General features: G+C 63.3%; 44 protein-coding genes and 2 pseudogenes (1 of these 46 running past the window's edge). 28 read left to right on the top strand and 18 right to left on the bottom strand.

Going from position 1 to position 57671, the window contains the following annotated elements:
- The 4 genes from dctP to Q0331_RS02375 all read left to right on the top strand — a co-directional run.
- Nucleotides 1–530: the final stretch of a TRAP transporter substrate-binding protein DctP gene (gene dctP / locus Q0331_RS02390; protein ID WP_298074541.1), read on the top strand. 676 nt of this gene lie to the left of the window's left edge; 530 of the gene's 1206 nt are visible here — the last part of the coding sequence; the start codon falls outside the window, past its left edge; it ends in the stop codon at nt 528–530.
- Nucleotides 527–1144, top strand: a complete 618-nt coding sequence (locus Q0331_RS02385) for a TRAP transporter small permease (protein WP_298074539.1) — start codon at nt 527–529, stop codon at nt 1142–1144. Before dctP ends, Q0331_RS02385 begins: the two co-directional genes overlap by 4 nt.
- Before the next feature lie 3 nt (nt 1145–1147).
- Nucleotides 1148–2434: a TRAP transporter large permease gene (locus Q0331_RS02380; protein WP_298074537.1), complete on the top strand. Its 1287-nt coding sequence runs from the start codon at nt 1148–1150 to the stop codon at nt 2432–2434.
- 104 nt (nt 2435–2538) lie between these two features.
- Nucleotides 2539–3189, top strand: a complete 651-nt coding sequence (locus Q0331_RS02375) for a hypothetical protein (protein WP_298074535.1) — start codon at nt 2539–2541, stop codon at nt 3187–3189.
- 4 nt (nt 3190–3193) lie between these two features.
- On the opposite strand, the gene Q0331_RS02370 is transcribed toward Q0331_RS02375, so the two are convergent.
- Nucleotides 3194–3967, bottom strand: a complete 774-nt coding sequence (locus tag Q0331_RS02370) for an IclR family transcriptional regulator (RefSeq protein ID WP_239388190.1) — start codon at nt 3965–3967, stop codon at nt 3194–3196.
- A 151-nt stretch (nt 3968–4118) separates the two neighbouring features.
- On the opposite strand from Q0331_RS02370, the gene Q0331_RS02365 reads away from it, so the two are divergent.
- From Q0331_RS02365 to Q0331_RS02355, 3 genes are all read left to right on the top strand, one after another.
- Complete coding sequence (locus Q0331_RS02365; protein WP_298074533.1) at nt 4119–5285, top strand: acyl-CoA dehydrogenase family protein; 1167 nt, start codon at nt 4119–4121, stop codon at nt 5283–5285.
- 61 nt (nt 5286–5346) lie between these two features.
- Nucleotides 5347–6450, top strand: coding sequence for a CaiB/BaiF CoA-transferase family protein (locus Q0331_RS02360; RefSeq protein WP_298074531.1), 1104 nt, complete (start codon nt 5347–5349; stop codon nt 6448–6450).
- Between the two features lie 105 nt (nt 6451–6555).
- Nucleotides 6556–7731: an FAD-binding oxidoreductase gene (locus Q0331_RS02355; protein WP_298074529.1), complete on the top strand. Its 1176-nt coding sequence runs from the start codon at nt 6556–6558 to the stop codon at nt 7729–7731.
- 5 nt (nt 7732–7736) lie between these two features.
- On the opposite strand, the gene Q0331_RS02350 is transcribed toward Q0331_RS02355, so the two are convergent.
- On the bottom strand, nt 7737–8663 hold the full coding sequence (locus Q0331_RS02350; protein WP_034986714.1) for a carbon-nitrogen hydrolase family protein: 927 nt from the start codon (nt 8661–8663) through the stop codon (nt 7737–7739).
- 176 nt (nt 8664–8839) lie between these two features.
- Here Q0331_RS02350 and Q0331_RS02345 point away from each other — a divergent pair, with 176 nt between their 5' ends.
- Together Q0331_RS02345 and Q0331_RS02340 are read left to right on the top strand one after the other, a co-directional pair.
- Nucleotides 8840–9166 carry a hypothetical protein gene (locus tag Q0331_RS02345; RefSeq protein ID WP_298074525.1) on the top strand — a complete coding sequence of 109 codons (327 nt, stop codon included), beginning with the start codon at nt 8840–8842 and terminating at the stop codon, nt 9164–9166.
- On the top strand, nt 9163–10509 hold the full coding sequence (locus Q0331_RS02340; protein ID WP_298074523.1) for an alpha/beta hydrolase: 1347 nt from the start codon (nt 9163–9165) through the stop codon (nt 10507–10509). Before Q0331_RS02345 ends, Q0331_RS02340 begins: the two co-directional genes overlap by 4 nt.
- Here the strand turns inward: Q0331_RS02340 and Q0331_RS02335 are convergent.
- Nucleotides 10492–11037, bottom strand: a complete 546-nt coding sequence (locus Q0331_RS02335; RefSeq protein ID WP_298074521.1) for a methylated-DNA--[protein]-cysteine S-methyltransferase — start codon at nt 11035–11037, stop codon at nt 10492–10494. The two genes, Q0331_RS02340 and Q0331_RS02335, sit on opposite strands and share 18 nt — an antisense overlap.
- Before the next feature lie 156 nt (nt 11038–11193).
- On the opposite strand from Q0331_RS02335, the pseudogene Q0331_RS02330 reads away from it, so the two are divergent.
- Nucleotides 11194–11660: pseudogene (locus tag Q0331_RS02330) on the top strand (alkane 1-monooxygenase); the annotation flags it as partial.
- Nucleotides 11661–11808: 148 nt separating this feature from the next.
- A complete protein-coding gene (locus tag Q0331_RS02325; RefSeq protein ID WP_298074579.1) occupies nt 11809–13305 on the top strand; it encodes an amino acid permease in 1497 nt (498 codons plus the stop codon).
- On the opposite strand, the gene Q0331_RS02320 is transcribed toward Q0331_RS02325, so the two are convergent.
- Entirely contained in the window at nt 13306–13728 is a 423-nt protein-coding gene (locus Q0331_RS02320; RefSeq protein WP_239316246.1) for a heat shock protein transcriptional repressor HspR, read from the bottom strand.
- Nucleotides 13728–14951: a molecular chaperone DnaJ gene (dnaJ, locus tag Q0331_RS02315; RefSeq protein ID WP_298074519.1), complete on the bottom strand. Its 1224-nt coding sequence runs from the start codon at nt 14949–14951 to the stop codon at nt 13728–13730. The genes Q0331_RS02320 and dnaJ overlap by 1 nt, the downstream gene beginning before the upstream one ends.
- Nucleotides 14952–15167: 216 nt before the next feature.
- Here dnaJ and Q0331_RS02310 point away from each other — a divergent pair, with 216 nt between their 5' ends.
- Nucleotides 15168–16349 carry a hypothetical protein gene (locus Q0331_RS02310; protein WP_298074517.1) on the top strand — a complete coding sequence of 394 codons (1182 nt, stop codon included), beginning with the start codon at nt 15168–15170 and terminating at the stop codon, nt 16347–16349.
- A gap of 24 nt (nt 16350–16373) precedes the next feature.
- Here Q0331_RS02310 and Q0331_RS02305 read toward each other — a convergent pair whose 3' ends face one another.
- The 4 genes from Q0331_RS02305 to dnaK all read right to left on the bottom strand — a co-directional run bounded on the left by Q0331_RS02305 (nt 16374) and on the right by dnaK (nt 20993).
- Nucleotides 16374–17651 (bottom strand): HNH endonuclease signature motif containing protein, encoded by a 1278-nt coding sequence (locus Q0331_RS02305; RefSeq protein WP_298074515.1) that lies wholly within the window; start codon nt 17649–17651, stop codon nt 16374–16376.
- 282 nt (nt 17652–17933) lie between these two features.
- Nucleotides 17934–18371, bottom strand: coding sequence for a DUF2871 domain-containing protein (locus Q0331_RS02300; RefSeq protein WP_367274950.1), 438 nt, complete (start codon nt 18369–18371; stop codon nt 17934–17936).
- Between the two features lie 130 nt (nt 18372–18501).
- The gene (gene grpE, locus Q0331_RS02295) at nt 18502–19128 is read right to left on the bottom strand and encodes a nucleotide exchange factor GrpE (RefSeq protein ID WP_111711743.1); all 627 of its coding nucleotides are present in this window, start codon (nt 19126–19128) and stop codon (nt 18502–18504) included.
- Entirely contained in the window at nt 19128–20993 is a 1866-nt protein-coding gene (gene dnaK, locus Q0331_RS02290; protein ID WP_298074503.1) for a molecular chaperone DnaK, read from the bottom strand. Before dnaK ends, grpE begins: the two co-directional genes overlap by 1 nt.
- A 223-nt stretch (nt 20994–21216) precedes the next feature.
- Between dnaK and Q0331_RS02285 the strand changes: the two genes are divergently transcribed.
- From Q0331_RS02285 to Q0331_RS02270, 4 genes are all read left to right on the top strand, one after another.
- Complete coding sequence (locus tag Q0331_RS02285; RefSeq protein WP_298074501.1) at nt 21217–22170, top strand: alpha/beta hydrolase fold domain-containing protein; 954 nt, start codon at nt 21217–21219, stop codon at nt 22168–22170.
- Between the two features lie 152 nt (nt 22171–22322).
- The gene (locus Q0331_RS02280; RefSeq protein ID WP_298074499.1) at nt 22323–25961 is read left to right on the top strand and encodes a (Fe-S)-binding protein; all 3639 of its coding nucleotides are present in this window, start codon (nt 22323–22325) and stop codon (nt 25959–25961) included.
- Between the two features lie 320 nt (nt 25962–26281).
- Complete coding sequence (locus tag Q0331_RS02275; protein WP_298074497.1) at nt 26282–27124, top strand: hypothetical protein; 843 nt, start codon at nt 26282–26284, stop codon at nt 27122–27124.
- 92 nt (nt 27125–27216) lie between these two features.
- Complete coding sequence (locus Q0331_RS02270) at nt 27217–28461, top strand: pyridoxal phosphate-dependent aminotransferase (protein ID WP_298074495.1); 1245 nt, start codon at nt 27217–27219, stop codon at nt 28459–28461.
- 40 nt (nt 28462–28501) lie between these two features.
- Here the strand turns inward: Q0331_RS02270 and dcd are convergent, their stop codons facing one another.
- Both dcd and Q0331_RS02260 read right to left on the bottom strand, forming a co-directional pair.
- Entirely contained in the window at nt 28502–29068 is a 567-nt protein-coding gene (gene dcd / locus Q0331_RS02265) for a dCTP deaminase (protein WP_034984458.1), read from the bottom strand.
- A 50-nt stretch (nt 29069–29118) separates the two neighbouring features.
- Nucleotides 29119–30480: a UDP-glucose/GDP-mannose dehydrogenase family protein gene (locus Q0331_RS02260; RefSeq protein ID WP_298074492.1), complete on the bottom strand. Its 1362-nt coding sequence runs from the start codon at nt 30478–30480 to the stop codon at nt 29119–29121.
- A 492-nt stretch (nt 30481–30972) separates the two neighbouring features.
- Here Q0331_RS02260 and Q0331_RS02255 point away from each other — a divergent pair, with 492 nt between their 5' ends.
- Both Q0331_RS02255 and Q0331_RS02250 read left to right on the top strand, forming a co-directional pair.
- Entirely contained in the window at nt 30973–31308 is a 336-nt protein-coding gene (locus Q0331_RS02255) for a hypothetical protein (protein WP_298074490.1), read from the top strand.
- A 54-nt stretch (nt 31309–31362) separates the two neighbouring features.
- Nucleotides 31363–31713: a hypothetical protein gene (locus tag Q0331_RS02250; RefSeq protein ID WP_298074488.1), complete on the top strand. Its 351-nt coding sequence runs from the start codon at nt 31363–31365 to the stop codon at nt 31711–31713.
- A gap of 332 nt (nt 31714–32045) precedes the next feature.
- Here the strand turns inward: Q0331_RS02250 and Q0331_RS02245 are convergent, their stop codons facing one another.
- The gene (locus Q0331_RS02245; RefSeq protein WP_298074486.1) at nt 32046–33767 is read right to left on the bottom strand and encodes a VanW family protein; all 1722 of its coding nucleotides are present in this window, start codon (nt 33765–33767) and stop codon (nt 32046–32048) included.
- A gap of 41 nt (nt 33768–33808) precedes the next feature.
- Nucleotides 33809–35014: a glycoside hydrolase family 3 N-terminal domain-containing protein gene (locus Q0331_RS02240; RefSeq protein ID WP_298074484.1), complete on the bottom strand. Its 1206-nt coding sequence runs from the start codon at nt 35012–35014 to the stop codon at nt 33809–33811.
- Between the two features lie 92 nt (nt 35015–35106).
- Here Q0331_RS02240 and Q0331_RS02235 point away from each other — a divergent pair, with 92 nt between their 5' ends.
- The 3 genes and pseudogenes from Q0331_RS02235 to Q0331_RS02225 all read left to right on the top strand — a co-directional run.
- Nucleotides 35107–35646 carry a universal stress protein gene (locus Q0331_RS02235; RefSeq protein ID WP_298074482.1) on the top strand — a complete coding sequence of 180 codons (540 nt, stop codon included), beginning with the start codon at nt 35107–35109 and terminating at the stop codon, nt 35644–35646.
- A 98-nt stretch (nt 35647–35744) separates the two neighbouring features.
- Complete coding sequence (locus Q0331_RS02230; protein WP_005297166.1) at nt 35745–35951, top strand: DUF2613 domain-containing protein; 207 nt, start codon at nt 35745–35747, stop codon at nt 35949–35951.
- A 14-nt stretch (nt 35952–35965) separates the two neighbouring features.
- Nucleotides 35966–38020, top strand: a pseudogene (locus tag Q0331_RS02225) (DUF3367 domain-containing protein); the annotation flags it as partial.
- Nucleotides 38021–39417: 1397 nt separating this feature from the next.
- Here the strand turns inward: Q0331_RS02225 and Q0331_RS02220 are convergent.
- Nucleotides 39418–40677: an acyltransferase gene (locus Q0331_RS02220; RefSeq protein ID WP_298074480.1), complete on the bottom strand. Its 1260-nt coding sequence runs from the start codon at nt 40675–40677 to the stop codon at nt 39418–39420.
- Nucleotides 40678–40848: 171 nt separating this feature from the next.
- Here Q0331_RS02220 and Q0331_RS02215 point away from each other — a divergent pair, with 171 nt between their 5' ends.
- Both Q0331_RS02215 and Q0331_RS02210 read left to right on the top strand, forming a co-directional pair.
- Nucleotides 40849–42123: a DUF3068 domain-containing protein gene (locus tag Q0331_RS02215; RefSeq protein ID WP_298074478.1), complete on the top strand. Its 1275-nt coding sequence runs from the start codon at nt 40849–40851 to the stop codon at nt 42121–42123.
- A 40-nt stretch (nt 42124–42163) separates the two neighbouring features.
- A complete protein-coding gene (locus Q0331_RS02210) occupies nt 42164–43975 on the top strand; it encodes a hypothetical protein (RefSeq protein WP_298074476.1) in 1812 nt (603 codons plus the stop codon).
- Here the strand turns inward: Q0331_RS02210 and Q0331_RS02205 are convergent.
- On the bottom strand, nt 43972–45132 hold the full coding sequence (locus Q0331_RS02205) for a glycosyltransferase family 4 protein (protein WP_298074575.1): 1161 nt from the start codon (nt 45130–45132) through the stop codon (nt 43972–43974). The two genes, Q0331_RS02210 and Q0331_RS02205, sit on opposite strands and share 4 nt — an antisense overlap.
- 94 nt (nt 45133–45226) lie before the next feature.
- On the opposite strand from Q0331_RS02205, the gene Q0331_RS02200 reads away from it, so the two are divergent.
- The 3 genes from Q0331_RS02200 to Q0331_RS02190 all read left to right on the top strand — a co-directional run bounded on the left by Q0331_RS02200 (nt 45227) and on the right by Q0331_RS02190 (nt 49975).
- Nucleotides 45227–46075 (top strand): bifunctional 2-polyprenyl-6-hydroxyphenol methylase/3-demethylubiquinol 3-O-methyltransferase UbiG, encoded by an 849-nt coding sequence (locus tag Q0331_RS02200; RefSeq protein ID WP_298074474.1) that lies wholly within the window; start codon nt 45227–45229, stop codon nt 46073–46075.
- Nucleotides 46076–46310: 235 nt separating this feature from the next.
- Nucleotides 46311–47540 carry an acetyl-CoA C-acetyltransferase gene (locus tag Q0331_RS02195; protein WP_298074471.1) on the top strand — a complete coding sequence of 410 codons (1230 nt, stop codon included), beginning with the start codon at nt 46311–46313 and terminating at the stop codon, nt 47538–47540.
- A 107-nt stretch (nt 47541–47647) separates the two neighbouring features.
- Nucleotides 47648–49975, top strand: coding sequence for a 3-hydroxyacyl-CoA dehydrogenase NAD-binding domain-containing protein (locus tag Q0331_RS02190; protein WP_298074469.1), 2328 nt, complete (start codon nt 47648–47650; stop codon nt 49973–49975).
- A 162-nt stretch (nt 49976–50137) separates the two neighbouring features.
- On the opposite strand, the gene Q0331_RS02185 is transcribed toward Q0331_RS02190, so the two are convergent.
- The 3 genes from Q0331_RS02185 to Q0331_RS02175 all read right to left on the bottom strand — a co-directional run bounded on the left by Q0331_RS02185 (nt 50138) and on the right by Q0331_RS02175 (nt 54459).
- Complete coding sequence (locus Q0331_RS02185) at nt 50138–52087, bottom strand: VWA domain-containing protein (protein ID WP_298074467.1); 1950 nt, start codon at nt 52085–52087, stop codon at nt 50138–50140.
- A 76-nt stretch (nt 52088–52163) separates the two neighbouring features.
- Nucleotides 52164–52895 carry an acetolactate decarboxylase gene (gene budA, locus Q0331_RS02180; RefSeq protein ID WP_034965553.1) on the bottom strand — a complete coding sequence of 244 codons (732 nt, stop codon included), beginning with the start codon at nt 52893–52895 and terminating at the stop codon, nt 52164–52166.
- Nucleotides 52896–53004: 109 nt separating this feature from the next.
- Complete coding sequence (locus tag Q0331_RS02175) at nt 53005–54459, bottom strand: YeeE/YedE thiosulfate transporter family protein (RefSeq protein WP_298074465.1); 1455 nt, start codon at nt 54457–54459, stop codon at nt 53005–53007.
- A 520-nt stretch (nt 54460–54979) separates the two neighbouring features.
- On the opposite strand from Q0331_RS02175, the gene ahpC reads away from it, so the two are divergent.
- Together ahpC and ahpF are read left to right on the top strand one after the other, a co-directional pair.
- A complete protein-coding gene (gene ahpC, locus Q0331_RS02170; RefSeq protein WP_298074463.1) occupies nt 54980–55543 on the top strand; it encodes an alkyl hydroperoxide reductase subunit C in 564 nt (187 codons plus the stop codon).
- A gap of 186 nt (nt 55544–55729) precedes the next feature.
- Entirely contained in the window at nt 55730–57307 is a 1578-nt protein-coding gene (ahpF, locus tag Q0331_RS02165) for an alkyl hydroperoxide reductase subunit F (RefSeq protein WP_298074461.1), read from the top strand.
- The last annotated feature ends 364 nt before the right edge of the window (nt 57308–57671 follow it).

Below are 57671 nucleotides of genomic sequence, written 5' to 3'. Positions count from 1 at the left end.
CCGCCGGCGTGAGCATGCCCATCGGCGATATGTACGAGGCAATGTCTCGCGGCACCGTCGAAGGCACGCTCGCCAGCCCGATCTCCATCACCCCCTACGGGCTGGAGGACGTGGTCCACGCAAGCACCTACGGCGCCCAGCAGGGCAACTTCACCTTTTTCTACGGGATCAACTTGGATACCTGGGACCGGCTGAACGACCAGCAGAAGAAGGCGCTGACCGATGCGGCGGACAAGTCCCAGCAGTCCGTCTGCGAAGAGCTCAACGCAGCTCGCGAAGACTCAGTGCAAAAGATGAAGGATGCCGGCGTGCGCTTCTACGACGTCACCGACGGCGAAACGGCCAAAGAGTGGGAGAACATCTCCCAGCCCGTACTAAACAAGTGGATCGAAGTCGCCGAATCCAAGGGGCACCCCGCCCAGCGGGTCGTGGACGACTTCGAGGACGCACTGAAGCGCCATGCGGATCGCGCGGGTGCGGGCGTCACCGACCCGAAGACCCGAGCCGAAGCAAAGGAGCAGCAGTCATGACCAGCAGCAACTTCGTCCACCCGGGCCACCACGGCACCGCCGAACGCAGCACATACGGCTACCACACCGAGGACCACCCCGGCTTCGACAAGATCCAGAACACCGTCTCCGCGGTGTGCGCCTGGATCGCCGGCGCGGCCATCCTCGGGCTGGCGCTGGTCACATTGGCGGAGATCGTAGCGCGCGAGTTCTTCGGCGCTCCCCTGGGCTGGAACATCTCCGTCACCGAGCGCTACCTATTGCCGATCACCGCGTTCTTCGGGCTGGTCACCACGTACCGCACGGGCACGCACATCGCAGTGGAGTCGTTGTTCAGCAAGTTCGCGCCCAAAGTGCAGAAGACCATCCTGTTGTTAATCCACCTAGCCGTGGTGATCACCATGATCTTCGTCTTCATCGGCGGATGGAACCAGACGTACATGGCGTTCTCGCTGGGCCACGCCACCCTGCCCGGCATGGCTGACCTAGCCACTCCCGACTGGACCTACCGCGTGATCGTGCCCATCGCCGCCGCCCTGTGCGCCTTCGTCGCCGCGCTGGATTTTGTGCGGGAACTGATCACCCCGTGGGATCGCCCCTATACCGACTACGACCCCGGCGAGGAAGAGGTTTAAACCATGCTTGCGCTTACTGTCGTTGTGCTGCTGGTCGCGCTGATTATCCTGCGCGTCCCCGTCAGCTTCGCCATCTTCGGCACGGCCACGGTCGGCCTGATCGCCCTCGGCGGGGTCGAGCTGGCCATCGCCACCATGGAGACCTCGCCGTTCGCCGCCGTGCGTTCCAACTCTTTGTCCGCCGTGCCGCTGTTCATCCTGATGGCGCAGCTGATGCTGATGTCTGGTCTTTTGGATTCTGTTTTTGACGCCGCCAAGGCGCTCGTCGGCCGCATCCCCGGAGGTACCGCCATCGCTTCCATCGGCGCAGGCACCGCGTTCGCGGCCGTCTCGGGATCGTCCACCGCTGCCGCGGCCACGTTGGCGCAGACCTCCTCTACCCGCATGATCGAGGAGGGCTACCACAAGGGCACCGCCACCGGCCTGGTGGCAGTGGTCGGCACGCTGGCGGCGATGATCCCACCGTCGATCATCTTGGTCTTCTACGCGATCACCGCGGAGGCTCCCGTGGGCGACGTGCTGGTCGCGGGCTTCTTCCCCGGCCTGGTTGTCGCTATGGGTCTGGTGCTGGTGATGTACATCAGCTTCCTGAAGGACCGCTCCCGTGCCCCGCAGGGCGAGCCGGTTCCCCTTTCAGAGAAGGGCCTGCAGCTGCTGAAGTCTTCCCCACTGCTGCTGATCTTCCTGGCCGTGGTCGGCTCCATCTTCACCGGTATCGCCACGCCTACGGAGGCCGCCGCCCTGGGCGTGCTGGCCGCGCTGATTCTGGTGATCGCGAAGGGTCGCTGGGATACCAAGAAGTTCGGCGAAACTGTTCTGGAGACGGTGAAGACCACCGGCATGATCTTCGCCATCATCATGTCCGCGCACGTACTGGGGCACTTCCTCACCGAAACGCGCGTCACCCCGAAGCTGGTCAGCGCCATCGGCGAGTCCTCCCTGCACCCGCTGGTAATCATGGCTCTGATCGGCGCGGTGTACCTGATCCTGGGTTTCTTCATGGATCAGATCGCCATCATCGCCCTGACCGTGCCGGTGACCCTGCCCATCGTCGAAGCGCTGGGTTACGACCCCGTCTGGTTCGGCATCTTCATCGTCCTGCTGGCGGAGACCGGCATGGTCACCCCGCCCATGGGCCTGAACGTGTTCGTCGTCTCCAAGGCCGTGCGCATCAACCCGATGATCGTGTTCAAGGGAGCATTCCCCTATGTCGTGATCATGCTGGTTATCGCCCTGGCCTTCCTGCTGTGGCCCGAGCTGGTGCTGTGGGTGCCGGAGTTGGCCGCTTAGGCTGGCGCGTGCCCGTCGGGTATGGGGTTCCTTTCTAAAACACTAGAGAACGCATAGTGCTCAAAACCTGTTTAAGCTGCAGAGCATCCATTAGCGTTTAGTCCATGTACAAGGATCGCTACGTTGTCCTGCAAGCATCCACCTTCACCGAAGAGAAGGTGGATCCCGACCTCTTTTTCGACCGGTTTCGCTGGGCCGAATTATCCCTGGGTTTTTCCTACACCGGCGATTCCGACGGAAAGGTAATCCCTCTTAGCCTTTGGGAAATTAATGATGCTACCCACGACACTATTGAAGATCTGCAGACTATTCGCGCACACTTAACCGTGCGATCGAAAGAGGATCGCTTCCCTCTTCGCCCGTTATTTGCCGTGTGGGACTCCGCATTGCCAAGTTCCGCGCTCTCAGCTCTCCACTCCATCAGTATGAGCGCGATTTCCGACTTCGGCGTGCCCCCAATTCCCAGCATCGAGACTTCCTCCGCTTGCGAGCGAAGCGTCAACGCATATGAACAGGACGAACCTTGGGCCAGCTCCGTCAAATCGCTCGAACAGACCATCTCTCGTCATCACATGAAGCAACGAGGGAAGATCACCGCATTCTCCGGTGGAAAAGAGGTTTCCAAGGAGGCATACTATGCGGAAAGCTTTCGCCCCGCACTAATCTCCAGCGCCTTTGAAACCATCTTGCACGCCCTCCCCCAGGGAGAGGACTGGCGAATCACCGCCACTTCTTCAACGACGAACTCAGCTTGAGCTGCTAACGGTTCCAGCGGGCGCTGTGGCGTCTTAAAACCTCAATAATCCGATCCGCGTCGCGCGCGATCTGCTCGGTCGAGGCAATGACGGACACCGAGGCCACCGCCACTCCCTGGCTCTCGACGCGCACGGCCACACCATCCGCGCCGTTCAAAGCCACGCCGGGGGCCACGCATTCGCCGGTCGCGCGCATGTCTGGGTACCAGCGCTGGAACTTATTGATGGTCTCCTGCGAACTCTCGGAAGCAGCCAGAATCCCCCACACCTGCTCGTGCCCCAGCCCGGAGAGGATCGCCCATCCCGCCGATGTCTCGAGTGGCGGGCGCTGCAGCCGGTTTTGCGCCAGGTACTCGAACTCGGGGTCCGACAGCGCGTAGTCGAGGTAGTAGACATTGTCACCTACCAATGACGCCAACACGGCGATATAGCCTGTCTCTTCCACCACGTCTTCCAGCATCTCGTGGGTGACCTGATCCACGGGGCGGCTACCGGCGAGAGTACTCAGCAGGTACGGGGCGAGACCCAGGCGGAAGGCTTTATCCCGTTCTTCCAGGTATCCGGCTGCGACCAGGCCATTCACCAGGGATTGGGTGGAACTTACTGGCGCGCCGATGGCCTTGGAAATATCCGTGAGTCCGCGCGGCTGCGGGTTGCGGGCCACGAACTCCAGGATGTCCGCGATCCGGTCGACGGTGCGGTGGTGGGATCTACCGGGCTGCTGGTCGACGGGAAAGGGGAACCGCGGCGCGGACTCTGGGTGGGGCGCGTCGGGCATTGGGGGTTCCTTTCGGCTTGGGGTGGCGGCTGACTACGACGATGTTAGAGGAAATTTTCACAAAAGCCTTTCGGAACGAAACAACTTCCCCTACACTCATTGGTACGCAAATCAGTATACAGATACCTATATACGTAAGGAAATGACTGGCATGACTTCTTCCCCGCTCGACCTCACCTCCTTCAACAGCCTGCTCTCCGACGAAGAGCGCATGCTGCAAGAAGCCATGGCGGACTTCGCCAACAAATCCCTCAAACCCAACGTGCAGGAGTGGTTCGAAAACGGCACCCTGCCCGCCAAGGAGCTCGGCCCGCAGTTCGGACAGCTCGGCGCGCTGGGCATGCACCTGGAAGGCTACGAGTGCCCCGGCGCCTCCGCCGTCGCCTACGGCCTGGCTTGCATGGAGATCGAGGCCGTGGATTCCGGCCTGCGCTCCTTCGTCTCCGTCCAGGGCTCCCTGGCCATGTTCGCCATCCACCACTGGGGCTCCGAGGAGCAGAAGGAAAAGTACCTGCCGAAGATGGCCGCCGGTGAGTACCTGGGCTGCTTCGGCCTGACGGAGCCCGATGCCGGCTCCGACCCGGCGTCTATGAAGACGCGCGCAACCCGCGACGGCGACGAGTGGGTCCTCAACGGCACCAAGATGTGGATCACCAACTCCCCCGTCGCCGACGTGGCCGTCGTCTGGGCTCGCACCGAGGATGGCTTCGCCGGCTTCATCTTGGAAAAGGGCATGGAGGGCTTCACTGCCCCGGAGATCCACAAGAAGCTTTCGCTGCGCGCCTCCATCACTGGCGAGATCGTGCTGGACAACTGCCGCGTGCCGGACTCCCAGCGCCTGCCGAAGATCGACACCCTCCGCGGCCCGCTGACCTGCCTGAACGAAGCCCGCTACGGCATTATCTGGGGTGCCCTGGGTGCAGCCCGCGACAGCTTGGAAACCGCCATCGAGTACACCGAGACCCGCGAGGTATTCGGCAAGTCCCTGTCCAGCTACCAGCTCACCCAGGCGAAGCTGGCCAACATGTCCGTCGAGCTCAACAAGTCCGTCCTGCTGGCCCTACAGCTCGGCCGCCTGAAGGACAAGGGCGAGCTCGCCCCGCACCAGGTCTCCGTCGGCAAGCTGAACTCCACCCGCGTGGCTCTGGAGATCGCCCGCGAGTGCCGCACCCTGCTGGGCGCTTCCGGCATCACCCTGGAGTACTCGCCACTGCGCCACGCCAACAACCTAGAGTCCGTGCTGACCTACGAGGGCACTGCCGAGATGCACCAGCTGATCATCGGCCAGGCCCTCACCGGCAAGGGCGCATTCCGCTAAACCTCCGCGCACCCCACCCCACCCCAACCCTCCCAACCCTTCCCCAACCAGAAAGGAACCTATGGGCCCCCTCGAAGGCATCGTCGTGGCCGATTTCTCCCGCGTCCTCGCCGGCCCCTACGCGACCATGATGCTGGCGGACATGGGCGCGCAGGTCATCAAGATCGAGCGTCCGGGCGTCGGCGACGACACTCGCTCGTGGGCGCCGCCCGTTAACACGCAGGGCATGTCCACCTACTTCGCCGGCGTAAACCGCAACAAGAAGTCCGTGGAGATCGACCTCTCCACCGACGAGGGCCGCGAGCAGGCCCGCCGTATCGCCGCGGAAGCCGACATCCTGGTGGAGAACTTCCGCCCCGGCACGATGGAGCGCATGGGGCTGGACTATGAAACGCTCCGCCAGCACAACGAGGGCCTGGTCTACGCCTCCCTCTCCGGTTTTGGTTCCGGCAAGGGCGCGGACATCGGCGGCTACGACCTGATGGTGCAGGCCGTCGGTGGGCTCATGTCCATCAACGGCGAGGAGGGCCACCCCGTCAAGGTCGGCGTGGCGCTGGTGGATGTCCTCACCGGCCTGCACATGGGCATGGGCATCCTCGCCGCCCTGCATTCCCGCACCTCCACCGGCAAGGGCCAGCACATCGAAATCAACCTGCTGCACACCCTGCTGTCCTCCCTGGCCAACCAAGCCAGCGCGTTCGTCGGTGCGGGCGTCATCGGCAAGGCGATGGGCAACACTCACCCTTCCATCGCCCCCTACCAGGTCTTTAAGACCCAGGAGGGCGATCTCGCCATCGCCGCGGGCAACGACTCGCTGTACCACCGGACCTGTCGGGTGCTGGGGCTCGAGGAGCTTATTGATGACGCCCGGTTCGCCACCAACAGCGACCGTGTCGCTCACCGTGCCGAGTTGGCGGAGATCATCGAAGGTGCGTTGGCTAAGGCCGGCGCCCAGGAGTGGTTCCAGAAGCTACGCGCTGCCGGGGTTCCCGCTGGCCCGGTGAACAACATCAAGCAGGCCTTCGAGTTCGCAGAATCCTTAGGCCTGGATCCCATCGTCGAGGTCGAAGGCATGCGCAGCGTTCGCAACCCAATCAACTTCTCCGATACCCCAATCGAGTACCACACTGCCCCACAGCAGCTCGGCAATCCTGCTTTCCAATAGGGGAGTTCCAATTCACAGGTTCGGGTGCGACAATGAGGAGCAACCAACCGGCCCCTCACCCGGTTGCCTCAGCCCGCCCCTGTAGAACAAGGAGACTTCGAGTCCGTGGCACGCCACTCTTCGTCCGACGACTACACCTTCGCAGAGCTGCTCGCACTCGTCGAAGAACACCGCCACGACCTGGTCCAGCTCACCCGCGCAAAGCTGCACGCAATGGATCCCAAGCCCATGACCGTGCACTTCCCGCACGTCGCGGGCGCCGAGTACGCCAACCCCACCCCGGATTTCGCTCAGACGATGGAGCTGGACGAGGCCTACCTGGACCGCACCATCCGCTTCGTCCTGCGCGGCATCACCCCCGGCGGTGAGTTCGCCACCGACCAAGCCGAGTTCTTGGTCGCTACCGGCAAGGATTTCCGAAAGTTCGGCGTGGGTTCTCAGCATTATGAGGCGCTAGAGTCCGCGTTGGTGGAGGCTGTTGGGGAGTATATGGGCGTCACAAAAAAGCTCAGCGACACAATCAACCTCGGATGTAGCTTGCTTGCCTACGGTGCGCTCGAGGACGAGGAAGCCGACGTGCCTGCGACCTCGGCCGCACAGGTGCTCGAGGTGCTTCATCCTTGTGACGCCATCGCCGTGATCCGCACGCAGATGGATCCGCCGTTGCCGTATTGGTCCGGCCAGCATGTGGAGGTCCGCACGCCGCATACTCCGCAGCTGTGGCGGGCGCTTTCCCCGGCGATTCCTTTTAACGAGGACGGTTTGGTGGAGTTTCACGTCCGCGCCGTCGGGCCGTTTTCTCGCGCGATCGTGGAGGGCTCCCAGCCCGGCGAGCAGTGGGTGGTAGCCAATCCATATGGCGACCTGCAGATTTCCGGCGAGAAGCCGGTGGTGATGGTGGCCGGGTCCACGGGTCTGGCGCCGGTGCGGGCTATCCTGCTGGACCTCATCCAGTCAGAGGAGCGCCCGCCGATGGTGCAGCTGTTCTTCGGCGCGCAGAACCCTGATGAGCTTTACGAGTGGCAGGGTCTGGTGGGCTTCGAGGATGCCTTCGATTGGCTGGATTTGTACCTGGTGGTGCAGGAGGATGCGCCCGCCCCGGAGAACTTCGAGGCTTACACGGCGCGCGGCCTGGTGGGGGATGTGGCCGCCGAGCGCGGTTCGTGGCGCGATGCCGAGGTGCTGATCACGGGTGGACCGGAGATGAAGCGCCACACCGTGGAGGCTTTCCTCCGCGCTGGTGCGAACCGCGAGCAGCTGCGTTTCGACGTGCCTAACTAATTCAGCTACTTCAGCTGCTGAGCTTCCTCCACGTCACCGACCAGATCGACCCCCACGCCGAGCTCACGGTCGGTGTGGTGGCCTTCCAGTACGGGCAGGTTCTTGCGAACCTTGTCCACGTAGTTCGGGTCGATGTCGATGGTCAGCACCTGGGCGGCGTAGCCGGTCTCCGCCAGCCGGGCGCCGTTCGGGCCGATCGCCACGGAGTGGCCGATGCCGGTGGGGCCATCCGCAGTACCGTAGCGCTCCGGAGAGCCCGGGCGTGCCATGCCCGCAGCGATTAGGTAGCTGGCGGAATCCAGCGCGCGGGCCGCGGTGAGTTCGCGCCACTGCTCCAGCTTGCCTGGACCATCAGCCCAGCTGGAGGGCACAACCATCACCTTTGCGCCCGCCGCTGCCATCGCCACGAAGTGGCCAGGGAAGCGGATGTCGTAGCAGGTGGCCAGCCCCACTCCCACGCCACCGACGTCGATAACCACCCGGCGCTTACCCGGCTTGACGGTATCGGACTCGCGGTAGCCGAAGGCATCGTAGGTGTGGATCTTGTCGTAGTGCGTCACGTAGTCCGGTCCGGCAACCAGCAGGGTGTTGTTCACGCGGCGGAACTGGTTGGCCTCCGGGGAGTCGCTGGGCTGCTCCTCCACCAGCTGCCCGCTCGGGGTGCGGTAGACCGTATCGGCCGGGGTGAACATGCCGACAACGGCGGTGGTGCCGTGCTTCTTGGCCGTGTCGATAATCGCCTGGGCGAAGGGCCCATCCAGCGGTTGGGCGACGGTATCCAGCCGCCCGCTATCGAAGGGGAACATGGCCGCCTCGGGGAAGACGACCAGGTCGGCACCATTTGCCGCACCGGACGCGATGTACTTCAGGATGCGAGCCAGGTTGGCTTCCACGTTCGGTTCGGCTTTCATCTGGATGACAGCGATACGCATACAGTCCACCCTAGCGACATTGCCGACATCGCGCCCCCTTTTGGCAGCGCCGCGATGGCCGCCCTGTGGATAAAGCTGAGTTATCCACAGCCCCGAAAAATTTTTCTTTTTTGACGCCCCTAGCCTCCCTACACTCACTCCCAGAAAGCAGGTCGCGATCTCCAGGGGGTAAGCACGTGAACTATTCGACGATGGGATTTTTGGACTATTTGGACACGATGGCGCTGGATACAGCAGCAGTCCACGGGCGCTGCGAGGTGATTAACGAGGACGGAGTGCAGTGCGCCTCGGCGGGCTATTCGGTGGCCAACGCTTCCGCACCGGACATTCCGGGCGGAGCCACCACGCGGGCCATCGCCACAGCCGCCGACAGGCTCCACGCGGCCTTCACGGGGTTCGGCCGCCAACTGTCGAACATGAGCCGCACCATCGGCGTGTACGCCGAGAATGTAACCGTCGCCGACACCGACGGCTCGGATGCCTTTGCGGGGGCCGGCCGATGATCGCCACACCAACTACCAGCACAGTCACCGTAGACGCCCTCAAGGCCGCAAACGTAGAGGCCCTGCGCTCCGCCGCCGACCTCTTCACCCGCAATGGCGACAAGACATCCCGCCACGCTGCGAACGCCCGGGAGCAGGCCAAGTGGGGCGCGGACTGGTCCGGGCAGGCCGCGGACGCCGCCGGCCACGCCACCGATTCCGCCGCGAACCAACTGGATACCGCCGGTTTCAGCAGCAGCACCATCGGCCAGCTGGCGGGCACCCACGCCGACGTGCTGGGCCCCACCCGGTCGGTAGTGCGCACGACCGTGGGGTTGGCCCGCGGGGCATTAATGTCGGTGCACCAGGACGGGGAGGTCTCCGCCCGTCACCTGGCCTTCATACCCGGCATCGGTGAGGCCGCGCAGAACCTGGCGCTGGTGCTGACCAATGTTCTGCGCGGGGCTCTCCAGCTGGCGAGTGTGCTGGATCGGGTGTCCGGCACCGCAGTCTCCGCGATCAGTGGCACGGTCGCGCCACCCCGAAGTGATGCTGGGGTCGGTGAGGTCGAGGGGGCGTCATCAATAAAGGGGCCCCAGAACTTGCCTCCAGTACAGAGGGTGGATACGCCGCATGGTCCGGTGGTGACGGTGGGTGATGTCGAGAGCGCCGACGAGGTGATTACGCTGGTCAGCGGCGTGGGGTCGAGTAATGCGGACGCGCTTGTACGCACCGAGGCGTGGGCTCGGGCGACGGCTGCGGATGCGGCGGTGCACGGCAGGAACGTGGCGGTGGTGGCGTGGCATGGCTACTCGGCTCCGGGGGATCTGCCCGGCGCGATCTCCCAGGCGCCGGCGAAGGAGGGCGCCACCGCGCTGCGGGAGCATCAGCGCCAGCTGCGTGAGCGAAACCCTGACGCAAAACTGCAGGTGGTGGGCTATAGCTACGGTTCGGTCGTGGTCGGGGAGGCCGCGGCGAAAGGCAGCGAGGGGCTCACCGCCGACGAGGTGCGTTTCTGGGGCAGCCCCGGCGTACACGCACAGCATGCCGAGGATCTGAAGCTGATTGCACCGCCGGATGGGTCGCCGGATGAGCACAGTAGCCACGGCCAGGTCATCAACGAGCACGTGCCCGGCGACATGATCCGACTCACCACTACCCCAGGGTTTGGAGTGCACGGCAAGGACCCCGCGTCGCCAGACTTTGCCCCTGACTCTGCCACCCCAGACTCCGCCACCCCTGACTCCGGCAGCTGGAGCAGCTACGGCTGGAGCCGAATCCTGGACCTCTACCTCATGAGCCGCGGGGAGACCGACGCCCACAGTTCCTACATGTGGTCCCCGGAGCTAAATGCGCGATATTAGCGCGCGCTCCATCTCCAGCAGCGCCCGCTTGGTCTCCGCGCCACCCCGGTACTCGCCGAGGCTCCCGTCGCTGCGGATCACCCGGTGGCACGGGTACAGGATCGGCAGCGGGTTACGCGCGCACGCCGAGGCTGCGGCGCGCACGGCACGCGGATTGCCCGCCAGAGCCGCCAGCTGGGCATACGTAATGGTCTCCCCGTACGGGATCTGCGCCAGGGCCTCCGTCGCCCGGCGCCGGAAGGGAGTTGTCAAGCCACTGAAGTCCACGGGCACGGTGAACTCCCGCCGCTCCCCCGCGAAGTACTCCCCCAGCTGCCTTGCGGCCTCCTCTATATGCTCTTCTGCCGCATGCCGCCCCGCTACATGCCGCCCCGCTACATGCCGACTCGCCGCATCTTCCGCCAGCTCATCCACCGCACCCCAATTTTCCCCAGCGAAACCTATGCCTCGTATGCCCTGTTCGGTAGCGAGTACATGCAGGCTGTTCACCCCGCACAGGTCCTGCCCCACGTCCGCGGAAAATGTCATGCCTCGCCGAGTATCTTGCATGACTACATTCCTACCCTTCCCGAAAATCGTCCGTAGTCCACAGCCAAGAACTTAGTTGATGCCTCAACTATGTTCTCGTGCACTGGCACCATGAAAGCCTTCGGATTCCTCAGCTTCGACCACACCGACTCCACCGACCCCCGAGGCGCCGACATCGCCCGCGAGCACTTCCTGCGCCACCTAGCCGCCATCCGCGGAGTAGGCATGGCCACCGCCCCCTCGGCAAAGAAGCAATACCCGCACATATACCAGCCCGGCGCCTCCATCCCCGTACTCCCGCATTTCCCCAACCTAGACCGCCGAGCGGGCGGGGCAGGCGGGCGTCAACCTCATGAGCTCCACCCTCCTCACCGAGAGCAACGGTGACAGCTTCGGTGACCTGCAGGCGCAGCAGCTCCGCCTTCGGCCGAACCTATATTGGTGAACCCGACAAGCTCGTCGAGGATCTTCTTAATGACGCCGCAGTGGCCGAGACCGACACGTTGATGCTCACTATCCCGAATCAGCTGGGCGTAGAGGCCAATGTTCGCCTACTGAAGAACTTCGCTACCCACGTCGCGCCTGCGCTGGGTTGGGAGCCGAGCACAGCCGAGCACAACTAGCGAGAGCTAACGCCGCAAAACCGCAGCAGGTTGGCCTAACCAACGGACACGTTGTACGGTACTAACCGTGAATATCTCTAATAATGGGGATACCCCATATACTCAGGAGACTGCCGAGGTTTATCACCCGCAGGCCTCCACCGCTGAAGTGCTGGTCAAGGACGACCCACGCACCGTCCGCATGGGCACGCTCGTCAGCCTGATCATCGGCTCCACCGTCGGCGCCGGCATTTTCGCGCTGCCGCAGAACATCGCGTCTGTCGCCTCGCCGGGTGCTGCACTGATCGGCTGGGGCATCACCGGCGTGGGCATGCTGTGCATCGCCTACGTCTTCCAGGCTCTAGCACTGCGTAAACCGCACCTGGACTCTGGCGTGTACTCTTACGTGCGCGCCGGCCTGGGTGACTTCGTCGGCTTCGCCTCCGCGTGGGGCTACTGGCTGGGCACCATCATCGCCCAGGTGGGCTACGCGACGCTGTTCTTCGGCTCCCTGAGCTTCTTCTTCCCCATTTTCGGCGGCGATCATCCGCTGGTGCAGTCGATCTGCGTATCAGCTCTCACCTGGGGAATCTTCCTGATTCTTTCCCGCGGCGTGCGCCAAGCGGCGATCATGAACGTCATCACCACAGTGGCGAAGATCCTGCCGATCCTGGCGTTCCTGGTGCTCGTGGCCTTCGTCGGCTTCAACACGGACGTGTTCACCTCCGACTTCTGGGGCCGCGCCGCCACCTTCGGTGAGAACCAGGACCAGGCGCTTTCCCTCGGCGACCAGGTTAAGGGCATGATGCTGTTCACCGTGTGGGCCTTCATCGGCGTGGAGGGCGCTTCCACCTACTCGAAGCGCGCACGCCACCGTAAGGATGTTTCCCTGGCCACCTTCCTGGGATTCGTCTCCGTGTTCTTCCTGCTCACCGCCGTGAGCTTCCTGTCCTTCGGCGTGGTCTCCCGCGAAGAGCTCGCCGCGATGGGCGATAACTCCATGGGCACCGTCCTGGAGCACGTCGTCGGCCCGTGGGGTGCTGGCCTGATCTCCGTCGGCCTGTGCATCTCCGTTCTGGGTGCCTACGTCTCCTGGCAGATGCTGTGTGCCGAACCGATCACCCTGATGGCTCAGGATGGGCTGCTACCGAAGGCCGTTGGACGCACCAACGACATGGGCGCCCCATACGTCTCGCAGTTCCTGTCCGCCGTGGTTATCCAGGCGTTCATCATCATCTTCTACCTGAACGAATCCACGTACACCACGATGGTGCAGCTGGCCACGTCCCTGTACCTGGTGCCCTACGTGTTCTCCAGCCTGTACCTGCTGTTCCTGGCCACCCGTGGCCACGGATTCAAGCACCCGGACGCCGGCTCGAAGTTCGACATCTCCGGCCCCGAGGTCAGCAAGAAAACCAATCGCGGGCACCTGCTCATCAGTGCCGTAGCTTTCGGTTACTCCCTGTGGCTGCTGTACGCCGCCGAGCTACAGTTCGTCCTGCTCGGCACGCTGCTGATCGTGCCCGGCCTGGTGGTCTACGTCGCCACCCGCATCAAGGCCGGCGGGCGCGTGTTCAACACCTTCGAGTGGATCATCAGTGCCCTCATCGTCGCCTCCGCCATCGGTGCTTTGTACCTGATCGTCACTGGCCAGATCAGCCTCTAGTTACCGCCGCTTCTGCCGGTCCCACAGAACCACAGAGGTAGAGCGCGGGACATGCACAATCTCGCCACGCGAGCGCCCGCCCGCGCCTGCACCCTCGCCCCGCTCCACGCGGGCCTGCATCTCCGCCAGGCGGCGGCGCAGTGCCGCGTTTTCTTCTTCCAGCTCGTCCAGCCGGTTCTGTTGGGCGATGATCGTCTTGATGCCTGCCAGGTTCACGCCCTCCTCGTGGGAGAGGCGCTGGATCTCCTGCAGCTGCTCAATATCCTCGCGCGAGTAGCGGCGGCCGCCGCCGCTGGTGCGTTGGGGCGTCACCAAACCCATGCGGTCATACGTGCGCAGCGTCTGGGCGTGCATTCCGGTAATCCGCGCAGCGACGGAGATCACGAAAACCTCGCGATCGCCGCCGTTCTTGCCGTTACTCATCAGTTACCCTCCCATCCTTCGCGGGGGTCGAATCCGGAGCGCTTTTCCTCTTCCGAATACTTGCGCAGCGCGCTCATCGCGCCCTCGTCCAAGTTCTTCGGCACGGCCACCTTCACAGTCACCAGCAGATCGCCGCTAGCGCCATTGCGCTTGTTCACACCGTGGCCACGCACGCGCAGCGTGGTGCCATCTTGCGTACCGGCGGGGATGCGCACCCGCACCTTGGAGGCCAGGGTCGGCACCGTCACCGCGCCGCCGAGCACCAGCTCGGGGTAGCTCACCGGCACGGTCAGTTTCAGGTCGTCGCCGTCGCGACTGAACACCTTGTCGGGCTTCACGTGCACCGTCACGAACAGGTCGCCAGCCGGCTTACCGCGCTGCCCCGCCGAGCCCTGTCCGGCCAGGCGCACCTTCTGCCCGTCGACCACGCCCGCAGGCACGCGCACGGTAATCGTGCGGGACTGAGTAGTCCGCCCCGTGCCGGAACAATCCGGGCACTTGTCCTTAATCACCGAGCCAGTGCCAGAACAGTCCGCGCATGGGCGGGAGAACCCAAAGGCCCCCCTGTTCTCGCTGACCATGCCGCTGCCGTTACAGGTAGCGCAGCTCTGCGGAGAAGTGCCCGCCTTAGCGCCGGAGCCGTGGCAGCTTTCGCACGGTTCGGGCTTGGTCAGGCGGATCGGCACGGTCACACCCTTGGTGGCCTCGCGGAATTCGAGGGTCAGCTCCGTCTCCACGTCCGCCCCGCGGCTGCGCTGAGTGCGGCGTCCAGCCCGGCCACCCCGGCCACCGAATCGGCTGCGGGAGGCGCCAGCGGTCGGATCGTCGCCGAAGAGTCCGCTGAAGACATCCCCGAATCCGCCACTGGTGGCGTCATTTCCAAAAAGATCAGAGACATTAAAGCCGCCGCCACCAAAGTTTGTGCCACCTGCGCCACCAAAGCCGCCAGCACCACCCGCACCGCCGAAGCTCGAGTAGGCTCCGCTAGCGAGCATCTGCTTCAGCTCGTCGTACTCCGCGCGCTTTTCCTTGTCCCCCACCACGCTGTACGCTTCGGAAGCCTTCTTGAACCGCTCCTCCGCCGCCGTATCGCCCGGGTTCGCATCCGGATGATTCTCGCGGGCGATCTTGCGATAAGCTTTCTTGATCTCCTCTGCCGATGCGGTGGAGGACACGCCGAGGTCTTTGTAATAATCCTTCTCGGCCCATTCACTGTGCGCCATGTGTCGCTCCTTCCTTATTGCGCTGTTCACGCGGGGTGTTAATACTCAACCTTGAGTCTACCGCGCTGAACTTTTGTTATCTAATCTTCTTTAACGACGCCCCCACGTATTTATTCCCTCCCCACATCACTTCGGGCCTTGCAGCGTTCATTACCGGAGACTTGCAGCAGCCTTTGCCGAAGACTTGCCAGCCCGAAACTAGCTAGGGTGGGGGTCATGGCACCTAAGAAGCGCAACTGGTTGAGTCGGATCTTCGGCTCGCACGATGCATCACACGACACCCCACACAGAACCTCGCCTGCACCCAATTCGCCAGCAAACCCCAGCGCACCGCTTGCAGAGCCCGGCCCGCAGGACCCGCCGGTGCCGCTACCTCGCCTGGACCTGCACCAATCGACGGCGCTGATCCGGCAGATTGTGCGGACGCTCAACAGCCTGGGCTACGGCGCAACCCCCACGCCCGAGGTCGTGTACTACAGCAAGCCCGAACACATTCAGAAGCCGCTGAGCTACCCAGGCCCCACGCCCGGCCCCTATGGCGGGCAGCTCCCCGCGCCAGACTATGGCGAGGGGTCGCAACTGGGGCTCGAGAACATCACGAAGCAGTGCGCCAATGCCGAGGATTTCGGTCGGGATATGCCTGTGCTGGTAGAGCATTTCGTCAATAGTCTGCTCGGGCCGGCTGCCAGCTCGGAGCGGGATTTACTTTCGCTTCCGGATGCGGAGTTTTACTCCCGTTTGCGGGCGCGCCTAATGGCGATCGATCTTCTGCCGGAGCAGTCGCGGGCGGATGCACTAGAGTTCAACCCGGATTCGCCAATTCGACCCTATTCGGATGACCTGTGCATCAACCTGGTTCTGGATACACCAAATTCCGTTTTGGCGCTGAGCCCAGGTTCGCTGAACAATCGCGGTCCGATTGAGGACTTGTTCCGGATTGGCTACCGCAACCTGTGGCAGGAGCTGATCGATTCCGGCTTGGATGTGCAGCCTGTTCGAGCGAGCGAAGACCGCCCCAACGAGCGCTTCTGGGCGATCGAAAGCGGCTCTTACTATGCGGGATCAGTGCCCCTGCTCATGAACGAGATCCTCGAGCGCTACCTGCCGCAGATCGATCCCAGCGAAGGACTTGTTTTTTCCACGCCGCATCGCCACATCACCCTAGTTCGAGAGATGGGCGAAGGCACCGACCTGCTGGGTTCCATCAAGATGATGGCGGCAGTGACCGCCCAGGAGTTCTCGCGGCAAGCGGGCGCGCTGAGCCCACGACTGATGTTTTCGCACATGGCTGAGATCACCACGTTCACCGACATCAAGGCGAAAGGTGACGGCAGGGCGGAGATTGACATCCAGCCCCCGGCCTACCTCATGGAGAGGATCAACCAGGGCAAGCGCTAGGACTGCGGCGCTAGAACGCTGTCGCTAGAACGGCGGCTCGTCTTCCAGGTTGCGCTTCTGCTTCCTTTGGTTGTGCTCCACCACCTTCCGCGCTCGCTTCACTGCTCGGTGCCGGAAGGTGATTCTTCCCAGCGGGCCGTTTGGCGTGGTGATCACCGTGTGGCCGTCTCCGAAGCTTGTCCAGGTTTCCTCCCCGTCGGGGTTGATTGTCACATCCCAGGCTCCCGTCGTTTTCGCATTGTGGTGTTTGGCGCAGAGGCAGTGGAGGTTTGAGGTGTCCGTCGGCCCGCCGTTCGAGCTGCTGCCCGGCCCGCCGTTCGAGCTGCCATGCACGAAGCGTTTGACGTGGTCTAGCTGGCATTTGTGCGCTGGGGTGTCGCAACCCGGGAAGCGGCAGGTACCATCCCGGCCTTCCACGCTCGCGCGGATGAGGGGCGTCGGGGTATAGCCGGCGGTAGCGGCCTTCCCCGGAGCCTGCAGGTGGGTCACCCGCTCCATCCACTCCTTCGTGGCCAGCGCGTTGAGCCAGCTGCCGGCCGCCCAAATCTGCGCCTCCGGAGCGTCCACCTGGCGGTACAGGTTGAGGTTCACCTCCGCGGTCGCACTCCCCCGCACCAGGCTCAAAAGCGCCCGCACCCTGGAACAATTCTGCTTGTTCCTCACGCTGTCGAGCGCCTGAATCAGCTCCAGCGCCTCCAGCTTCGGAAGGGTCAGGTAGAACTCGGTGTAGTCGGCCGGCCGGTCGTCGATAGCTAGCCGCGTTGCGGCGCCGAGGACGGCCAGGTCTTCGGTACTGACGCCCTCTACGTCCGAACCCGTGCCGTCTGCGCCATCGGTACCGTCTGCACCATCTGAGACTTCCGCACCGTCGCCCGCTGGCGAAGTCAGTTCGGCGGGATCGATTGGGCAGGCCAAAGGCTCGTGATCCATGACGATCTTCTTCAGGCGTTGGCGGATCGTGCTCTGCCCCAGCATCGCCTGGTTAGGCCGAATGGGCGAGAGTGCAGTGTAGACATCGGCTTCTACGGCGGAGATGTGGGCGTCGCTAACAGCAACAAGGCTATGAGCGACGATCCGCCACAGCTCGATAGAGTAAGCCCCGGTTTCCGCCAGCTCCACTAGCGATGGGAAGCGGCGGAAGGTAGTTCCGACGTCGACGAGCTGGATCACTCGGAACTCCGGGAGGCCCAGGCGGACACCCAGGCGGGTGGTCACGTCGGTGATGCATTCGTCGTCGCGAGGTGTGCACGCCAGGGCGAGGCGCGCGTGGTTGCGGTTGATGTCGCAGATTGCTGCGCTCATCGGGTCGGTGGGGTCGGTAACTTTCCAGAACGGCCCCTGTGGTTGGTCTTGCGGTTGGTTCTGCGGTGGGTCTTGCGGTGGTCTGTCGGGTGGTGTGGGCTGATCAAACATCATTCCCCTTCGATGATGGAGTCCCCAGTGCGGCGTGGCTCGTGTCCCGTGGTTTTCCGTACGCGATCAGCATAGAAAACGACCCGGACAACCCCTCCAAGAAAAACTTAAATAATCGAACACCTGTTCTAAACACCAGGCCTGAGCGACCTAGACCCCAGCCCCAACACTCTAGGAAGCGTCAGCCTGCGACTCCTTAATTGCACCCCCGAGCAACACCACAAACACCACCAGCCCCACGGTGATGCAGATGTGCCCCAAGCCAGCGATGCCCGAGATCATCGCATTGGATTCCTTGCCCAGCACAGTTAGGCTGCCGTGCCAGATCATCATTGCGACGGTGGTCAGGATGCCGGCGTTGTACAGCCAGTAGAACGCCAGGAAGGGCTTCCGATTTCGCGAAAGCCCGAAGAGCTTCTCCAGCGCCAGGAAAACCAAGAACATGATGAACCCGAGCGCGAGCAGGTGGGTATGCACCACGCTCAGCTGCGTAAAGCCCCCTTCTGGAAATTCGTTAACCCGCGTAAATTCGCGATAGAACACACCAGCAGCCAAACCCAAGGCGAGGTAGAAAACGGCGGCCCAGTACAAAGCCTTCATTGCCTTCATTTGCGCTCCTTAACTAGCTGTGCAGATCTTTCCACCACCCATTCTGCCCCTTTTCCCGACCGGCTCACCACACCCCACCACACAAAAAAGAGAGCTCCACAGCAAAAGCCGTGGAGCTCTCCGGATCTAACTACTGCGGATCACCAATGATGACCATCGCGTTGCGCAGCACGCGGTCGCCCAGGCGGTAGCCGCGGCGGAGGATGGTAGCCAGCACCTTGTCGTCGCCACTGCTCGTGTCCTGCACGGCCTCGTGGCAGTTCGGGTCGAACTCGTCGCCTTCCTCGCCGAACTTCTCCACCTTCATGGATGCCATCACAGACTGCAGCTTGTCCGACATGGACTTCAGCGGCCCGGTCAGGTCGCCGTGCTGCTCTGCCATCTCCAGGTCGTCTAGGATCGGCAGCAGCTCGGCGGCCACCTCGGCCTTCGCGCCGGTGATCACGCTTGCGCGGTCACGCTCCACGCGGCGGCGGTAGTTGGTGTACTCCGCCGTCACGCGCTGTAGGTCCTCGGTGCGTTCGGCCAGCTCGGCCTCGATGCTGTTGTCTACCTCGGCCGTCACCTCGGCAACTTCGGCTTCGTCGATATTGACGCCCTCAGCATCAGCCGCAGCGGCTTCAGCATCGGCCAGACCCTCGTCGACACCCTGCGCCTCAGCAGCTTCCGCGGCGGCAGCTTCGGCACTTTCGGCCGAGGTTGCCTCCGGGTCGGTGTTCTCCGGGGCGCCCGGGTCTTGATTCAGATCTTCAGCCATTACTTCTTATCATCCTCTGCGGAAGTGTCCTCGTCGACAACCTCGGCGTCCACAACGTTCGGGTCATCGTTTGCGGCGGAGCCTGCGTCCGCACCAGCACCAGCGCCCTCGGCGCCGGCGGCTGCCTCAGCCTCGTAGATGGCCTTGCCCATCTCCTGAGACTCAGCGTTCAGCTTCTCCACCGCATCCTTGATGGCCTCGATGTCGTCACCCTTCAAAGCCTCGTCAACAGCCTTGGCTGCTTCCTCGACCTTGTTCTGGGTGTCCTCGTTGACCTTCTCCTTGTTGTCCTCGACGAACTTGCGGGTCTGGTATGCCATGGACTCTGCGGAGTTGCGGACTTCCTGCTCCTCGCGGCGCTTCTTGTCCTCTTCCGCGTGGGTCTCGGCATCCTTGACCATGCGGTCGATCTCCTCCTGGGATAGGCCGGAGCCGTCCTGGATCTTGATCGTGTTCTCCTTGCCGGTGGCCTTGTCCTTTGCAGAGACGGAGACGATGCCGTTGGCGTCAATATCGAAGGTGACCTCGATCTGCGGAACGCCGCGCGGTGCCGGAGCGATGCCCGCCAGCTCGAAGGAGCCGAGCAGCTTGTTGTGCGCAGCCATCTCGCGCTCGCCCTGGAAGACCTGGATCTGCACGCTGGGCTGGCTGTCCTCAGCGGTGGTGAAGGTCTCGGAACGCTTGGTCGGGATGGTGGTGTTGCGCTCGATCAGCTTGGTCATCACGCCACCCTTGGTCTCGATACCCAGGGACAGCGGGGTGACGTCCAGCAGCAGCACGTCCTTAACCTCGCCGCGCAACACACCGGCCTGCAGGGCAGCACCCACGGCCACAACCTCGTCCGGGTTTACGCCCTTGTTGGGCTCCTTGCCGTTGGTCAGCTCGGTGACCAGCTCGGAGACAGCAACCATGCGGGTGGAGCCGCCGACCAGCACGACGTGGTCGATCTCGTCCACGCTGACTTCCGCGTCCTTCAGCACTGCCTGGAACGGGGTCTTGGTGCGGTCCAGCAGATCCTGGGTGATCTTCTGGAACTCGGTGCGGGTCAGGGTCTCGTCCAGGAACAGCGGGTTCTTATCCTCGTCCACCGTGATGTACGGCAGGTTGATGGAGGCCTGCTGGGAGCTGGACAGCTCGATCTTGGCCTTCTCCGCTGCCTCGCGCAGGCGCTGCAGGGCCATCTTGTCCTTGGTCAGGTCCACGCCGTGGCTTGCCTTGAACTTGTCGGCCAGCCAGTCGACGATGCGCTGATCCCAGTCGTCGCCGCCCAGCTCGTTGTCGCCGGCAGTTGCGCGAACCTCAACCACGCCGTCGCCGATCTCCAGCAGGGAGACGTCGAAGGTGCCGCCACCCAGGTCGAATACCAGGATGGTCTGCTCCTTGTCACCCTTCTCCAGGCCGTAAGCCAGGGCGGCTGCGGTCGGCTCGTTGACGATGCGCAGGACGTTCAGGCCGGCGATCTGGCCGGCATCCTTGGTTGCCTGGCGCTGTGCGTCGTTGAAGTAGGCGGGGACGGTAATGACTGCGTCGGTTACGTCCTCACCCAGGTAGCTCTCCGCGTCCCTCTTCAGCTTCTGCAGGGTGCGGGCGGAGATCTCCGGAGCGGTGTACTCCTTGTCGTCGATGGAGACCTTCCAGTCCGTGCCCATGTGGCGCTTGACGGAGCGGATGGTGCGATCCACGTTGGCTACCGCCTGGTTCTTGGCGGACTGGCCAACCAGCACCTCGCCGTTCTTGGCGAAAGCCACGATGGACGGGGTGGTACGGGATCCCTCGGAGTTGGCGATGACCTTTGCCTCGCCGCCTTCCAGAACAGACACCACAGAGTTGGTGGTGCCCAAGTCAATTCCTACTGCGCGTCCCATATCAGTTCCTCCTATTGCTTCTGGGGCGAATAAAATCTATCGAGCCTTAGTCGAGCGGACTCAACTTCGCCCGTCTCTGCCAACCAGTATCCGCGTTTTTCGCGTCTAGTCAAGCTGACTTGAGTTTAACCCACTCAACTTGCTCACATCCCCTACAACTCATACCTGCTCAAAGTTGTTCCCACTTCGCTCAACTTTTTTTAAAAAAGCTAGAATTGTGCCCATGTCTTTCCTCAAACGCCTGGTTGGCCGTTCTTCCGGAACGGGTAATGACGCCACCTCCTCCACCCCTCCCGCCCCAGCCGAACCGCCACATTCCCTGCGCCAACACTTTGCCGTCAGTGAACGGACGGAGGGCGATTCCAGCGAATTCACGGTCTACTCGGTGGCCCCCATGGAGTTTGGAGGCGCGGGCGACACGGGAAATTACGACCCGCACACCACAGCAATTAAGGAGCTCTCCCCCGCACAGGCGGCAACGAAGGCCGTGCTGTACGTACTGCCCGGCGGGTTTGTGAACCCGATCAAGCAACGCAACTGGGACTTCGTCGCCCAGCTGGCGGACGCGGGCGTGCGGGTGGACATCCCCCTCTACGGCCTACTGCCCGAACACAACCACACGGAGGCGCTGCCGCTTATCCGCCACTGCTATGAGCAGCTGGTGGCGGAACATGGTGCCAAAAACATCACCATTATTGGGGATTCAGCGGGCGGTGGGCTGGCATTGTCTGCCCTCGCCGCTACCCCCGAGCACACCCAACAGCTGGAACCGCCAGCGCGCCTCATCCTGAATGCCCCGTGGCTGGACATGGACCTAGCCAACCCGCACATCCCTGAGTTCGAGCCGAAAGATGCAATTCTCAACCCCGTGCAGCTGCGCCGCCAGGGCGCACTGTGGGCGGGCGAGGTCTCCACGGAGGACCCGCGGGTGAGCCCGCTGCACCTCACTGCCGACCAGCTCCGGGCAGCTTTCAGAGGATCCGAGGTCGTGCTTTACTGTGGCGACCGCGATATTTCACTGCCAGACGTGGAGGAGTGGGCGTCAACAATAAAGGAACAAGGACTCACCGCTACCCTCAACGTCGCGCGTGGTGAGCAACACATGTACCACCTCGGTAACACCCGCGCAGGTAAGGCTGCGCGACGCGAGCAGATCGGGATCGCCAGCCGCATTTAAACAACACAAATGTTGCCTATTTCGGCAGGTCAACACCAGCTCCACCCCAGGTCAACCCGGATTTAGAAAAGTTCAAAAATAGCCCCACTCCCTGCTAATCTGCCCCAGTAAGTAATTACTTCATACATAACTGGACTTGCGAGGAGCTTCACATGTACCTGCTGGCAGCAGGGCAGGCGACGTCATCCGATATCCCCTGGGGCATCACCGTCCCACTGGGCATCATTGGCGCACTGCTATCCCTCCCCGCCTGGGTGTTCTTCATCCGCGGCGCGGCGCAGATCTTTACCACGATCCGACTGGGCCAACCGGCGCTGAAGAGGACAGATAACCCCGCTGGCCGACTGATGAACCTGATCAAGGAGATCATCGGTCACACCAAGATGGCCAAGAAGCCAGGCGTGGCAATCGCCCACTGGCTCGTCATGGTCGGCTTCCTGCTGGGAGCCATGGTGTGGTTCGAGGCCTACATTCAGATCTTCAACCCCGAAGGCGGCTGGCCCATCATCGGTGACTGGGCCGTTTACCACTTCGTGGACGAGCTGCTGGGCCTGGGCACCGTCATCGGTATTATCACGCTGATCATCATTCGCCAGAAGATCGGCGACAAGGACAAGAAGGCCCGCTTCTACGGCTCCAACTCCGGCGCGGCTTACTTCGTTGAGGCCGTCGTGCTGATCGAGGGCCTGGGCATGATATTCGTGAAGGCATCCAAGATCGCCACCTTCGCCAGCTACGAGGGCGGCCACGCGGCCACCGACTTCTTCACCATGCAGCTGGCCAAGATCCTGCCGGAATCCCCGCTGCTGGTCTCCATCTTCGCGCTGATCAAGCTGCTGTCCGGCATGATCTGGCTGTTCATCGTCGGCATGAACATCAAGTGGGGCGTTGCCTGGCACCGCTTCATGGCGTTCTTCAACATCTTCCTGAAGCGCAACGCCGACGGCCGCAACGCACTAGGTGCAGCGAAGCCGCTGACCTCCGGTGGCCGCATGCTGACCATGGAAAACGCAGACCCGGAGGAAGACTCGATCGGCGTTGGCAAGATCGACGACTTCACCTGGAAGGGCTGGATGGACTTCACCTCGTGTACCGAGTGTGGCCGCTGCCAGGAGCAGTGCCCGGCTTGGAACACCGCGAAGCCGCTGAGCCCGAAGCTGCTGATCACCAACCTGCGTGACCACGCCATCGAGTCCGCGCCGTACCTGAAGGCCGCCCGTAAGGACGAGGCCCACGCAGGTGGCATGTTCTCCGGCGACGGTGCCGACACTGCCGTTCTGGACGATCCTTCTGTTGACGCCCACGCGGACATGCCGTTGCTGCAGCTGGTCGCTGCGGGCGAGATGGGCGTTATCGACCCCGACGTTCTGTGGTCTTGCACCAACTGTGGTGCCTGTGTGGAGCAGTGCCCGGTGGACATCGAGCACATCGACCACATCGTCGACATGCGCCGTTACCAGGTGCTGGTTGAGTCTGACTTCCCGACCGAGCTGGGTGGCCTGTTCAAGAACCTGGAGACCAAGGGCAACCCGTGGGGCCAGAACAACAACAAGCGCTCCGACTGGATTGAGAAGGCCAAGGAAGACGGCATCGAGGTGCCGGTCTTCGGCGAAGACATCGAGAACTTCGACGACACCGAGTACCTGTTCTGGGTTGGCTGTGCTGGCGTGTACGACGACAACGCGGTGAAGACCACCCGCGCTGTTGCCGACCTGCTGTACACCGCTGGCGTGAAGTACGCCGTGCTGGGCGAGGGCGAGGGCTGTACTGGTGACTCCGCCCGCCGTGCCGGTAACGAGTTCCTCTTCCAGATGCTGGCAGAGCAAAACATCGAGATCCTGGACAACGCCTTCGAGGGCGTGCCACCGAAGCAGCGCAAGATCGTTGTGACCTGTGCGCACTGCTTCAACACCCTGCGCAACGAGTACCCGGAGCTGGGCGGTAACTACCAGGTAGTCCACCACACCCAGCTGCTGAACAAGCTGATCCGCGAGGGGCGCCTGGAGCCGGTATCTGCACCGCAGAACGGCCGTCAAGTCACCTACCACGATCCTTGCTTCCTGGGCCGCCACAACAAGGTCTTCGAAGCTCCCCGTGAGCTGATCGGCGCTTCCGGCGCCAACCTGGTGGAGATGGAGCGTAACCGCAATACCGGCTTCTGCTGTGGTGCCGGTGGTGCCCGCATGTGGATGGAAGAGGATCTGGGCGAGCGCATCAACCTGAACCGTACGGACGAAGCTCTGGCCACCGGCTCGGACGCCATCGCCATCGGCTGCCCGTTCTGTAAGACTATGATGACCGACGGTGTGAACAACCGTCAGGCCGACATCGAAAACAAGCAGGACCGCACCCAGGTTCTGGATATCGCCCAAATGTTCCGCGAGTCCGTCCTGGTCGACGGCGAGCTGCCTGCACCGAAGTCTCCGGAGTTCCTGGTTGCGCCTGAGCGTGGCTGGGTAGACGAGGAGAAGCTGGCCCGCGAGGAAGCCGAGCGCAAGGCCGAGGAGGAAGCCAAGAAGAAGGCTGCCGAGGAAAAGAAGCGCAAGGCTGAAGAGGCCAAGAAGAAGAAGGAAGCTGCCGCCGCTGGCGGCGCGGCTGCTGCTGGCGGCGCTGCCGCGGCGGGTGCTGCTGCGGCTGCCCCGAGTGCTCCGGCTGCGCCTTCCGCACCTTCCGCTGGCGCTCCTGCTGCACCATCTGCTCCGTCGGCACCTTCCGCACCTTCCGCTGGCGCTCCGGCTGCCCCGGGTGCTCCGGCAGCTCCGGGTGCTCCTGCTACTCCTGCCGCACCGAAGTCTGAAGGCACTCAGGAAGCGCCGAAGGCTGGCGGCGCACCTGCAGCCCCGGGTGCTCCAGCAGCCCCGGGCGCACCTGCTGCTCCGTCGGCACCTTCCGCTGGTGCCCCGGCTGCCCCGGGTGCTCCTGCAGCTCCGGGTGCTCCGGCTGCTCCGGGTGCACCTGCTGCACCAAAGTCTGAAGACACTCAGGAAGCACCGAAGGCTGGCGGCGCACCTGCAGCTCCGGGTGCTCCGGCTGCTGAGTCCAACAAGTCTGCAGAGGCTCCGAAGGCTGAGCAGGCCGCTCCGGCGGCACCGGCTGCACAGCCGGCTCAGGATGGTGGCCCGATCAAGCTGAACGCCACTGCTCCGGGTGCCCCGGGCGCTCCGGGTGCTCCTGCCGCCCCGGCCGCAGCTCCGGCTGCCGCCGCTGGTGCAGGTGCCGCTGCAGCTGGCGCTGGCGCCGCTGCCGCCGCAGCTTCCGACGACTCGGACCAGGCAGAGGCACAGGAAGCCGCACCGGCAGAGACTGAGACTGAGTCCGCTGAGGCTCCGCAGGCCGCTCCGGCAGCTCCAACCGCACCGGCCGCACCGGCAGAGCAGGCAGCCCCGGCGGCTCAGCCCGCACAGGATGGCGGTCCGATCAAGCTGACAGCTACCACTCCGGGTGCACCGGGTGCACCGGCTCCTGCAGCCCCGGCAGCTCCGGCAGCAGCGGCTGCAGCTGCTGCCCCGGCAGCTCCGGCAAAGGATCAGCAGGCTGAGGCTCCGGCCGAAGCACCTGCTGAGGAAGAGGCTCCCGCCGAGGAGACACAGACCGAAGTTGAGCAGACTGAGGCCAAGCAGGCTGAAGCTGAACAGGCCAAAGAGACCCCGGCAGAGGAAGCTCCGGCTCAGCCAGCACAACCGGCACAGCCGGCACAGCCGGCACAGCCAACCAACGATGGTGGTCCGATTAAGCTGACCAACATCGTCCCCGGCGCTCCGGGTGCTCCCGGCGCACCAGGTGCACAGTAAAGGCGATTAGCTCGCACGCTGATTAGCGGCGGCGGGTCCAGCTGAACGCTGGATCTGCCGCCGCTATTGCTTTCGCCGCCAGCGCGATGTCCCAAATCTTCCATTTTCGACGTTTTTCACTGAAATGACGGAACCGTCAAAACTCTTTGACCTGCACACATGGAATAGTTATAAAAACAGCGTGGAAGATTTGGGACATCCGCCCGCCAGTCAATCCCGGGGCTGGGAATGTACCCGTGGCGCGCAATATCCTAGAATGAAATCTCATAGAAAGAGCCCGCGCACACAAGCCTCACGCCCACAGATAGAGGTAGGTTTCCATGACTGACGCTGATTCGAACGACAAGAACAACCCCCTCAACTCGGGGAAGTCCGTCAGCGACGCTGAAGAAACCTCCGTGATGAAAGCTGTCAGCGACTCTGACCTGAACGCTGGTGGCGCGGCGGCCGGTAGCGCGACCGGTAGCACGGCTGCTGGTGGCATGGCAGCTGGCGAAGCCTCGGGCGCGGCCGGTAACTCCGCCAACACGGAGAACCCCAAGGCTCCGGACGCCCCAGAGGACCCGGAAAACCCCGACGAGCTGGAAGAAGAAAAGCCGAAGTCCGGCCTCCGAAAGTTCTTCGGAATCATGCCCTTCTGGGCTTGGGTGCTCACCCTGGGGCTGATCGCCACCATCATCGTCGCCGTCGGCGCCTTCACCGCCATGCGCTCCACGGAAACCGGCGCCCCCGGAAGCTCTAGCAACACTGAGCAGCTGAAGCCCTCGTACCCGAAGCCCACCACCACCGGAAAGTACGATGCCGACGATACGCCGCCGACCCCAGACGCAGGTTCCGGCTACGGTGGCGGCTACCAGGATTATTACGCGCCTCAGCAGCCCGTGCAGCCAGAAGAAGAAACCCCCACCGAGTCCGAATCCGAATCCGAAAGCTCCGAGCCGTCTAGCAGCACGAAGCCCTCTCGCCCGCCACGCGAAAACGAGCCTCGCCCCAGCCACCCCAACCGTGGCACCCCTCGCCCCGGCGGCATCGGCGGAGACGCCGGCGGCAACCCCTCCCCCGGCACCGGAAACAACGGAAACGGCAACGGCAATGGCGCTGGCAACGGCCCTGACAATGGCGCCACGGATCCCGACGACAACGCCGACCCGGACGACGACTAGTCCACCCGACAGCCACACCTCGGCCGGTCGAACCGCGAGGGGGCGTCAATAAAAACTATAAAAATAGTAGCCACAATGGCACAATGGGGAGAATGAGTACCCCCAAACGCCCAAGCGAACTGCGCACGCTGGATCAATCGACGAAGCTGCAAAACGTCCTCTACGAAATTCGCGGCCCGGTGAACACCGAGGCGGAGCGGATGGAGGCCGACGGGCACCGCATCCTGAAGCTCAACACGGGCAACCCCGCGGTATTCGGCTTCGAGGCGCCGGATGTGATCATGCGCGACATGATCGCCGCGCTGCCGACGGCGCAGGGCTACTCCACGTCGAAGGGCATCATCAGCGCCCGCCGCGCGATCGTCTCCCGCTACGAGGTCATCCCGGGCTTCCCCCAGTTCGACGTCGAGGATGTCTACCTGGGCAATGGTGTATCCGAGCTGATCACCATGACGATGCAGGCGCTGCTCAACGACGGTGACGAGGTGCTGATCCCCTCCCCGGACTACCCGCTGTGGACCGCCTCCACCTCCCTGGCCGGCGGCCGCCCCGTGCACTACCTGTGCGACGAGGAAAACGACTGGATGCCCTCCATCGAGGACATCAAGGCGAAGGTCACGGAGCGCACGAAGGCCATCGTGGTTATCAACCCGAATAACCCGACGGGCGCGGTGTACTCTCGCGAGATCCTGCAGCAGATCGTGGACGTCGCGCGCGAGCACTCCCTGCTGATCCTGGCCGACGAGATCTACGACAAGATTCTGTACGACGGCGCTCAGCACATCAACATTGCTTCCCTGTGCCCGGACCTGCTGTGCATCACCTACAACGGCCTGTCGAAGGCGTACCGCGTGGCGGGCTACCGTTCCGGCTGGATGGTGATTACCGGCCCGAAGGGGCACGCAAAGGGCTTCATCGAGGGCGTGAATGTGCTGGCTGGTACGCGCCTGTGCCCGAATGTGCCGGCGCAGCATGCGATCCAGGTGGCTATTTCTGGCCGCCAGTCCATCGACGATCTGGTGCTGCCTGGTGGGCGCCTGCTGGAGCAGCGCAACGCCGCTTACGAGGCACTGAACGAGATCCCGGGCGTAAGCTGTGTGAAGCCGATGGGTGCGCTGTATGCCTTCCCGCGCCTGGATCCGAATGTGCACGAGATTCACGATGACGAGCAGTTCATGTTCGACCTTCTGCGTTCGGAGAAGATCCACCTGGTGCAGGGCACGGGCTTTAACTGGCCGACCCCGGACCACTTCCGCGTGGTCACTCTGCCGTGGGCCCGGGATCTGCGCGCCGCGATCGAGCGCTTGGGTAACTTCCTGGCTAGCTACCGGCAGTAGCTGTTGCTGTTTTTCTTGGCGACGCCACCTCGCGCCCCAGCTAGTTCTGGAAGTTCAGGTAGGCCTTGGAGGGGGTCGGGCCGCGCTGCCCCTGGTACTTGGACCCCAGGGCGCCGCTGCCGTAGGGGGCTTCCGCCGGGCTGGTCATGGTGAATAGTGCCAGCTGGCCGATCTTCATGCCCGGGTAGAGGGCGATGGGCAGGTTGGCGGTGTTGGAAAGTTCCAGGGTGATGTGCCCGGTGAAGCCCGGGTCGATGAACCCGGCCGTGGAGTGCGTGAGCAGGCCCAGGCGACCCAGGGAGGACTTGCCCTCTAGGCGGCCGGCCAGGTGGGCGGGAATCCCAAAGCATTCCAGGGTCGCGCCCAAGACGAACTCGCCGGGGTGCAGGATGAAGGCCTCGTCGTCAGGGACTTCCACCAGGGTGGTGAGTTCCTCCTGCGGCTGCTTCGGGTCGATGTGCGTGTACTTGGAGTTATTGAACACGCGGAACAGGCCGTCGAGGCGCACGTCGATGCTGGATGGCTGAACCATCTGATCGTCGTGGGGGTCGATCGTCAGCTCACCGGAGTTGATGGCGGCGCGGATGTCTCGGTCTGAAAGCAACACGCTCTATAGCCTAGCGGGTGTGGCGCTGTGCGCAGCCAGCTAGCCGTGTACTAGCCCCGCCCCAGCGCCAGGAAGTTCCAGCCCGCGGCTTCCCATTCCTTGCGCGGTAGGCAGTTGCGGCCGTCCAGCACGGTGGGGTTGTCCCCGGCCACGAGCTTGCGGGCGGCTACCGGGTCGAGCTCCTGGAACTGCTTCCACTCGGTTGCCACGATCACGATCTCCGCGCCTTCGAGTGCTTCCTCTACGTTCGGCGCGTAGGTCAGCGTGGGGAAGATCTTCGCGGCGTTTTCCATACCCTGCGGGTCGTACACGGTGACGTTCGCACCGCTCAGGGACAGCGAACCGGCCACCGACAAAGCCGGGGAATCGCGCACATCGTCGCTGTTGGGTTTGAAGGCCGCGCCGAGGACCGTCACGTTCCGGCCGATCAGGGAGCCGCCCAGCGTCTGCCGTGCCAGCTCTACTGTCTTCTCGCGGCGGCGCATGTTGATGGCGTCCACCTCACGAAGGAACGTCAAGGCCTGATCCGCGCCGAGCTCACCTGCGCGCGCCATAAACGCGCGAATATCCTTCGGCAGGCAACCGCCGCCGAAGCCCAGGCCGGCGCCGAGGAACTTGCGCCCGATGCGGTCGTCCATGCCAATCGCGTCGGCGAGTGCGGTGACGTCCGCGCCGACGATCTCGCACAGCTCGGAGACCGCGTTGATGAAGGAGATTTTGGTAGCCAGGAAGGCGTTCGCGGAGACCTTGACCAGCTCCGCGGTCGGCAGGTCCATGACCAGGAAGGGCGTGCCTTCCTCGAGTGCGGGGGCGTAGATTTCGCGGGCGAGCTCCTCTACCCGCTGCTGCTCGGCGCGGTCGTCGCTGTTGGAGCTATCGCCGCCGAGGCCGAGGACGATGCGGTCGGGGTGCAGCGTGTCTTTCACCGCGTGGCCTTCGCGCAGGAACTCGGGGTTCCACGCGATGGTGATTCGGGCATCGTTTGGGGACGCCGCCACGATCTCATCCGCCTTCTGCTGCAGCTCGTGCGCAGTGCCGACCGGGACGGTGGACTTGCCAAAGATGGTGTGATTGCCCTTGGCTAGTGGGGCGAGCGTTTCGATGACAGCATTTACATAGGTGGTGTCCGCGGCATAGGAGCCCTTGCGCTGCGGGGTGCCCACGCCAATGAAGTGCACGTCGGCGAACTCGGCGGCTTCGGCGTAGTCGGTGGTGAAGCGCAGGCGGCCGGCTTCGATGTTGCGGGTGAGGATCTCCGGCAGGCCGGGCTCGAAGAAGGGGACGCGCCCTTCGGAGAGAGCTTGGATTTTATCCGGGTCGACATCGACTCCGAGTACGTCGTGGCCCATTTCGGCCATGCAGGCGGCGTGGGTTGCGCCAAGGTATCCGGTTCCAAACACTGTCATACGCATAGCAGGCAAATTTACAATTGCTAGGTAAACGGGAAGTGACCTTCAGGTGATCTTGTTCGCAGCGTTTGGTTAACGGCGATTGAGATCCACGCACCACAACCTGAGTACACAATGTGTAAAAACTCATTTTTAGGGAAGCTCATGATCGCAGGATTGCCACCAAGCACCCCCTTATGGGTGGCTTGCGAAATAAGCAAGGCGACACGCCGAGGTGTGATAGATATATGCATATACCTGGGTAAATGTGGGTGAGCTGACAACAATTTCAGTACCTAACCCCTGCATGACTCAAATCACATGGAAAGTTAGCCTCCGACTTCCCACTGAATCAAAATTCCTGTTAGAGTGTCTCTTTGTTAGGGCTTGCCAGCATTTCTACAGCTTCGTGGCCAGATTCTCTTATGAAAGAGTGGGCGGCATCCAAGAAGCCAAGAGAAGCTTGAGTGTAGTCCTTGACTTCGAACCACTCACACTTACAGAAAGGCATTTCACATGCGTAAGTTCCGTAACGCAGCTCTGGCTGTTGCTACCGCTACCACCGTTGCCATCTCCGGCGTTTCCGTTGCTGCTGCTGAGGAGGGCACCACCCCGGGCTCCTCCCAGCAGCAGGGCGGCCTGAAGGGCAGCCTGGAGCTGGACAAGTCCGCTTCTGGCGACCAGATCCGCAACTGGCTGGACCCGAAGTACAAGGAAGAAGACAAGGGTGACTTCGGCATGTGGGCCAAGCTCCTGGTTGGCGGCGGCATCGCTGCTGCAGCCGCTGCCGTGTTCGGCCTGGTCGTTGCTCCGGCCTACAACTTCCTGAAGTACAACGGCTTCCTGGGCTAATCCAGAGCTGCAATTCTCTTTCATCACACGATTTCAAGGAAAAGGATTTCTAACATGAAGAACTTCCGCAAGGCCGCTCTGGCCATCGCCACCGCTTCCACCGTTGCTCTGGGCGGCACCGCTGTTGCTTCCGCTCAGGATGCAGAGATCAACTGCGAGAATGCTAACAGCGACACCCAGGTCAACCTGTCCGGCCCGTGCAAGGATAAGAACGCCATCCCGAAGATCCTGGACAGCGACCAGGAGATCACTGGTAAGGACGCTCTGGGCAGCACCCAGGGTACCGAGCAGCCTGGCTGGCTCGTGCTGACCAAGGTTCTGTCTTACGGCGCTATTGCTGGCGCTATCGCTGGCCTGGGCATCGCTATCGGCAACTACCTGAAGAACCAGGGCATCATCATCTAAGACCTGTTAGAGCTTTAAGCTCCAGGCTTTGATAGCCGATCAAGGGGCGGGAACGAAGGTTCGTTCCCGCCCCTTTTTGCATGCGCAAACGATGCTTGGTTTTCACGTGCTTCCTACGCTGAATTGAGGGGAGAGGCAATAGAGCCTTAACACCCCCACCTCCAAGGTCAGCTTTAGGCGCTCCGAACTGAAGCTTGTAGCCCGGCACTAGGTCTATATGGGTAGCACATCTCGTCCCTACACCCCTAAGGCTCAAACAAAAGCGGGGAGCATGCCATCAAGCACACTTCCCCGCCCCACAACCTCAGAGCTAGAGGCAGTCAGCTTATTCCTTACTTGCAGCTCACAATCGGCTGCGGGTCGTAGACCGTGCGCTGGGTCTCGCGGGAAAGCTCCTTGCCCTTCAGGTCCTTCACAACGCGAGTGTCGGTGATGGTGAAGCCCGGCGCGCCGGAAGACGGCGAGCAGTCGTCACCGTCCAATTCCATCTTCTTCGGAGACGTCGGGTTCGTACGCTCACCCGGGATGGATTCCACATCCACCTGCTTCACACCGTGCAGACGTACAGTGACGGAATCCCCACTCACGTCCGTGGTGATGCGCACGGGCGTATCGAAGGGGTTCTTGAACTTCAGGTCGATCGCGCCCTCGTACACGGTCGCCTCTCGACCGGCCGGGTAGCGGGAGATGTAATAGGAGTGCGGGGTGTGCTCCACGTCCTCCATGCCCGCGAAGTACGAGGCGTTGTACAGCGTGGTTGCGAACTGCGAAATACCGCCGCCGACCGCCTTACCGGCGTGGCCGTCGATGATAATGCCGGACTCCACAAAGCCCTGCGCAGTACCGCGCGGCCCGGTGTGGCCGTTCAGAGAGAACGTCTCCCCCGGCAGCACAATCGCACCATTCACCATCTCCGCCACGCGGCGAATGTTGGTACCCGAAGGGCCGCTGAAACCACCGGTGGTGAAGGTGCCCACCACATCGTCAAAGTGAGCCTTCTTCGCCTGCTCGGTGGTGTACTCGGCCTTCTTATCCTCGTACACAACCTCGTGGTCGCGCTTCTTCTTATCCAACGCCTTGGCTTGCAGGTCGCCCAGCGTTTCCTTCCACTTGATCTCCACACCGTCCTTGGAAGGCACCACCGTGATGTCATCGCCGTGGAACTCGAAGCTGGCGTCGCGGTACTCCACCTCAGTGCTGGAAAGCTGCTCGCTCAGGATCTCCTGTGCCTTCTCCGTGTTCCACTCCGGCATGAACTCGCCGCCGTCCACCTTGAAGGTCAGGATCTCGTGCCAGTTCTGTGGGGTGATCACACCATCGACCTTGTCACGGCCATGGAACACCAGGTTCTTCGCCGTCGCCGGCTTTACGTACTGCTTAGCGGCCCGCTCGGCGGCGTCCTTATCCGCATCCGCCGGGGTAATCATGGCCTCCACGTTCACGCGCCCGTCGGTGTTCAGCCAATTTTCCCTCACCTCGGTATCCAGCAGCTCGCGGTCCACGGTCTGCCCCGGCTTGTCCTCCTTAATATCCGCCTTGCCATCAGCACCGACGGACAACTTGGCGTTTTCCGCGTCGCGGGTAAGCTCCCGCTCCACGCGGTTCAGGGACCGGTTCAGACCCTCGTCCGTAATCTTCGAGATAATGCCCACCTCGCGGGTCTCAAAGAAGGAACGGATGCGAGTGATCGGGTTCAGTGGTTGCTGGCCCGCCTGGTCCACCGTGGCGCCCCAGTCCACCTGCATGCCGGACTTGGCGGGCTCGATGGTGGAGCTCATGTTGCCTGCCAAAACCGTCACCGGCTGGCGGGTGCGTTCGCCCAGGTCATTGCGCAAGCGCTGCTCCGCCTGGCCCTTATCCACACCACTAATGTCCACGCCACCGACGGTCACACCGCGCGGCACCTTGCCCTCACTCATGGCCAAGTCCACTCCGTAGAGGAGGCCCCCCAGGCCGATCAAGCCGACGAAGAACCACGCCCACCACGGAATGCCGCGGCGCTTGCGTGGCTTGACGGGCCGCCGGTTCCGGTTAGTCTGATCCTGAGAATTCACGCAGGTTAGTGTATCGCGAATCCCCCGAACAGGGAATTCTTTTACTCCGTTACACAGGTGCGATTCAGAGAATCGCGCACGCGATCCTCAGGAATCCGCCCGTCATCGATCGCCACGCGGATGGCCTCCACCACATCGGGGATCTCCACGGCCCCCGCTGCGGCAAGCGCCACGTCCGCTCCCGCCGCCAGTGCCGCCACGGCCGCCTCCGGGCCGGGGTAGCGATCCGTCACGGCCTTCATGCCCGTTAGGTCGTCGGTGTAGATCACGCCGTCGAAACCTGGGGCGTCATGCTTCGGCCCATAACCGCCCTCCCGCAGCAGCTTGTAGGCCGCAGGATTCACCGAGGACGGCAAAGGCTCGCCCAGCCCCGGCACCTCCACGTGGCCGACCATCACGGCCATGCCCTCAACATCCACCAGTTCGCGGAAAGGCAGCAGGTCGTTGCCCTGCATCTGCTCCAGCGGCGGGGTGGTCACGGCACCCATGTGAGAATCCCCCGTGGCGTGGCCGTGGCCCGGGAAGTGCTTCAACACCGGGGTCACACCCGCCTGCTGCAGGCCCTCCGAGTAGGCCCGCGCGTAATCCGCCGCCACCTTCGGGTCGGCGCTGAAGGACCGCGAGCCGATCGCGTTATCGGAAATCTCCTGGCCGCCGGCCAGGTCCACCACCGGCGCGAAGTCCACGGTGATTCCCAAGTCGCGGACCTTCTTGCCGTGTTCGGCCATGAGGTCGCGCACCTGATCGGGGCTCATCGTCTCCGCCATCTGCTGCGCACTCGGCAGCTCACCGACGATCTCGGATAGGCGCTGCACCAGCCCGCCTTCCTCGTCCACGCTCACGGTCAGCGGTTCGCCCGCGCGCTCCTCGAGCGCTGCCAGGCTACGCGCGGGATCGCCCTGCCCATTCAGGATGGTTTTATCGGTCTGCGAGCCAATGAAAAGGTGGCGCACACCTTCGTCGACGGCTTGTTCTGCTGATTCGTAGGTGGTGACGCCCACAGCAAGCATCCGGCCAGCCATCTCCCTCGGGGCCTTACCCTCCACCCGGGCACACGCCTGCTGGTTCTCCGCTGGGGGCGCGCTAGATTCGGCGGCGTCGGAGCTTTCGGAGCTGGGTGCGGCGGAAGTGGCAGCGGAGGTGGAGGTATCGGCTGGCTGGTCAGTGGGCGTCGATAAGGAACAAGCGCTAGAGGCAACAACAAGAGCGAAACCTAAAGCGCCAGCGGCTACGTGTCTACGAGGCATAGTATTAACGTAGTAACAAACGCAACGAGCAGTGCACCAATCGTGAAGTGCCACCGAAGCGGCACCGAAGTGCCCACCGAGGAGCGATAAACATGACCGAGCAGGCAGAACAAGCCCAGCAAGCACACCAGCCGGCTTTCGACGCGAGCGGCGATACCGTCCTGATCGCCTACGACGGCTCCGCCGAAGCCCGTGGCGCTGTGGAGCACGCCGGGCGTTTCCTGTCCGCCAAGAACGCCTACATCCTGACCGTGTGGGAGCCGATCCACCGCCAGGCTGCGCGCGCGGCAGGCATGAGCGGCATGATGCAGCACGACTGGTCCAATGAAACCGGCGAGCATCCGGAGGACGACGATCCGGCATACGCAGAGGCCGTGAACATCTGCAACGAGGGCGTGGATCTGGCCAACTCCCATGGTTTTGTTACCGAACCCTTTCTGGTAGAGTCCGGAACAGCTATTTGGAGCGCCATTGTTGACGCTGCCGATGAGCTGGATGTGGATCTGATTGTCACGGGCACCCGTGCACTATCGGGCTGGAAGTCTTTCCTGCAGTCCAGCGTGTCGGACAGCATCATCAAGAACGCCGGTCGCCCCGTATTGATCGTCCCGCCGATCGAAGATGAGGACTAGTTTTCCCAAACGAAGGTCTGTTGGCGTTTCATTAGGTACGATCTACAAGAAGCTAGTACGCTAAAACCACAATAATCCCACTAGGAACAGGAATTAACATGGCTAACGAAACCGCCTCTAACCGTCGCGGCCTGGGCGCACTGGTCGCCTCCGCAGTTGCAGGCCTGGTCCTGGGCGGCGCCGCAACTTTCGGCGCTGGCGCAATGGCCGATACCACTGAACTGCCCACCGACGAACAGATCGCCGTGAACCAGGACAACGCATTCCTGGGCGCCGTCCAGTACGGCGGCCGCATTTCCGAATAAAGGCGCACCATCACGTGCCAACCACGGCGCACCGCCCCCTTTCTCGCCGCGCTTGGGTGTATAGCACCCTCGCGTGGTTTCTTTTCGCATTCCTACAGTCCCCCGGGCTGACCTCGGCCGACACGAAGCTGGACCTGACGGCCAACCCCTGGGGATTCCTCCGCCAAGCGCTATACCCCTGGACGGATACCTTCCCGCTGGGGCAACTGCAGAACCAGGCGTACGGGTACCTGTTCCCGCACGGCCTGTTCTTCGCCGTGTTTTCCTTCCTGCCCGGCTGGGTCACGCAACGTCTCTGGTGGGGGCTGCTGCTGGCGCTTGCGTTCGCCGGGACGGTCCTTCTGCTGCAGCGGCTAAGGATCGGCAGCCGCGGCTCGCGCGTGATCGCGGGCGTTCTCTTTGCACTCTCCCCGCGGATCCTCACCACGCTCGGGGCCATTAGCTCCGAGGCGTGGGTGTGCGCGCTGGTGCCGTGGGTGCTGCTGCCCGTGGCGAGCGCGGCGATGCTGGGGCGGGATGCCCAGCTAGACCGCCACACACGCTCCCACCTGGCTAAATACGCGCTACTCAGCGCCCTGGCCGTGCTGTGCCTGGGCGCGGTGAACGCCGTGGCCACCGCCGTGGCCATCCTGCCCGCCGTGATCTTCTGGCTGGGTATGTGCATCCGCCGTCCGCGCGTGGGCCTGTACTTCGCGCTGTGGTGGGTGCCCGCAGGCCTGCTGGCCACGTTCTGGTGGATCGGCCCGCTGCTCCTGCTGGGCAAGTATTCCCCGCCATTCACGGACTACATCGAGTCCGCATCCCTAACCACCAACTGGATGAACCTCGCGGAGATCCTGCGCGGCACCACCAGCTGGACCCCCTTCCTCTCCGCCGAACGCCAGGGCGGTTACGAGCTGGTCGGCGAACCCGTCTTCGTCGCCGGCACCCTGCTGGTGGCGTTCCTGGGCTTATGGGGGCTCACCCGCCCGCAGCTACCTTTCGCCCGCCGCTGGCTGGCGATCCTGCTGCTGGGCGTGACCGCGATGGTCTTCGCCACCGCCCCGATCTCCCCGCTGGCCTCCTGGGGCCGGATTTTCCTGGATGGCGCGGGCGCCCCGCTGCGCAACCTGCACAAGTTCGACCCCCTGGTGCGATTGGCGCTGGTGGTGGGCATCGCCCACGGCCTCGCGCGCCTGCCCTGGCCGGGGCTTAGCCGCGAACGCTGGGCGCGGTGGCTCCACCCGGAGAAGCACGCGGAGGTCCCCCGCGCCATTGCCATCTGCCTGCTAGTCGTCGTGGTCACCGCCACGGGCTGGTCGGGGCGCATCGCCGCCGCGGACGCCTACCGGAGCGTGCCCGACTACTGGACCGAGGCCGCGGACTGGCTGAACTCGGAAGTCGCCAAGGAAGCAGGGGAAACCCACGCCCCCGCCCGCACCATGATCCTCCCCAAGGCACGCTTTGCACGCCAGACCTGGGGAAACACCCGCGACGAACCCGTCCAGCCCCTGTTGGACGTGCCGTGGGTCGTGCGCGACTCCGTGCCGCTAGTGCAGCCCGAGGCCATCCGCGGCCTCGACGGCGTGCAGCGGGAGCTGGAAGCCGGCACCGCCATCCCCTCCCTCGCCGCCGCGCTGTGGCAGCAGGGCGTGGGCTACCTGGTGCTGCGCTACGACCTGACCACCGCCGCCGACACCCCCGGCGCCAAGCGGATCGAGCGCACCCTCGAGCGCTCCGGGGGCTTCAGCAAGACCGCGGCCTTCGGCGACGACGAGGAGGTGCGGATCTATCGGGTGGATCCTGTTACTCCCAACACTGTGGGCACTGCGGGTGACCTGCGGATTATTGACGCCGAACGCCTCGACGTCACCCATTCCAGCGCCGAATCCCTCCCCCGCCTGGCAGCGGCGGACGCGGCCCTGGGTAGGCAGGGTGCGGCGCGGGCGCGTGTGGGGGCGTCACAAGGCAAAAAACTAGAGCTACCCGCACAGACGGTGACGGACACGCCCGCGCTGCGCGACCACAACTACGGCAACGTGGTGGGCGCGGACAGCGAAATCCGCAGCGAAGACGACCCGGTGCAGGTGCTGAACCCGGTGCGCGACTACCCCGTGCGCGATGCGGACGGGCAGGAGGTCGCGCCGGAGCAGATGACGCGCGTGGAAGGCCGCGGCGAGGTGCGGGTCTCCTCCACCGCCGCGGACCCGACGAGTTTTGGCGGGGCGGAGACGTATTCTTCCGCAACCTCCGCGGTGGATGGTTCGCACAGGACCGCGTGGCGGCCGACGGTCGGCAACGTGGCGGGGCAGTACATCGAGTTCCGCATGGACGAGGCATACAACAGGCTGGGCTTGCACCTGGACATTCAGGGTCGGCCTGCGCGTGTGCAGGTGACGACGTACCTGCAGGGGAGAATCGTGTCGGGAACGTCCGCAACCCTTAAGACCGGCGAGACCAACAAGGTGAAGGTTCCCGCCGGGCGGGCCGATGCGATCCGCGTGACGATCGTGGGCGCCTTCGGCGACTTCGGCGTAGCCGAGGCGAAGGTACTGGCCGATGGAGAAAAGGACGTCACGCCGCGGCGCGTGCCGACGGTGCCCCCGGTGGATGGCGGCGACGACTCACAGGGCAACGCGGGAGCAACAGGGGCAACAGGAGCAACACTGAACCGGTGGGTATTCGGCCAGGAAATCAGCGAATCCGTCATGCTGCGCGGCTTCGAGGCGCCGGAAGCAATTGGCAACGGCGCGGGCGAGCTGCCGGTTGTGGTGCACACCTCCGAATGCGCCCGCGAGAACCAGGCGCCCGTGACCATCGACGGCAAGGGCTACACCTGCGGCGACACCCTGAACCTTCCCGCGGGCAAGCACGTGCTGTCCACCACGGCGCGCTGGGTGGCGCTCTCCGTCGCCGAGCCGCTGTTCGGCGCGGCGGTGCGGGAAATCCCGGCGGCGCAGCCGGTGGAACAGGCCAGCCCGCTGGAGCAGTTGGCACCCGGGGAGCAATCCACCCGCCTGGAGGCCTCGGATAAGAAGCGTGTGCTGTTCAGCCCTTCGCAGGCGAACCCTGGGCGCATCGCCACGCTGGAAGAAGGTGGCGAAACCACGCAGCTCACGCCGATCACGGTGAATGGCTGGCAGCAGGGGTGGCTCGTCCCGGAGGGCAAGTCCGGGCTGGTCACCACCCACTTCGAGGGCACGAAACTTTACCGCGCGTGGCTGGCCATCGGCCTGGTGGCGGCGCTGGTGCTGGTAGGACTGTGCATCTTCGTGGTGCGGCGGACCCGCCGGATGCCGGCGCTGCCGAATAGTACGGCGGCAGCGATAGCTGAGCCAGTGGCAGCAGACAAGGCCCAGGCTACAGAGCACACCCCACGGAGCCGTGCCATCCGTCGCGCCATCCTGGCGGGCAAGGTCATCACCGGAACGGCCGCGTTCCTGGCGCTATTGCTGTGCATCCGCGGCGCCTGGGGCAGCGGAAACTACTACGCGGGCGGGTTCGTGGTAAACGGCGCGCTCGCCGTCGTGCTGCTGGCCGTGGTGGTCTCTGTCTTGGCATCCCGAACCGAGCGCCACCAGGAATTAATGGACCGGCGCGCGGGCTCCTCCACAAAGGAGTAGCTCAGCGCGGCCACCGGCACGCTCAGCACGAACGTTGCCACCAGCACCAGGGCGGTGTGCCCGCTGAACAGTGGCACGCCCAGCAGCGGAAACACCAGCGATAGCAGCGACATGTGCCACAGGAAGATCGCGTACGACCAGCGGCCCAGCGCCTGCATCAGTGCCGACTCAAAGAACCTCGACCGCGGCGCCAGCGTATAAGGAACGATCAGCGCGGCAGCGAACACCAGGCCATATAGCGTCCGGCGGGCGAACTCCGCCGGCGCCGCGTGCGTCAGACCCTCCGGCCCGTCCGAGGCCGCGACCGCCAGCGCACCGATGGCCAGCAACCAGAACACCCAGCGAAACTTCGCTACGAATCGCACCTCCGGCAGCTGGTACCGGGCGTCAATACCCTCGGCTCCATCCTTACCCGTGCGCGCGTAGGCACGATCCTGCACGATAGACTCCAGCTCCGCGCCGAGCAGCCCCACCCCGAACCATGCGATAAACGCAGGTGGCATGATGTGCGGGTTCAATCCACCCGGCGCCGGGGGCTCGGCGAACGCGGGGATGAAGGCCCAGCCGAAGCTCGCCGCGGCCACCACGACGATCCACACGATGCGCCATTTTCTTTCTCGACGCCCCCACGCCACCGCAATCACAGGCAGCACTAGGTAGAAAGCCATCTCTACGCACAAGCTCCACAGATGGGTCAGCCCGCCGATCAGCCCACCGTCGACGTAGATCTGCACCATGATGACGTTCGAGATCATCTGCCACACCGTCGGCGAGCCCGCAACCGGGAAGAACAGCAGCACAATCGCGACAGTGACCAGGTAGGCCGGGAAGATGCGCCCCAGGCGCTTCACGTAGTAACCCGCCAAGGTCAGCAGATTGTCCTGCGAGGTAGATACCGCAAAGTCCGCCCGGTGGCGGCGCCACAGCAAAAAGCCGGAGAGGGCGAAGAACACGGGCACAAAGAAATCCGTGCGCGCCATCATGCGGTTCAGCAGGTTCCCCGTATCCGCGCCGGTTTGGAACGCGACGTGCGTGATGATGATGCCGGAGCAGGCAATCGCGCGGAGACCTTCCAGTGCAGGTAGGAAGGGCGCGGGGCGGGCGGAGGGAATCTTCGTGCTCATCGGAATCAGCTTAACCGAACGGCACGCGGAAACACCCCCGAAGACTTTTCTAGAGAAAAATTCTAAAACTGCAAAGTATCTAGTTTTGATTGGCTAAAGTATTGGAAGCTTTACAGGCTAACTACAGTCACCGGATAGATATAGACAGATAGAGTCAGGAAACCCCATCCTATGAAGAGAATCCTCTCCTCCGTAGCGATCGTGCTCGGTGTAGCCATGCTGGTCTTTGCCATCGCACTGCCCACCTATGTCGTCCCGAAGGGCAAGGTGCTGCCGCTGGACCTCGTATCCACCACCATCACCCCGAAGACCCCCGGCAATCTGCTGGACTCTGGGGCGCTTGCTGCCGGCAAACCGGTGGGCAACAACAAGGACAAGCCCGAGTGTAAGGGCGACAACCCGCAGGTGAGCTGCTTCATCAACAAGGACTTGGAGATGCAGTCCCAGCGATTCACCACCGCCCAGGAACCTTCGGACGATGATGTCGTGACCCTCGAGTCCGGCCAGACCCTGTTCCGCACGGACCGGGAAGAGCCAAAGAACCTGATCAGCGCGTCGATCGACCACATCACCCTGGATCGCAAGACCCAGATGCCCGTGCCGGAGCCGACGTCCTCGATCGAGCTAAACGCACCGGCCCTGGATGCAGCTGCCAACGAGGGTAAGGACGAAGAGGTCGAGGCCTCCGTCGCTCCGTTCACCCGTCCGGGCATCACCTACCAGTTCCCGATGGGCACGGATCGCAAGTCCTACGACTACTTCGACATGCAGATCCTGAAGACCCAGCCGATCGACTACGTCGGTGAGGAAGAGCAGGACGGCGAGAAGGTTTACCGCTTCGAGCAGACCGTTCCCCCGACCGAGCTGTACCCTGCTCTGCGCGAGCGCCTGGAGGCCGACGGCGAGCTTTCCAAGGGCGACAAGGGCACCCTGGCCGCGCTGCGTCTGAAGTTCCCGGCGAAGGTCTGGGGCATCGACCCGGACGACATCAAGAACAAGGACGGCGAGCAGGCCGAGAAGAAGGACGAGAAGGCCGACGAAAAGAAGGAAGGCGAAGACGGCGAGAAGGAAGAGGACCTCGGCCCGGAGGTCGAGCTGTCCCGCTACTACACCGTCCACCGCGTGCTGCGCGTGCAGCCGGATACCGGCGTGATCGTCAACGGTTCCGAGGAAGTCTTCCAGTACTACGCGCAGGATGACGAAGAGGCGCAGGAGATCTTCGAGAACAAGGAAGAGGAGATCAACAACCCGACCCGTACCGCCGTGTACTTCCCGGGTGCCTGGGATGACGAGTCCCGCGACGGCCAGATGAAGAAGGCCACCGACGGTCTGCAGAAGATCAAGCTGATGGGCACCATCCTGCCGTGGATCCTGGGCGTGGTTGGCCTGATCCTACTGGTAGTCGGCTGGATCGCTCACCGCTCCGCACGCCTGGCGGCTAAATAATTCCCGCAATTATTTCCGCTGAGCCACTAGACTATTGGCTGTGAAAACGCAGCCCCCGAAGACCACCACCAAGCGCGATCAAAGGATCGCGCTGGGGTGGTCTTTCCTCGTCTCTATCGTCACTTTGTGGCCGTTCTGGCTGGGTCTGCGCCCGGATTCCTCGAAGGCGTTTCTGCTGCGGGACATGTTCGTGCCCGATTCCCTACCGGAGAATTCCAACAACCTGGGCATCAACGATGGCGCCCCGCGCGCCCTGCCGCAGGATGCGGTGCTAACGCTCTTCTCCCCCACCGTCTCCGCTACGCTCCTGGCCAGCGCACTGGTTCTGGTTTCCTGCCTGATGGGCTGCTACTTCGCCGCCGCGATGGTGCGGGATATGGCGGGCGGTCGGCTTTCCGCGCAGCTGGTTGCAGCTTTGTTTGTGGTGTGGAATCCGTTCGTCATCGAGCGTTTTCTGCAGGGCCAGTGGACCGTCGCCACTGCAGGCATGTTGCTGCCTGCGGTCGCTTTTCTGGCCGCCGCGCGCTCCCACGGTCTGCTGTATGTGGCGATCTGTTTGTGTGGCTTTGTGCCGACTGGTCTGATCCTGGCGCTGATCACGGCGCTGGTATTCACCCCCTCGCACGGGGAGCGCCTGCGCAGCCTCATTGCCAGCATCATCGCCGCGTTGCCGTGGTTGCTGCCGGCGATCTGGATTTCTAATCCTTCGCAGACCCGCTCCGATGCCCTGTCCGCCGCCTTGTTCTCCGCTCGCGGCGAGACCTTCTTAGGCCCGCTTGCCTCCACGATGGGGCTTTCGGGGATTTGGAATGCCGAGGCCATCCCGCCGTCGCGCACCCTATTTTCGGTGGTCATAAGTGTGATCCTTTGCGTGGTGCTGATGCTCGGCTTCAAGGAGCTGTGGCGCGTCTATCGCGGCGTTGCGGTGCTGACTGTTCTTGCCTTAGTGACGCCCCCTCTGCTGGCCACCGGCTGGGGCGTGGATCTTATGGGCTTTGCAATTAGCCACGTGCCCGGCGCGGGCATGTTCCGCGATACCTCGAAGTTCGTCTGCCTGGCGATTCCGGGATTTGTGCTGCTGATAGCCGTGGCGGTGGAGCGGATGGACCCGCGCCGCCGCGCTGGGGACGTCCGAGAGGCCCCGGCTAAGGCGGACAATCCCAGCCGTTCGCGGTGGGCGCCGCGTGCCGCGGCGGCCGGCCTGGCTGTTGCGTGCGTGCTGACTGTCCCCGCGTACCCGGCGGATATGGCGCCGCTGAAGCGGGTGCAGCTCTCGGAGACGTGGAGCCAGATGTTCACCATCATCTCCGGCGCTCCGAACGGCAAGATTGTGCTGCTCCCGCCGGGCAACTACCGCACCCGCGGCGACCGGCCGCACGTGGATCCGGGGCTGAAGTTGCTGCCGGGTTCACCGATGGATCCGGGGTTCCTGGTCGTCGATGGCCAGGTGGTGGATGGCAACCCAGCCAGCATGAGGATCCTGTCGGATCTTATGAACGGCAAGAACACCCTCAAGCGCAATGGCGTGAGTTGGGTGCTGGTGGACTGGTATTCCATCACCGACGGTGCGGCGATGACCAAGGCGCTGCAGGTGCTGAACTCCAAGGGCATCCGGCGCGTTCTCACCGCTGATAACTACGACCTCTACCGGGTGCAGAGCCCTACTCTGCCGCGCTCGCCGGTCCAAGATCGCGCGCCACTGTTCGTGGGCATGACGTTTTACTGGATGCTCATGATGTGGGGCATGTGCGTGTGGCTGTGGCGCGTCACCCGCCGGCTGCAGCTGAACGGCCGCACCCGACAGCTGCCTGACAAGGCGGACAAGGCGGGCAAGGCTGACAGCGCTGACTAGCGCTCGCGCGCGACCTCCTGGCGCAGCAGCTTCTCCCATGCCGCGCCGGTGGCGTCCCAGGAGAACTCCTCGGCCCGGCGCTTCGCGGCCCGGCCCATTTCCCGTCGCTTCTCCGGGTTATCCAGCAGGTATTCGACTGCGTTCATCAGCCCGCCGGGGGAAGAACACAGCAGCCCGGTCTCCCCGTCGATGACGGAATCCCGCAGCCCGGCGGAGGACTCATAGCCGACCGTCGGCACCCCGTGCTGTCCTGCCTCGATCACAGCCAGGCCCCACCCCTCCTTGCGCGAGGGCATCACGTGTACAGAGGCGCGGTTGAGGATGCGGTGCTTAAGCTCCTCGGACACGAAACCGTGGAACACCACCAGCGGCTCGATCCCCAGCTCGCGGGCGTAATCCCGTAGACGATCCGCCCACCATCCGTCGCCGATAACATCCAGGCGTACATTCGGGTGGGTGCGCGCCACGGCAGCCAGCGCGTCCAGTGCGTGCTCGATCTGCTTGTGGGGGACCAGTCGGGACAGCGCCACCAGGTGGATCGTCTGTTCCTCGCTGGCGTTGTCAGAGTTGGGGCTGGGGGCGTCCGGAATCAAAGAAGGAGCGACCGGATCGATGCCGTTACGAATGATCTCAATGTTGCCGCGCGGCACGCCAAGCTCCACCAGCTCCTCGGCGGAGGGGGCGGAGACGGTGACCCAGCGGCGGCGCCGGTGGATCCAGGGCGAGATGGTGGACTCGATCAGCCAGCCGATGCGGGAGAGGATCGGGCCGGCGACGGACCACTGTTCGCGGTGGCAGTGGTGGGTCAAGACGACGGTGGGCGCGCCGCTGACCAGGGAGGCGAAGAATGGCACGCCGTTTTGGGTATCCACCACAACGTCCGGACGGCCAATATCCGCCAGGGACCCACGCCCCCGACGGGCAGCCAGGATCGCGGCCAGCGCGCGCGGGTAAACCGTCAGGTTGCCGCCGCCACGAGAAAAACGGAAATTGCGGCCGACCTGCTGCGATCGTGTGGAGCCGGGATAGTGTGCGGTACGGAACACCACTTGGTGGCCCTGGTTGGCCAGGTACTCCCCCACGCGCTCCAAGTAACGTTCGCTGCCGCCACCTTCGGGGTGGTTTGTGTCGCGCCAGCAGAGAAGCAGTACTTTCATGATGGACACTATGTTAGTCGCCACCGCCTGCGACTTTGCAGGGTTTGGTGAATCTGCAGAAAGAGTCAGCACAACCTGAAAAGATAGACACTCGATGAGCCAGAACAACCACCCCGACCGCCAGCGCCAGACCCTGAGCGTTTTCCGTCGCCGCGCCACGCTGCGCCGCTCCTTCGGCCTGCTGAGCGACTTCAAGTACGAGCAGACCCGCCCCGACATCTTCTACGGCCACCTAGCCGAGGACACCGTCGGGCTGATACGCGACATCTACGCTGGCGTGCGCGGCGCGGGGCAGGGTTCTGGGCGGGAGGCTAGACAAGCTGTAGACCAGAGCGAGCCCCTGCACGGCACGAAGATCCTGGACGTCGGCGGCGGCCCCGGCTACTTCGGCGTGGCCTTCGATAAGGCCGGCGCGGACTACTACACCTGCGAACCCGACGTCGGCGAGATGGCCGCCGCGGGCATCAAGCTGCAGACCTCGGTGCGGGGTTCGGGGCTGGACCTACCTTTTCTTAGTGACGCCTTCGACATCACCTACTCTTCCAATGTCGCCGAGCACGTACCGGATCCGTGGCGGATGGCCGATGAGATGCTGCGGGTGACGAAGCCAGGCGGGGTGATGATCTACAGCTATACGGTGTGGCTGGGTCCATTCGGCGGGCACGAAACCGGACTGTGGCAGCACTACGTGGGCGGGGAATTCGCCGCCCGGCGCTATGAAAAGAAGGTGGGCAAGCCGCCGAAGAACCGCTGGGGCGAGAGCCTGTTCAACGTCTCCGCAGCCGAAGGCCTGGAGTACGCGCGCACGGTGCACGGCGAAAGTGCCGAGTTGGTGGCCGCGTTCCCGCGCTATCACCCCTGGTGGGCCTGGTGGATGGTGCGAGTGCCGGGGCTCCGCGAGTTCGCGGTTTCCAACCTGGTGCTGGTGTTTCAGAAGCGCTAGGACTACCCCCAATTCAGCGGGGGCACCTTCTAGGGGCAGAAAAAGACATAAGACTACAACTATTTCCCCAAAGAACGGGTAATGTGGCGTGAGACACAAGTCTAGTGTTGCGACCTGCTAAGTCACTGGAATCATGAGCCGCTGGATTTCTGAACCACAGGGTTCATGAACCACTGTCCTAGCCGATCGCTGCACTAAAGGATCACTGTCGAGAACGATAGGAAATAGGACTGACATGACCAGTAACACTGGCGCCCCTGAGGCATTCATTTACGACGCCGTCCGCACCCCCCGTGGAAAGGGCAAGCCGGGCGGTTCCCTGCACACCGTAAAGCCCGTTGACCTGCTCTCCGGCCTGATCGAGGCGATCATCGAGCGCAACCCGGGCATCGACCCCAACCGCATCAGCGACGTCATCGCTGGCTGTGTCACCCCCGTCGGCGACCAGGGCATGGATATCGCCCGCACCGCCGCTCTGAACGCCGGCCTGCCGTACACCGCCACCGGCTTCCAGGTGAACCGCTACTGCGCTTCCGGCCTGACCGCCGTGAACCTGGGCGCACAGAAGATCCGCTCCGGCTGGGACGACCTGGTCTTCGTCGGCGGCGTGGAGTCCATGTCCCGCGTCCCGATGGGCTCCGACGGCGGCGCCCTGGCAATGGACCCGGCCTCCAACTTCTACAACGACTTCATCCCGCAGGGCATCTCCGCTGACATCATCGCCAGCCTGGACGGCCTGTCCCGCGAGGACCTCGACGCTTTCGCTGCCCGCTCCCACGAGCGCGCATCCAAGGCATGGGAAGAGGGCCGCTTCGACCGCACCGTTGTGCCGGTGAAGGATCAGAACGGCATCACCCTGTTGGACCGCGACGAGACCATCCGCCCTGGCACCACCGTCGAGGGCCTGTCCGGCCTGAAGCCCGCCTTCGCCATGATCGGCGACCAGGGTGGCTTCGACGCTGTCGCGCAGACCAAGTACCCGCAGCTGGAGCGCATCAACCACCTGCACCACGCAGGTAACTCCTCCGGCATTGTCGACGGCGCAGCCCTGCTGGCCATCGGTTCCGAGCAGGCTGGTAAGGACTTCGATCTGACCCCGCGCGCCCGCGTTGTCTCCGTCGCCACCTCCGGTGTGGAGCCGACCATCATGCTGACCGCCCCGGCTCCGGCCTCCCGCGCCGCCCTGGCCAAGGCTGGCCTGAAGCCCGAGGACATCGACATCTGGGAGATCAACGAGGCATTCTCCTCCGTCGTCCTGCGCGCGCAGCGCGAGCTGAACATCCCGGACGAGAAGCTGAACGTCTCCGGTGGCGCCATCGCCATGGGCCACCCGCTGGGTGCAACCGGCGCGATCATCACCGGCACCGCCGTCGACGAGCTGCACCGCACCGGCGGCCGCTACGCCCTGATCACCCTCTGTGTCGCAGCCGGCATGGGTGTGGCCACGATCATCGAGCGCGTCTAACCGACCTTCCCGCAGACCAAAACACAAGAAACACTCAATTTTCCTCTGACAACCTCCCGCGGACGCAAGCGTGAGGGCGTCAATAAATAAAACAAGGAGCATCACACATGAGCATGTTCAAGTGGGACCAGGATGGCGACGGCATCGTAACCATCACCATGGACGACCCGAACCAGCCGGTCAACACCATGAACGACACCTTCCAGGGCGAGCTGCCTGAGCTGGTGGAGAAGCTGCAGGGCGCAGTGGAATCCGGCGAGGCCAAGGGTGTGGTCATCACCTCCGCGAAGAAGACCTTCTTCGCGGGCGGCGACATCAAGTCGATGATCAAGTCCACCCCGGAAGACGCAGAAGCAATCACCAAGCAGATCAACGGCATGAAGGCCGGCCTGCGCGCCATCGAGACCCTCGGCGTGCCGGTTGTCGCCGCCATCAACGGTGCGGCGCTCGGCGGTGGCCTGGAGATCGCCCTGGCCACGCACCACCGCATCGCTTCTGACGCCAAGGGCCTGAAGGTTGGCCTGCCAGAGGTCACCCTGGGGCTGCTGCCGGGTGGCGGCGGTGTGACCCGCGTGGTCCGCATGCTGGGCATCCAGGACGCACTGATGAAGGTTCTGACCACCGGCCGCCAGTTCCGTGCAGAGGACGCACTGAAGACCGGCCTGATCGACGAGGTCGTCCCGGCTGACCAGCTGATCGATGCTGCCAAGAAGTGGATCAAGGAGAACCCGGAAGCATCCCAGCCGTGGGACCAGAAGGGCTTCAAGATCCCGGGCGGCACCCCGACCAGCCCGAAGCTGGCACAGTTCCTGCCCTCCTTCCCGGCTAACGTGACCAAGCAGATCAAGGGCGCACCGATGCCGGCACCGAAGGCCATTCTGAAGGCCGCCGTTGAGGGCGCACAGCTGAAGAACATCGAAGAGGCCCTGGCCGTGGAGACCCGCTACTTCGTGGAGCTGGTCACCGGCACGACCTCTAAGAACATGATGCAGGCATTCTTCTTCGACCTGCAGTACTGCAACGGTGGCGGCTCCCGTCCGAAGGACGTTGAGAAGAAGCAGTTCAAGAAGCTGGGCATGGTTGGTGCCGGCATGATGGGCGCAGCGATCGCCTACGTGGCAGCGAAGGCTGGCATGGAGGTCGTGCTGAAGGACATCAAGATGGAGGCTGCCGAGAAGGGCAAGTCCTACTCCGAGGGCCTGGAGGCCAAGGCGCTGAAGCGCGGCAAGACCACCGAGGAGAAGTCCAAGGCTCTGCTGGACCGCATCAAGCCTTCCGTCGACTACTCCGACCTGTCCGACTGTGACATCGTGATCGAGGCCGTTTTCGAGAACACCGAGCTGAAGCACAAGGTCTGGGCAGAGATCGAGGCAGCCGTGCCGGAGGATTGCGTGCTGGGCTCCAACACCTCCACCCTGCCGATCACCGAGCTGGCTACCGGCGTGAAGCGCCCGAAGGACTTCATCGGTATCCACTTCTTCTCCCCGGTAGACAAGATGCCGCTGGTGGAGATCATCAAGGGCGAGGAGACCTCCGACGAGACCCTGGCTGCGGCCCTGGACTTCACTGGCCAGATCCGCAAGACCCCGATCGTCGTAAACGACTCCCGCGGCTTCTACACCTCCCGCGTCATCGGCTTCTTCCTGAACGAGGCTATGCGCATGCTGGCTGAGGGCATCGACCCGGCCGTCATCGAGGCCGCTGGCCGCCAGGCTGGCTACCCGGCACCGCCGCTGCAGCTGCAGGACGAGCTGAACCTGAAGCTGGCCCGCAAGATCGGTTCCGAGACCCGCGCTGCCCAGGAGGCCGCTGGCCTGACCGTCGACGACGGTGGCGTGACCGAGATCGTGGACAAGATGCTGGACGAGTACGACCGCCCAGGCAAGCTCGAGGGCAAGGGCTTCTACGAGTACAACGAGGAAGGCCGCCGCACCGGCCTGTGGCGCGGCCTATGGGACGAGCTGGGTGCCGGCAAGGTGAAGGTCGCCGACGGCGAGTCCACCGTTGCAGGCTCCGGCCTGGAGACCGCCGCTACCGGCGCAGCCCAGAAGGCTGCTGCTGACTCCACCGGCGTATCCGCTGGCTCCAACGTTCCGGCTGACGCTCCGGCCTTCATCGACCTGGTGGAGCGCCCGCTGTTCGCCGAGGCTCTGGAGACCCAGAAGTGCATCGACGAGGGCGTGCTGACCTCTGATGCGGATGCCAACATCGGCTCCATCATGGGCATCGGCTTCCCGGCATGGACCGGCGGTACCCGCCAGTACATCAAGAACTACGACCGCCCGGCCGCCGCTACCCTCCCCGAGGGCAAGGTCGCGGACCGCGACGGTGGCGACTACCCGACCCGCGGTGTTGCAGGCTTCGTTGCCCGCGCTGAGGAGCTGGCCGCCAAGTACGGCGAGCGCTTCACCCCGCTGGAGTCCCTGAAGGGCTAGTTCTCAACTGGTTTCGCCCCCAGGGCATCGCCCAGAGCGAGAACGCTTTAAGCCCCCAACTCCCTTTGCGGATTACCTCCGCTGGAGTTGGGGGCTTAATTTATGCGCGGCTAGGGGCCCAGTGCCTAGCGCCGGGAGAGCGCTCAGCGCCTCCTCGAACGCCTAGCGCTTGCGGCTGTAGGCGAGGGCCACACCGCCACCGCCCAGTGCAAGCAGCATTCCCACGATGACGCTGTACCAGATCAGGTTGTGGCTCGAGTCGGACTCCTCGCTGTCCTTTTCCTCGGATTCAGCAGCCTGCTTGGAATTGTTTTCACTGTCCTCGTCTTGCGGATGGTCTTGCGGATGCGAAGCCTCCGAGAACTTCGGGCCGGGAATCTTCTCCCCCGTGAGCTCTGTGGTGAGCTCATAGGTGGCGGCCTCGTTCTTCACCTCTGAAAGGTCCCTGTGCTCGCCGCCACCCCAGCTGTTGTTGAAGAAAACCACGATGTACTGGTTCCCATCCAACCAAGATTTCCGCGCCGCAACATCGCTCGGTTGTTCCTCACCATCGCCCACCATGTTGCGATAGTTCAGCCTGGCGGCATGGCCGAAGGCAACGGACTGGCCCTCGGTGGCCGAATTGACGGATTTACTTTCCTGCAAAGAAGCTGCTTGTCGCACAGAGTTTAGGGTTTGTACCTGCAATTGAGAGATACGCGCCAGTTCCTCGTCAGGGGCCGTGAGCAACTTCATTCCACCCCGCAGCTTCTGCCCATACTCAGCGTTGATTTTGTACACGTGAGTTTCACCAGGCACGATGTCGGCCTTCACCGTAGACTTACCGTCCGCCTTGAGCTCCGTGGCGTTGTGGAACCACGTCCCCGGCTCTACCTTCTCCACGTCTTCGGCAGCTTGCGGGGAATCCTCATGGGAGAAGCTCTCTTCCTCGAAAGGCTCCGGAACACCATTGAGGTCTTCGTTCGCGAAGCGCTTGATGGTGACCTCCGCGGGAATTTCCTGCCCCTCGTACGGGCCACTCTTGCGCACTACCTTGAACTTGAAGTCACCTGCTGGACAGTCTTCGCCTGCCTGCTTCGTGGTGTAGGAGGAGAAGAAAGGCCCATTGGAATCGATGATCCCGGTGTCTCCGCTGCTGTCCAGGAAGCAGTTTGATTCCTCTACGTCCAGCTTGAGTGCGAAGTTGGACTTCCCCAACCCATCACCTTGAGAGGGCGGAGGCATCGTGGCCACGCTGAGCGCCAGACGCTCGCCTTCGGCGATGGGGGTGCTGAAGTACTCGGCGCCGTCCTCGTCCTCCCGGTCGCCACCGGACTTTTCACGCAGTTTCGTGGAGAACGTCTCCACATCCGCCGGCACCTTGGCTGCCGATGAGTAATCGTCGCCTCCGCTGATCTCCTCCGCTTCCGTCTCAGTGGTCTGGGCCGTGCGGGTAGTCAGCCGCTTCATGGAATCAGCCAAACTCACGGTGTCCTTGGCGTCCATGTACTCGCCGCCTCCGGCCTCGGCGATACACTCCAGCTCCTTGCGGGCCTTGGAATCCACCAGGAAGCCGACGGTGTTGATGGTGAGGTCAATGCCTTCCTTCTTCAGGTCCTTGGCGACCTCGCACACTGGTGGTGGGGCGCAGGTGTCCTCGCCATCAGATACCAACACGATCGAGCGCTCGCCGTCCTTTGGCAGCTCCTCGGCAGCTTGCCTCAGGGCCGGCCCCATCGGTGTGTGTCCAGAGGCCTCCACTTTGCCGACTTCTGCGGGAATCTTGGTTACGTTCCCTTTTTCCACTGGCAGCAGGGTTTTTACGTCCTTACAGCCGGCGTCGCGTTCTTCCGGCGAGTTTCCGACCTCCGTTCCGTAGACCATGAATCCCAACTCCGCGTCGCTGGGCACGGCCACAGAAAACATCTGCGCCGCGTCCTTTGCTGCGGCTAGGCGCGTCTGCCCGTCAGCGTCCGGAGTTTTCATCGACCCGGAAGCGTCCAAAATCAGCATCGTCGGCGGGATATTCTTACCCTCATCCTCGGCCCGAACTTCCTGTGCCGGTGGCACGACGATTGTCACCAGCGCCGCGATCAGCGCAACTGCGAATAGCAGCGAGCTTCTTTTAGCCATTGCTTAACACCCTTCGGTAATCCCTGCGGATCACCTTATATCGACCGGGAAACAATGGCAGGCTTTTTGAGGGTGGCTAGTCCTTAACCTCCGTCTTGTGCAGCTGGGCGTCTAGATCCTCCGGGTCCAGGTTCGCCTCGGAGAACGCACTGGTCAGCGGCAGGCGTAGTTCCAGGTCGGTGCCGGGGCACAGCTCGATCTTGCCCTCTTCCAGGGTGAAGTCCAGCACGTGCCCGCCGACGGTGCGCGAGTCGTCGATGAAGTGCACGTGGCATCCGGGGACGGAAATCCCCTTCTCGTAGACAGGCGTGCGGAAGCCCGCGATAATGCCCGTCACGTCGGTGAAGTGTTGCTCGGCGTCATCGTCCGTCGCCTCAACCATCGGCCGATAGGGCGGCTTCTGCTTCACGACCGTGCGGGTGACCACGCTGCTGAAGTGTCCGGTGATGCGGACGGCGTACATGTAGTTCGAGGAGGGCGTCATGCCGTCGATGAACTTCGATAGATCCGCGCGACGAATGTTTTCCGGGGCGCGACGGCGGATGCGCGGCACGAAGTTCGTCGCCACGGCATAGGGACTGCGGGTTTCCAGATCGGCGCGGGTGGCACTGCCATCGTGGCGCAGCTGGTAGCAAACGCCATCAATGATGACCATCTCGCCATCCAGCGCATCGAACGTCCCCAGCCCGAAGTTTCCCTTGCCCAGCAGCTCACCGACGGTCATCTCGCCGTCGTAGATGCCGTCCAGCAGGGCGGTCATCAGGGAGTTCTGGAAGATTGTGTGCCTAGTTACCGGTGAGTCGCTCATGCTCCCCATTGTTGCCGTGCTCGCTCGTCACTCGCTTTTCTTAGTGACGCCCCTCTCGCCCCAACCACCCCCAATATGGGGCGGTGGGGCCGAATAGGCTGCTGGCAGCCTAGCTGCCCTTCTTGACGGTGATGGTCCAGCCTGCGTCGGTGGTCTGCTCGAAATTCGTGACTTCATGGCCATCGGTGGCAGCCCACCGCGGGATGGCATCGGTGGCTTGGGTGCAGTCAAAGTCGATTTGCAGGGAGTCTCCGACGGAAAGGTCAGCCATCGCCGCCTTGGCGTCGATCAGAGGGAACGGGCACACCGCACCGAGGGTGTCGAGCTTATAAGTCCGGTCGCCGACCAATTTGAGGTCGCTATCTCCGCTGGCGCCTACCGATTCGGCGCTTTCCGCAACCGTGGCCTTGCGATCCAGCAGCAGGGTGCCCGTGGTTTGGAAGCCCAGCTGCGCCGCCATGGCCTTCTGCTCTGCGGCTGGCTGAGCGGTGCGTGCGGAAGACTGATCCTGGCCAGTCTTAGGGCTAGTTTCCTGGCCCGGCACCACATCCGTGGGCTTGAGCCACAGCTTGGCGGCTGCCCAGATGCCGATGGCGATAAACAGCAGCGCAACCCAGCCCTGGTAGCTGAACAGGGAGGTCTGCACCATGCCGTTGCCCACAGTGCAGCCGCCGGCAGCGGAGGCGCCCACGCCCATCAGCACGCCGCCGATGACGGAACGAACAGCCTGCTCGCCGGAGGGAACGCGCAGACGGAATTCACCAGATGCCTTGGCAGCGAAGAATGCACCCACCAGCAGGCCGAGCACCAACATGACTCCCCAGTCCACCGTATCTTCGCCGCTGACGAGGAACTTAGAGAGGTTGGACGATGGGCTGGTGATACCTAGTCCGTCGTTGCGGCCCGTCGCTGCCGACAGTGGCCATGCGAGCACACCCAGCGCACCGATGATGGCCGCGGTGGGATAGAAGTGCCAGGGCTTTTCCGCCAGCAGGTGCGCGAGGCCTGTCTTCTTCGACTTCAGGGTCGCCATCTTCGGCGCCCTAGCTTCCTGAGCGAGGAAGTGGCGGGTCAGGAAGCCAACCCCTAGCGCGAAGGGAATAACGAGCCACCAGACGGAGATCCCCAGAGACCCGTGGATGGTGGTGATGGGCAGCGTCCAGCTGCGCATCCCCTCGTTGAGAGCGTTAAGCGAGCCGCCCTTCATAGCTGCAGCACTGCCGGCATAAAAGATCAGCGCCAGCCACGAGCCGATAAGGCCTTCGGCGGAGCGGTACCAGGTGCCGGATGCGCAGCCGCCCGCCAGCACGATGCCCATGCCGAAAAGCAGGCCGCCCAGCACGACGGCGAGCGGTGCGAACTGCTTGTACTCGGGCGTAATCACTCCCGCAGTTGTGAGGGCGGCAAGGCCGACCGCGTGTACTGCGATGACGATGAGCAGGGCGGTGAAGCCTCGCCACGTCTTATTCAAGAAAATGTCGCGGATCATGCCGGTGACGCAGAACCTGCCGCGTTGCATGACCCAGCCGAGCACAGCACCTAATACCAATCCGGTGACAATCATTGAACCCCTACTCCAAACTAAAAGTGAACCGATCTGTTCAGTAGATTGCAGAAACCCTAGCCGTCTTTTAGATGTTTGTAAAGGCATATGTAGACCGTACAGTCTATTTTAAGAATCCATGAATCATTACAGGCCAGTTCAAGACACTGTTTTTATTTATTGATCCGGTAGACCATGCTGTCTGTAATGTCCTAGAAAAGGAAACAAATGTTAAGCAGCTCGCCCCCGTCATTCCTGGATCCATACTCCGCGCCATCCAGATTCCTGCATCGATAACGCCCGCGACTATCACTCATAATCCATCACCAATCTAAACCTATAAATGCTTGACTTTTGCAAAGGCATCGCTATAATAGGTGGTGGAACGCGACAGAAAAGCTTCTATTGCCGCCCCGATGATCCACTTTGGCGCCAAGATGACCGTCAAAACGGCGCTGAAGAAAATCGGTAGGCTTTGTGGCGACAGTTGCGAAGAACTGCCAACTAAAAACCCGAAACCAAGCCCCCAAGGAGGCACAGCATGTCCCTCATCAACACCGAGATTCTGGATTTCAAGAACCCCGCTTTCTTCAACGGTGAGTTCACCGAGGTATCCAAGGACGACGTCCTGGGCAAGTGGTCCATCTTCTTCTTCTACCCCGGCGACTTCACCTTCGTCTGCCCCACCGAGCTGGGCGACCTGGCTGACCACTACGAAGAGCTGAAGGGCATGGACGTAGAGGTTTACGCCGTATCCACCGACTCCCACTTCGTGCACAAGGCATGGCACGCAGAGTCCGAGCAGGTCGGCAAGGTTAACTACTACATGCTGGGCGACTCCACCGGTCAGCTGACCAACAACTTCCAGAACATGCGCCCGGGCGCCGGCCAGGCAGACCGCGCAACCTTCCTGGTCGACCCGGAGGGCAAGATCCAGTACATCGAGCAGACCGCCGAGGGCATCGGCCGTGACGCTTCCGAGCTGGTCCGCAAGGTCAAGGCCGCTCAGTACGTCGCAGCTCACCCGGGCGAGGTCTGCCCCGCCAAGTGGGAAGAGGGCGAAGACACCCTGACCCCGGGCATTGACCTGGTTGGCAAGATCTAACTTCCCCTTCCACTCCCCCGCCGCACCCAGGCGGGAAACCCACGGCGGGCCGGGCTTTCCACTTACGGATCCCGCCCGCCGTTTTTAGCGCCTTTAACTCACCAATAAACCCCATTCCCCGAAGAACCCCCGTGTGGCGCGCACCCCCTTAGGGTGGCGTCAATAAACAAAGAAAGAGAGCACCCCATGGCTAAGCAACTACTGGACGACAACCTGCGCAAGCAGCTCGGCCAGCTCGTCCCCCGCATCACCAAGGACATCGAGCTGGTGTACAGCCTGGACGACCGTTCGGCTTCCGAGGACCTGGAGAAGCTGCTGCAGGACATCGCCGAGCTGTCCGACAAGATCACCGCCCGCCGCGACGACGCGCACGAGCGCAAGCCCTCCTTCAGCATCGTCCGCACCGGCAGCGACATTTCCGTGGCCTTCGCGGGCATCCCGATGGGCCACGAGTTCAGCTCCCTGGTGCTGGCGCTGCTGCAGGTCGGCGGCAACCCGATCAAGGAAGACCAGGACCTGATCGAGCAGGTAGAAAACCTGGACGGCGACTACGAATTCGTCACCTACATGTCCCTGACCTGCCAGAACTGCCCGACCGTGGTGCAGGCGCTGAACACCATGGCGGTCCTGAACCCGCGCATCAAGCACACCGCGGTGGAAGGCTCGCTGTTCCAGGACGAGGTCAACGAGAACAATGTTCTGGCCGTGCCGACCATCTACCTGAACGGCGAAGAGTTCGGCCAGGGCCGCACCACCATCGAGGACTTCGTGCGCAAGCTGGACACTGGTTCCGCAGCGCGTGAGGCGAAGAAGCTGAATGAGAAGGACGCCTACGAGGTGCTGGTCGTTGGCCAGGGCCCGGCAGGTGCAGCAGCCTCCATCTACGTCGCCCGCAAGGGTCTGAGCGTCGGCCTGATCGGCGAACGCTTCGGCGGCCAGGTGCTGGACACGAACTCCATCGAGAACTTCATCTCCGTACCCTCCACCGAAGGCCCAAAGCTGGCGGCGGAGTTCGAGGAGCACGTCGGCCAGTACGACATTGACGTGGTGAAGGCCCAGGCTGCGACCGGCCTGACCCCTGCCACCGAGGAGGGTGGCCTACACACGGTGCACTTTGGGGATGACGCCACCCTGCGCGCCCGCGCCCTGGTAATCGCCACGGGCGCACAGTGGCGAACCCTGGGCGTTCCAGGCGAGGAGGAGTACCGCAACAAGGGTGTGACCTTCTGCCCGCACTGCGACGGCCCGCTGTTCAAGGGGAAGTCCGTGGCCGTGATCGGCGGCGGAAACTCGGGCATCGAGGCTGCGCTGGACCTGGCAGGTGTGGTGAAGCACGTGACGGTTCTGGAGTTCGGCGAGGCCTGCCGGGCGGATGACATCCTGATGCAGCGTGTAGAGGAAACCGCGAACATCGACGTGATTACCTCGGCAGCGACGACGGAGATCGTGGGCGACGGCAAGAACGTCACCGGCCTGACCTACACGGACCGCACTAACGACGAGTCGAAGTCGCTGGAGGTCGCGGGCGTGTTCATCCAGATCGGCCTGGTGCCGAATACCCAGTGGCTGGGCGAGAGTGGCGTGGAGCTGAACAAGATGGGCGAGATTGTGGTCGACGAGCACAATGCCACCAACGTCCCGGGAGTGTACGCCGCCGGCGACTGCACCGAAGTACCCTTCAAGCAGATTGTGATTGCCCAGGGTGCCGGCGCAAACGCTGCGCTGGGTGCGTGGCAGTACACGGTGACTGCGCCGAAGGCCTAGGGACTGCGTGCGCCGAAGGCCTAGCTGATCTGACTGCGCGGCGGGGCTGCAGCTGCCGCGCTGCGCGGCAGGGCTACAGCTACCGCGCGCCACATCAGCCCCATTAGCCCCACTGAACTATCTGCACCTCTCCAATATTGGAAATAGGGAGCAACCCAAGGGTGGCGAAGCGGGGTTTTGGCTCAAATGTCGCTAGAACGAGAATACGTTACTGCGAATAATTTGCATTACCGCAAAACCGCAGTTCAGAGGCCTGCAGCCGGTAAGGGGGCCATGGCGCATTGTTGCGCATTCCCGTTCTAACGACATTTCCGCCTCCGTAGCCCCACTTTCAACACCCCAGCACACCTCGATCCCCCTCGGC

The sequence above is a fragment of the uncultured Corynebacterium sp. genome (assembly GCF_937999985.1).
Taxonomy (GTDB): domain Bacteria; phylum Actinomycetota; class Actinomycetes; order Mycobacteriales; family Mycobacteriaceae; genus Corynebacterium.
Note: the sequence above shows the minus strand (reverse complement) of the source record. Positions and strands in the feature narration are given on the sequence as shown.

What these genes read in the sequence shown, in the direction of transcription:
- Q0331_RS02335 (WP_298074521.1), bottom strand. Translation starts at nt 11,037, where the DNA reads ATGACATTTTCCGCGGACGTGGGGCAGGACCTGTGCGGGGTGAACAGC.
- dnaK (WP_298074503.1), bottom strand. Translation starts at nt 20,993, where the DNA reads ATGGGACGCGCAGTAGGAATTGACTTGGGCACCACCAACTCTGTGGTG.
- budA (WP_034965553.1), bottom strand. Translation starts at nt 52,895, where the DNA reads ATGAGCGACTCACCGGTAACTAGGCACACAATCTTCCAGAACTCCCTG.
- Q0331_RS02275 (WP_298074497.1), top strand. Translation starts at nt 26,282, where the DNA reads ATGACTGACGCTGATTCGAACGACAAGAACAACCCCCTCAACTCGGGG.
- Q0331_RS02185 (WP_298074467.1), bottom strand. Translation starts at nt 52,087, where the DNA reads ATGGCTAAAAGAAGCTCGCTGCTATTCGCAGTTGCGCTGATCGCGGCG.
- Q0331_RS02305 (WP_298074515.1), bottom strand. Translation starts at nt 17,651, where the DNA reads ATGAGCGCAGCAATCTGCGACATCAACCGCAACCACGCGCGCCTCGCC.
- Q0331_RS02205 (WP_298074575.1), bottom strand. Translation starts at nt 45,132, where the DNA reads ATGAAAGTACTGCTTCTCTGCTGGCGCGACACAAACCACCCCGAAGGT.
- Q0331_RS02285 (WP_298074501.1), top strand. Translation starts at nt 21,217, where the DNA reads ATGTCTTTCCTCAAACGCCTGGTTGGCCGTTCTTCCGGAACGGGTAAT.
- ahpF (WP_298074461.1), top strand. Translation starts at nt 55,730, where the DNA reads ATGGCTAAGCAACTACTGGACGACAACCTGCGCAAGCAGCTCGGCCAG.
- Q0331_RS02190 (WP_298074469.1), top strand. Translation starts at nt 47,648, where the DNA reads ATGAGCATGTTCAAGTGGGACCAGGATGGCGACGGCATCGTAACCATC.
- Q0331_RS02240 (WP_298074484.1), bottom strand. Translation starts at nt 35,014, where the DNA reads ATGCCTCGTAGACACGTAGCCGCTGGCGCTTTAGGTTTCGCTCTTGTT.
- Q0331_RS02220 (WP_298074480.1), bottom strand. Translation starts at nt 40,677, where the DNA reads ATGAGCACGAAGATTCCCTCCGCCCGCCCCGCGCCCTTCCTACCTGCA.
- Q0331_RS02255 (WP_298074490.1), top strand. Translation starts at nt 30,973, where the DNA reads ATGCGTAAGTTCCGTAACGCAGCTCTGGCTGTTGCTACCGCTACCACC.
- Q0331_RS02370 (WP_239388190.1), bottom strand. Translation starts at nt 3,967, where the DNA reads ATGCCCGACGCGCCCCACCCAGAGTCCGCGCCGCGGTTCCCCTTTCCC.
- ahpC (WP_298074463.1), top strand. Translation starts at nt 54,980, where the DNA reads ATGTCCCTCATCAACACCGAGATTCTGGATTTCAAGAACCCCGCTTTC.
- Q0331_RS02380 (WP_298074537.1), top strand. Translation starts at nt 1,148, where the DNA reads ATGCTTGCGCTTACTGTCGTTGTGCTGCTGGTCGCGCTGATTATCCTG.
- Q0331_RS02215 (WP_298074478.1), top strand. Translation starts at nt 40,849, where the DNA reads ATGAAGAGAATCCTCTCCTCCGTAGCGATCGTGCTCGGTGTAGCCATG.
- Q0331_RS02300 (WP_367274950.1), bottom strand. Translation starts at nt 18,371, where the DNA reads ATGAAGGCAATGAAGGCTTTGTACTGGGCCGCCGTTTTCTACCTCGCC.
- Q0331_RS02280 (WP_298074499.1), top strand. Translation starts at nt 22,323, where the DNA reads ATGTACCTGCTGGCAGCAGGGCAGGCGACGTCATCCGATATCCCCTGG.
- Q0331_RS02375 (WP_298074535.1), top strand. Translation starts at nt 2,539, where the DNA reads ATGTACAAGGATCGCTACGTTGTCCTGCAAGCATCCACCTTCACCGAA.
- Q0331_RS02260 (WP_298074492.1), bottom strand. Translation starts at nt 30,480, where the DNA reads ATGCGTATGACAGTGTTTGGAACCGGATACCTTGGCGCAACCCACGCC.
- Q0331_RS02250 (WP_298074488.1), top strand. Translation starts at nt 31,363, where the DNA reads ATGAAGAACTTCCGCAAGGCCGCTCTGGCCATCGCCACCGCTTCCACC.
- Q0331_RS02350 (WP_034986714.1), bottom strand. Translation starts at nt 8,663, where the DNA reads ATGCGTATCGCTGTCATCCAGATGAAAGCCGAACCGAACGTGGAAGCC.
- Q0331_RS02365 (WP_298074533.1), top strand. Translation starts at nt 4,119, where the DNA reads ATGACTTCTTCCCCGCTCGACCTCACCTCCTTCAACAGCCTGCTCTCC.
- Q0331_RS02360 (WP_298074531.1), top strand. Translation starts at nt 5,347, where the DNA reads ATGGGCCCCCTCGAAGGCATCGTCGTGGCCGATTTCTCCCGCGTCCTC.
- Q0331_RS02200 (WP_298074474.1), top strand. Translation starts at nt 45,227, where the DNA reads ATGAGCCAGAACAACCACCCCGACCGCCAGCGCCAGACCCTGAGCGTT.
- dnaJ (WP_298074519.1), bottom strand. Translation starts at nt 14,951, where the DNA reads ATGGCGCACAGTGAATGGGCCGAGAAGGATTATTACAAAGACCTCGGC.
- Q0331_RS02385 (WP_298074539.1), top strand. Translation starts at nt 527, where the DNA reads ATGACCAGCAGCAACTTCGTCCACCCGGGCCACCACGGCACCGCCGAA.
- Q0331_RS02230 (WP_005297166.1), top strand. Translation starts at nt 35,745, where the DNA reads ATGGCTAACGAAACCGCCTCTAACCGTCGCGGCCTGGGCGCACTGGTC.
- grpE (WP_111711743.1), bottom strand. Translation starts at nt 19,128, where the DNA reads ATGGCTGAAGATCTGAATCAAGACCCGGGCGCCCCGGAGAACACCGAC.
- Q0331_RS02195 (WP_298074471.1), top strand. Translation starts at nt 46,311, where the DNA reads ATGACCAGTAACACTGGCGCCCCTGAGGCATTCATTTACGACGCCGTC.
- Q0331_RS02270 (WP_298074495.1), top strand. Translation starts at nt 27,217, where the DNA reads ATGAGTACCCCCAAACGCCCAAGCGAACTGCGCACGCTGGATCAATCG.
- Q0331_RS02340 (WP_298074523.1), top strand. Translation starts at nt 9,163, where the DNA reads ATGATCGCCACACCAACTACCAGCACAGTCACCGTAGACGCCCTCAAG.
- Q0331_RS02235 (WP_298074482.1), top strand. Translation starts at nt 35,107, where the DNA reads ATGACCGAGCAGGCAGAACAAGCCCAGCAAGCACACCAGCCGGCTTTC.
- Q0331_RS02320 (WP_239316246.1), bottom strand. Translation starts at nt 13,728, where the DNA reads ATGAGTAACGGCAAGAACGGCGGCGATCGCGAGGTTTTCGTGATCTCC.
- Q0331_RS02175 (WP_298074465.1), bottom strand. Translation starts at nt 54,459, where the DNA reads ATGATTGTCACCGGATTGGTATTAGGTGCTGTGCTCGGCTGGGTCATG.
- Q0331_RS02310 (WP_298074517.1), top strand. Translation starts at nt 15,168, where the DNA reads ATGGCACCTAAGAAGCGCAACTGGTTGAGTCGGATCTTCGGCTCGCAC.